General features: G+C 61.8%; 57 protein-coding genes, 1 tRNA gene and 1 pseudogene (2 of these 59 running past the window's edge). 18 read left to right on the top strand and 41 right to left on the bottom strand.

The features are described 5' to 3' along the window. The 4 genes in view from accD to trpB are tightly spaced (each overlapping or abutting the next) and all read right to left on the bottom strand, a layout consistent with a single transcriptional unit that may run on beyond the window. Window positions 1-264, bottom strand: partial view of an acetyl-CoA carboxylase, carboxyltransferase subunit beta gene (accD, locus tag CVE41_RS00555; RefSeq protein ID WP_100258928.1) — the beginning only. Its footprint begins 585 nt before the window's first position; 264 of the gene's 849 nt are visible here — the first part of the coding sequence; the start codon lies at window positions 262-264; the stop codon falls past the left edge of the window. Then, complete coding sequence (gene trpA / locus CVE41_RS00550) at window positions 261-1,052, bottom strand: tryptophan synthase subunit alpha (protein ID WP_100258927.1); 792 nt, start codon at window positions 1,050-1,052, stop codon at window positions 261-263. Before trpA ends, accD begins: the two co-directional genes overlap by 4 nt. Further along, window positions 1,049-1,255: a hypothetical protein gene (locus CVE41_RS14515; RefSeq protein WP_157799342.1), complete on the bottom strand. Its 207-nt coding sequence runs from the start codon at window positions 1,253-1,255 to the stop codon at window positions 1,049-1,051. The genes trpA and CVE41_RS14515 overlap by 4 nt, the downstream gene beginning before the upstream one ends. Further along, complete coding sequence (trpB, locus tag CVE41_RS00545) at window positions 1,252-2,466, bottom strand: tryptophan synthase subunit beta (protein ID WP_100258926.1); 1,215 nt, start codon at window positions 2,464-2,466, stop codon at window positions 1,252-1,254. Before trpB ends, CVE41_RS14515 begins: the two co-directional genes overlap by 4 nt. A 91-nt stretch (window positions 2,467-2,557) precedes the next feature. Here trpB and CVE41_RS00540 point away from each other — a divergent pair, with 91 nt between their 5' ends. Next, window positions 2,558-2,881: a chorismate mutase gene (locus CVE41_RS00540; protein ID WP_090482919.1), complete on the top strand. Its 324-nt coding sequence runs from the start codon at window positions 2,558-2,560 to the stop codon at window positions 2,879-2,881. A 15-nt stretch (window positions 2,882-2,896) separates the two neighbouring features. On the opposite strand, the gene CVE41_RS00535 is transcribed toward CVE41_RS00540, so the two are convergent. The 10 genes from CVE41_RS00535 to CVE41_RS00490 all read right to left on the bottom strand — a co-directional run bounded on the left by CVE41_RS00535 (window position 2,897) and on the right by CVE41_RS00490 (window position 11,538). After that, complete coding sequence (locus CVE41_RS00535) at window positions 2,897-3,121, bottom strand: hypothetical protein (protein WP_100258925.1); 225 nt, start codon at window positions 3,119-3,121, stop codon at window positions 2,897-2,899. Window positions 3,122-3,194: 73 nt separating this feature from the next. Next, entirely contained in the window at window positions 3,195-3,926 is a 732-nt protein-coding gene (locus tag CVE41_RS00530) for an RNA methyltransferase (RefSeq protein ID WP_100258924.1), read from the bottom strand. Continuing rightward, window positions 3,913-4,383: a transcriptional regulator NrdR gene (gene nrdR, locus CVE41_RS00525; RefSeq protein ID WP_100258923.1), complete on the bottom strand. Its 471-nt coding sequence runs from the start codon at window positions 4,381-4,383 to the stop codon at window positions 3,913-3,915. Before nrdR ends, CVE41_RS00530 begins: the two co-directional genes overlap by 14 nt. 1 nt (window position 4,384) lies before the next feature. Continuing rightward, on the bottom strand, window positions 4,385-4,609 hold the full coding sequence (locus tag CVE41_RS00520; RefSeq protein WP_100258922.1) for a hypothetical protein: 225 nt from the start codon (window positions 4,607-4,609) through the stop codon (window positions 4,385-4,387). An 11-nt stretch (window positions 4,610-4,620) separates the two neighbouring features. Continuing rightward, window positions 4,621-5,934, bottom strand: a complete 1,314-nt coding sequence (gene glyA / locus CVE41_RS00515) for a serine hydroxymethyltransferase (RefSeq protein ID WP_100258921.1) — start codon at window positions 5,932-5,934, stop codon at window positions 4,621-4,623. 2 nt (window positions 5,935-5,936) lie between these two features. Beyond that, the gene (gene rpiB / locus CVE41_RS00510) at window positions 5,937-6,374 is read right to left on the bottom strand and encodes a ribose 5-phosphate isomerase B (protein WP_100258920.1); all 438 of its coding nucleotides are present in this window, start codon (window positions 6,372-6,374) and stop codon (window positions 5,937-5,939) included. A gap of 73 nt (window positions 6,375-6,447) precedes the next feature. Continuing rightward, entirely contained in the window at window positions 6,448-8,454 is a 2,007-nt protein-coding gene (gene rpoD / locus CVE41_RS00505) for an RNA polymerase sigma factor RpoD (RefSeq protein WP_100258919.1), read from the bottom strand. Window positions 8,455-8,463: 9 nt separating this feature from the next. Next, window positions 8,464-10,365, bottom strand: coding sequence for a DNA primase (dnaG, locus tag CVE41_RS00500; RefSeq protein WP_100258918.1), 1,902 nt, complete (start codon window positions 10,363-10,365; stop codon window positions 8,464-8,466). A gap of 31 nt (window positions 10,366-10,396) precedes the next feature. Then, window positions 10,397-11,089, bottom strand: a complete 693-nt coding sequence (locus CVE41_RS00495; protein WP_100258917.1) for a hypothetical protein — start codon at window positions 11,087-11,089, stop codon at window positions 10,397-10,399. Further along, window positions 11,086-11,538, bottom strand: a complete 453-nt coding sequence (locus CVE41_RS00490) for a GatB/YqeY domain-containing protein (protein WP_090482949.1) — start codon at window positions 11,536-11,538, stop codon at window positions 11,086-11,088. The genes CVE41_RS00495 and CVE41_RS00490 overlap by 4 nt, the downstream gene beginning before the upstream one ends. Before the next feature lie 151 nt (window positions 11,539-11,689). On the opposite strand from CVE41_RS00490, the gene carA reads away from it, so the two are divergent. From carA to greA, 4 genes and pseudogenes are all read left to right on the top strand, one after another. Beyond that, window positions 11,690-12,868, top strand: coding sequence for a glutamine-hydrolyzing carbamoyl-phosphate synthase small subunit (carA, locus tag CVE41_RS00485; protein ID WP_100258916.1), 1,179 nt, complete (start codon window positions 11,690-11,692; stop codon window positions 12,866-12,868). Window positions 12,869-12,879: 11 nt separating this feature from the next. Next, window positions 12,880-13,020: pseudogene (locus CVE41_RS14805) on the top strand (YegP family protein); the annotation flags it as partial. A gap of 338 nt (window positions 13,021-13,358) precedes the next feature. Further along, a complete protein-coding gene (gene carB / locus CVE41_RS00475) occupies window positions 13,359-16,682 on the top strand; it encodes a carbamoyl-phosphate synthase large subunit (protein WP_100258914.1) in 3,324 nt (1,107 codons plus the stop codon). Window positions 16,683-16,794: 112 nt separating this feature from the next. After that, window positions 16,795-17,262 carry a transcription elongation factor GreA gene (greA, locus tag CVE41_RS00470; RefSeq protein WP_100258913.1) on the top strand — a complete coding sequence of 156 codons (468 nt, stop codon included), beginning with the start codon at window positions 16,795-16,797 and terminating at the stop codon, window positions 17,260-17,262. 12 nt (window positions 17,263-17,274) lie between these two features. Here the strand turns inward: greA and CVE41_RS00465 are convergent, their stop codons facing one another. The 6 genes from CVE41_RS00465 to CVE41_RS00440 form a co-directional block, all read right to left on the bottom strand. Beyond that, window positions 17,275-17,751: a GNAT family N-acetyltransferase gene (locus tag CVE41_RS00465; protein WP_100258912.1), complete on the bottom strand. Its 477-nt coding sequence runs from the start codon at window positions 17,749-17,751 to the stop codon at window positions 17,275-17,277. A gap of 7 nt (window positions 17,752-17,758) precedes the next feature. After that, window positions 17,759-17,989: a DUF4170 domain-containing protein gene (locus CVE41_RS00460; protein WP_100258911.1), complete on the bottom strand. Its 231-nt coding sequence runs from the start codon at window positions 17,987-17,989 to the stop codon at window positions 17,759-17,761. Window positions 17,990-18,096: 107 nt separating this feature from the next. Next, entirely contained in the window at window positions 18,097-18,606 is a 510-nt protein-coding gene (locus CVE41_RS00455) for a hypothetical protein (protein WP_100258910.1), read from the bottom strand. A gap of 60 nt (window positions 18,607-18,666) precedes the next feature. Further along, complete coding sequence (locus tag CVE41_RS00450; protein WP_157799341.1) at window positions 18,667-18,978, bottom strand: hypothetical protein; 312 nt, start codon at window positions 18,976-18,978, stop codon at window positions 18,667-18,669. Next, complete coding sequence (locus tag CVE41_RS00445) at window positions 18,971-19,402, bottom strand: phage holin family protein (protein ID WP_100258908.1); 432 nt, start codon at window positions 19,400-19,402, stop codon at window positions 18,971-18,973. Before CVE41_RS00445 ends, CVE41_RS00450 begins: the two co-directional genes overlap by 8 nt. A 21-nt stretch (window positions 19,403-19,423) precedes the next feature. Further along, complete coding sequence (locus CVE41_RS00440) at window positions 19,424-20,062, bottom strand: hypothetical protein (RefSeq protein ID WP_198507680.1); 639 nt, start codon at window positions 20,060-20,062, stop codon at window positions 19,424-19,426. A gap of 173 nt (window positions 20,063-20,235) precedes the next feature. Here CVE41_RS00440 and eno point away from each other — a divergent pair, with 173 nt between their 5' ends. Next, window positions 20,236-21,513, top strand: a complete 1,278-nt coding sequence (gene eno, locus CVE41_RS00435) for a phosphopyruvate hydratase (RefSeq protein WP_100258907.1) — start codon at window positions 20,236-20,238, stop codon at window positions 21,511-21,513. Here eno and CVE41_RS00430 read toward each other — a convergent pair. Further along, window positions 21,486-21,671 carry a hypothetical protein gene (locus CVE41_RS00430; protein ID WP_100258906.1) on the bottom strand — a complete coding sequence of 62 codons (186 nt, stop codon included), beginning with the start codon at window positions 21,669-21,671 and terminating at the stop codon, window positions 21,486-21,488. The genes eno and CVE41_RS00430 overlap by 28 nt on opposite strands. An 86-nt stretch (window positions 21,672-21,757) precedes the next feature. On the opposite strand from CVE41_RS00430, the gene CVE41_RS00425 reads away from it, so the two are divergent. Next, a complete protein-coding gene (locus CVE41_RS00425) occupies window positions 21,758-22,816 on the top strand; it encodes a phosphotransferase (protein WP_100258905.1) in 1,059 nt (352 codons plus the stop codon). Beyond that, entirely contained in the window at window positions 22,816-23,907 is a 1,092-nt protein-coding gene (locus CVE41_RS00420) for a hypothetical protein (protein WP_100258904.1), read from the top strand. The genes CVE41_RS00425 and CVE41_RS00420 overlap by 1 nt, the downstream gene beginning before the upstream one ends. Here CVE41_RS00420 and ribH read toward each other — a convergent pair. From ribH to CVE41_RS00380, 8 genes are all read right to left on the bottom strand, one after another. After that, window positions 23,904-24,326, bottom strand: a complete 423-nt coding sequence (ribH, locus tag CVE41_RS00415) for a 6,7-dimethyl-8-ribityllumazine synthase (RefSeq protein WP_100258903.1) — start codon at window positions 24,324-24,326, stop codon at window positions 23,904-23,906. The genes CVE41_RS00420 and ribH overlap by 4 nt on opposite strands. Before the next feature lie 6 nt (window positions 24,327-24,332). Then, entirely contained in the window at window positions 24,333-25,571 is a 1,239-nt protein-coding gene (ribB, locus tag CVE41_RS00410; protein WP_100258902.1) for a 3,4-dihydroxy-2-butanone-4-phosphate synthase, read from the bottom strand. A 107-nt stretch (window positions 25,572-25,678) separates the two neighbouring features. Next, window positions 25,679-25,754, bottom strand: a tRNA-Lys gene (locus CVE41_RS00405). A gap of 107 nt (window positions 25,755-25,861) precedes the next feature. Next, window positions 25,862-26,980, bottom strand: a complete 1,119-nt coding sequence (gene rodA, locus CVE41_RS00400; protein ID WP_100258901.1) for a rod shape-determining protein RodA — start codon at window positions 26,978-26,980, stop codon at window positions 25,862-25,864. Further along, window positions 26,977-29,121 carry a penicillin-binding protein 2 gene (gene mrdA / locus CVE41_RS00395; RefSeq protein ID WP_100258900.1) on the bottom strand — a complete coding sequence of 715 codons (2,145 nt, stop codon included), beginning with the start codon at window positions 29,119-29,121 and terminating at the stop codon, window positions 26,977-26,979. Before mrdA ends, rodA begins: the two co-directional genes overlap by 4 nt. Beyond that, window positions 29,121-29,672: a rod shape-determining protein MreD gene (locus tag CVE41_RS00390; protein ID WP_100258899.1), complete on the bottom strand. Its 552-nt coding sequence runs from the start codon at window positions 29,670-29,672 to the stop codon at window positions 29,121-29,123. The genes mrdA and CVE41_RS00390 overlap by 1 nt, the downstream gene beginning before the upstream one ends. Beyond that, window positions 29,672-30,562 carry a rod shape-determining protein MreC gene (gene mreC / locus CVE41_RS00385; protein WP_100258898.1) on the bottom strand — a complete coding sequence of 297 codons (891 nt, stop codon included), beginning with the start codon at window positions 30,560-30,562 and terminating at the stop codon, window positions 29,672-29,674. Before mreC ends, CVE41_RS00390 begins: the two co-directional genes overlap by 1 nt. Window positions 30,563-30,576: 14 nt before the next feature. Beyond that, the gene (locus CVE41_RS00380) at window positions 30,577-31,620 is read right to left on the bottom strand and encodes a rod shape-determining protein (RefSeq protein ID WP_100258897.1); all 1,044 of its coding nucleotides are present in this window, start codon (window positions 31,618-31,620) and stop codon (window positions 30,577-30,579) included. Between the two features lie 195 nt (window positions 31,621-31,815). On the opposite strand from CVE41_RS00380, the gene mutL reads away from it, so the two are divergent. Both mutL and CVE41_RS00370 read left to right on the top strand, forming a co-directional pair. After that, window positions 31,816-33,618, top strand: a complete 1,803-nt coding sequence (mutL, locus tag CVE41_RS00375) for a DNA mismatch repair endonuclease MutL (RefSeq protein WP_100258896.1) — start codon at window positions 31,816-31,818, stop codon at window positions 33,616-33,618. Next, window positions 33,615-34,115, top strand: a complete 501-nt coding sequence (locus CVE41_RS00370) for a hypothetical protein (protein ID WP_198507679.1) — start codon at window positions 33,615-33,617, stop codon at window positions 34,113-34,115. Before mutL ends, CVE41_RS00370 begins: the two co-directional genes overlap by 4 nt. Before the next feature lies 1 nt (window position 34,116). Here CVE41_RS00370 and CVE41_RS00365 read toward each other — a convergent pair whose 3' ends face one another. From CVE41_RS00365 to ychF, 5 genes are all read right to left on the bottom strand, one after another. Beyond that, complete coding sequence (locus CVE41_RS00365) at window positions 34,117-34,575, bottom strand: MaoC family dehydratase (RefSeq protein WP_100258894.1); 459 nt, start codon at window positions 34,573-34,575, stop codon at window positions 34,117-34,119. Window positions 34,576-34,590: 15 nt separating this feature from the next. Next, entirely contained in the window at window positions 34,591-35,370 is a 780-nt protein-coding gene (locus CVE41_RS00360; protein WP_100258893.1) for a MauE/DoxX family redox-associated membrane protein, read from the bottom strand. Further along, the gene (locus CVE41_RS00355; RefSeq protein ID WP_100258892.1) at window positions 35,367-36,176 is read right to left on the bottom strand and encodes a DUF1206 domain-containing protein; all 810 of its coding nucleotides are present in this window, start codon (window positions 36,174-36,176) and stop codon (window positions 35,367-35,369) included. Before CVE41_RS00355 ends, CVE41_RS00360 begins: the two co-directional genes overlap by 4 nt. Before the next feature lie 65 nt (window positions 36,177-36,241). Next, on the bottom strand, window positions 36,242-37,522 hold the full coding sequence (locus tag CVE41_RS00350) for an alkaline phosphatase family protein (RefSeq protein ID WP_100258891.1): 1,281 nt from the start codon (window positions 37,520-37,522) through the stop codon (window positions 36,242-36,244). Between the two features lie 16 nt (window positions 37,523-37,538). Continuing rightward, a complete protein-coding gene (ychF, locus tag CVE41_RS00345; protein WP_100258890.1) occupies window positions 37,539-38,639 on the bottom strand; it encodes a redox-regulated ATPase YchF in 1,101 nt (366 codons plus the stop codon). A 100-nt stretch (window positions 38,640-38,739) separates the two neighbouring features. Between ychF and CVE41_RS00340 the strand changes: the two genes are divergently transcribed. Continuing rightward, window positions 38,740-40,263, top strand: a complete 1,524-nt coding sequence (locus CVE41_RS00340) for a tetratricopeptide repeat protein (RefSeq protein ID WP_100258889.1) — start codon at window positions 38,740-38,742, stop codon at window positions 40,261-40,263. A gap of 69 nt (window positions 40,264-40,332) precedes the next feature. On the opposite strand, the gene CVE41_RS00335 is transcribed toward CVE41_RS00340, so the two are convergent. The 6 genes from CVE41_RS00335 to CVE41_RS00310 all read right to left on the bottom strand — a co-directional run bounded on the left by CVE41_RS00335 (window position 40,333) and on the right by CVE41_RS00310 (window position 45,520). Further along, window positions 40,333-41,052, bottom strand: coding sequence for a cistern family PEP-CTERM protein (locus tag CVE41_RS00335; protein WP_100258888.1), 720 nt, complete (start codon window positions 41,050-41,052; stop codon window positions 40,333-40,335). Window positions 41,053-41,180: 128 nt separating this feature from the next. After that, window positions 41,181-41,753 carry an aminoacyl-tRNA hydrolase gene (pth, locus tag CVE41_RS00330; RefSeq protein ID WP_100258887.1) on the bottom strand — a complete coding sequence of 191 codons (573 nt, stop codon included), beginning with the start codon at window positions 41,751-41,753 and terminating at the stop codon, window positions 41,181-41,183. 45 nt (window positions 41,754-41,798) lie between these two features. After that, window positions 41,799-42,794 carry an SDR family oxidoreductase gene (locus CVE41_RS00325; protein WP_100258886.1) on the bottom strand — a complete coding sequence of 332 codons (996 nt, stop codon included), beginning with the start codon at window positions 42,792-42,794 and terminating at the stop codon, window positions 41,799-41,801. 114 nt (window positions 42,795-42,908) lie between these two features. Next, entirely contained in the window at window positions 42,909-43,607 is a 699-nt protein-coding gene (locus CVE41_RS00320) for a 50S ribosomal protein L25/general stress protein Ctc (protein WP_100258885.1), read from the bottom strand. 114 nt (window positions 43,608-43,721) lie between these two features. Then, complete coding sequence (locus CVE41_RS00315) at window positions 43,722-44,603, bottom strand: TraB/GumN family protein (protein WP_100258884.1); 882 nt, start codon at window positions 44,601-44,603, stop codon at window positions 43,722-43,724. Beyond that, a complete protein-coding gene (locus CVE41_RS00310) occupies window positions 44,603-45,520 on the bottom strand; it encodes a TraB/GumN family protein (RefSeq protein WP_100258883.1) in 918 nt (305 codons plus the stop codon). The genes CVE41_RS00315 and CVE41_RS00310 overlap by 1 nt, the downstream gene beginning before the upstream one ends. 210 nt (window positions 45,521-45,730) lie before the next feature. On the opposite strand from CVE41_RS00310, the gene CVE41_RS00305 reads away from it, so the two are divergent. From CVE41_RS00305 to ppdK, 3 genes are all read left to right on the top strand, one after another. Continuing rightward, entirely contained in the window at window positions 45,731-46,630 is a 900-nt protein-coding gene (locus CVE41_RS00305; RefSeq protein ID WP_100258882.1) for a glycine--tRNA ligase subunit alpha, read from the top strand. Further along, window positions 46,627-48,942 (top strand): glycine--tRNA ligase subunit beta, encoded by a 2,316-nt coding sequence (glyS, locus tag CVE41_RS00300; protein WP_100258881.1) that lies wholly within the window; start codon window positions 46,627-46,629, stop codon window positions 48,940-48,942. Before CVE41_RS00305 ends, glyS begins: the two co-directional genes overlap by 4 nt. A 119-nt stretch (window positions 48,943-49,061) precedes the next feature. Then, window positions 49,062-51,725, top strand: a complete 2,664-nt coding sequence (gene ppdK, locus CVE41_RS00295) for a pyruvate, phosphate dikinase (protein WP_100258880.1) — start codon at window positions 49,062-49,064, stop codon at window positions 51,723-51,725. Here the strand turns inward: ppdK and CVE41_RS00290 are convergent. After that, entirely contained in the window at window positions 51,722-52,480 is a 759-nt protein-coding gene (locus tag CVE41_RS00290) for a methyltransferase domain-containing protein (RefSeq protein WP_100261296.1), read from the bottom strand. The genes ppdK and CVE41_RS00290 overlap by 4 nt on opposite strands. Window positions 52,481-52,534: 54 nt before the next feature. Here CVE41_RS00290 and CVE41_RS00285 point away from each other — a divergent pair, with 54 nt between their 5' ends. The 4 genes from CVE41_RS00285 to CVE41_RS00270 form a co-directional block, all read left to right on the top strand. Further along, on the top strand, window positions 52,535-53,323 hold the full coding sequence (locus tag CVE41_RS00285; protein ID WP_100258879.1) for a ComF family protein: 789 nt from the start codon (window positions 52,535-52,537) through the stop codon (window positions 53,321-53,323). Between the two features lie 345 nt (window positions 53,324-53,668). After that, entirely contained in the window at window positions 53,669-54,043 is a 375-nt protein-coding gene (hisI, locus tag CVE41_RS00280; RefSeq protein ID WP_100258878.1) for a phosphoribosyl-AMP cyclohydrolase, read from the top strand. 32 nt (window positions 54,044-54,075) lie between these two features. Further along, window positions 54,076-54,531 (top strand): MerR family transcriptional regulator, encoded by a 456-nt coding sequence (locus tag CVE41_RS00275; RefSeq protein ID WP_100258877.1) that lies wholly within the window; start codon window positions 54,076-54,078, stop codon window positions 54,529-54,531. Between the two features lie 62 nt (window positions 54,532-54,593). Continuing rightward, on the top strand, window positions 54,594-54,816 hold the 5' end (the start) of the coding sequence (locus CVE41_RS00270; protein ID WP_100258876.1) for an acyl-CoA dehydrogenase C-terminal domain-containing protein. It continues 1,583 nt past the right edge of the window; 223 of the gene's 1,806 nt are visible here — the first part of the coding sequence; the start codon lies at window positions 54,594-54,596; the stop codon falls past the right edge of the window.

Here is a 54,816-nt window from a genome sequence, read left to right as displayed (position 1 = left end):
TTGCGAATCCTTGAACTTCAGGGGATCTTCGCGAACTTCCGGAACGGGCAGGGTTTCGAAGCCTTCGTCGAGCAATTGTCGCAGGCGCTCGTCCGCGCCGATGCGGCCGTGATGCTCGCAGCGGGGGCAGACGTGGGCGTTGTCCTGGTATTCCTGGGCGAAAACCATCTGCTGGCAGCTGGGGCATTTCACCCAGAGGTTTTCATCAGTGCTGCGCTTGGGCAGCCAGGAGATCGAATTACGGACGCGTGTGAACCAGCTCATGCAGGGCCCTTTGCCGCCGAATGGACCGCCTTGGCAAGCCCTGCAGTAAGCTCGCGCAGCTTGGCGGGAGCATCGACGCCATATTCGCCGACTAGTTCTACCAGAGCCGAACCGACGACGACGCCATCCGCGACCTCGGCAATCTCTGCCGCCTGCTCTGGTGTACGCACACCGAAGCCAACGGCCACCGGGATATCCGTCGATTGCTTGATGCGGCTGACGTTTGCCTCGATCGATTCGATGGCGGCCTGCTGCATGCCGGTGATCCCGGCAACTGCGACATAGTAGAGAAAGCCCGACGATCCATCGAGCACCTGAGGGAGCCGCTTGGCATCGGTGGTCGGCGTGGCGAGGCGAATGGGCGCAATCCCGGCATCACGCAATTGTGGGCCGAGGGCATCATCCTCTTCAGGGGGAATATCGACGCAGATCACGCCGTCGACGCCCGCTTCCTTCGCAGCATTGGCGAACCAGTCCGGCCCGCGCCTGATCATCGGGTTGGCATAGCCCATGAGGACCAGCGGAATCTCCGGATGCCGTTCACGGAACTTGCGTGCGATACGCAGCACGTCGGCGGTCGTGGTCCCTGCGTTGAGCGAACGGATATTCGCCGCCTGGATCGCCGGACCATCGGCCATGGGGTCGGTGAAGGGCATACCCAGCTCGATCACATCCGCGCCGCCCTCGACCAGAGCGTCGAGGTTAGACGCGGTGTCGCCATCGCCTGCAGTAACGAAGCAGACGAGGGCGGGGTGGGGCTTGGAGAAGGCGTTGGAGAGGCGGGTCAATTTTCGTGCCCCGCTGCCTTTGCTCGATAGCCCCAAGACAGCCACGCTAACAATGCGCCTGCAACAATATAGCTAACGGCACCGCGAGTGCTCAAAAAAGCCGGTTCTGTTCGTTCGACTACAGCTATTCCAACTACACCAAAAATCCACACAAATATGGTGAAACCAACAAATTCCATAGGAATACGCAGGTGCTCGCTCACATCTCCACTCCCAGCTTCTCGGCAACGGTGAAAATGTCCTTGTCGCCGCGTCCGCAAAGGTTTGCGAGGATAACGCTGTCCTTCGGCATCTCCTTCGCCCGCTTGGCCACCGCCGCGATGGCGTGGCTGGGCTCAAGTGCCGGGATGATGCCCTCGGTGCGGCAGAGGAGCTGGAACGCTTCAAGCGCCTCTTCGTCGGTGACGGCGGTATATTCGACGCGGCCCGTGTCCTTGAGCCAGGCATGCTCGGGACCAATGCCCGGATAATCCAGACCGGCGCTGATCGAATGGCCTTCGGTGATCTGGCCGTCTTCGTCCTGCAGCAGGTAGGTCTTGTTGCCGTGCAGCACGCCGGGGAAACCTCCAAGCAGGCTTGCCGCGTGCTCGTCACCATCGAGGCCGTGTCCCGCAGCCTCCACACCCAGGAGCTTTACTTCGCGATCATCGAGGAACGGGTGGAACAGGCCGAGCGCATTCGATCCGCCGCCGATGCACGCCACTGCGAGATCGGGCAAGCGGCCGATACGGTCGAGCATCTGCGCGCGCGCTTCCTTGCCGATGATGCTCTGGAAGTCGCGGACCATCTCCGGATAGGGATGGGGACCTGCCGCAGTGCCGATGATGTAGAAGGTATCCTCCACATTCGCGACCCAGTCCCGCAGGCCTTCGTTCATGGCATCCTTGAGCGTGCCACGCCCGCTGGTGACGGGCACGATTTCCGCGCCAAGCAGCTTCATGCGGAAGACGTTGGGCGATTGCCGGCGGACGTCTTCTGCGCCCATATAGATCACGCAAGGAAGGCCGAAGCGCGCGCACACGGTTGCCGTTGCAACGCCATGCTGGCCCGCGCCGGTTTCCGCGATGATGCGGGTCTTACCCATGCGGATCGCGAGCAGGATCTGCCCGATGCAATTGTTGATTTTGTGCGCGCCGGTGTGATTGAGCTCGTCACGTTTGAACCAGACCTGCGCGCCGCCCAACGCCTCGGTCAGACGCTCCGCATAATAAAGCGGGGAGGGGCGTCCTACGTAGTGTTCCAGCAGGTCGTCGAACTCTCGCTGGAATTCCGGATCGGCTTGCGCCTTGCGATATTCGCGTTCCAGATCGAGGACCAGCGGCATGAGCGTTTCCGCCACATAGCGGCCGCCGTAATCGCCGAAATGCCCACGTTCGTCGGGCTGATTGCGGAAGGTATTTGCATTGCTTGCCATGGCGCCTCCATGACGGGGAGAAATGCCAATGTCGAGAGAGGGTTTGGTTTGCGCTCGACAAGTGCGTCTGGCTTCGCCATTCGGCGCGGCCATGGACACCTCAAAGCCTGCCGATTTCAAGCTGCCCGAAGACTGCCAGGACATGCGCGAAGTGCGCATCGGGGTCGATACGACCGATCGCGAACTGATGGAATTGCTCGACCGCCGCTTCGGCTACATGCGGGCCGCTGCGCGCATCAAGACCGATCGCAATGTCGTCCGTGACGAGGCGCGCAAGACCGAAGTCATCGAAAACGCGCGCGCCGATGCAGAAAAGCGCGACCTTCCGGCCGGGAAGATCGCGCAAATCTGGGACGATCTGGTCGAAACCTCGATCGCTTACGAACTGGGTGAGTGGGACCGCCTCAAGGGCTGATCCGGATGCCCCGCGTCAGTTGCCGCGGTTGAATTCGATCCATTCCGCTTCGGTCATGCAGACTTTCTGCTTGCGGCGGCTGCTCATGTCGGCGCGAATATACTTGCAGATTTTCTCTGCATCCTTTTTTGCCTCGGCCTTCGAAGCTTGTGTACGGGTTTCGGCAGGGGCTTCCTGCTGACCGGCAAAGGCGGGGGCGGCGACAAAGGTCAGGCCAGCGACGATCGCTGCAAAACGCATGGTAATTCCTTGAATTAAGTGGATTTCACGATGCGCCTAACGCCAAGCGCACGAACTGTCGACACGCGTGCGGTCAATCCCCGCGCGGTTTTCGCTGAAGCGATGACAGCACTCCACGAAGGGTGCGAACCTCCAGGTGGTTCCAGCCGGGTTTCGTCAGCACCCCGCGCAAGGTCCGCCGCGTGGAATCGGCGCGTGCTTCCGGGAGGAAGTAACCGTTCGGCTCCAGCATGCTTTCAAAGTGGCCGATCAGCCCCTCCAGCTCTTCCTGCGGGGCCGGCGGCAAGAGGTCTTCCTGCGTCGGCTGGGCCAGCGATTCGTGCTTGCTCCACTCGTAGGCGCAAAGGATCACCGCCTGCGCGAGATTGAGCGATCCGAATTCGGGGTTGATCGGAACGGTCAGGATCGCGCGGGCCAGTGCCACGTCCTCGGTCTCCAGCCCGGAGCGTTCCGGACCGAACAGGATCGCGCTGCGTCCGGCTGCAACTGCCATTTCCGATGCCGCTTCTTCCGGCGTCACGACGGGTTTCGTCACGCCGCGCTTGCGGACGGTCGTGGCGTAGACATGGCCGCAATCGGCCACGGCTTCTGCGGTGGTCGAGTATACCTGTGCATTCTCGAGCACGATGTCCGCGCCCGATGCGGCGGGCCCGGCTGAAGGATTGGGCCAGCCGTCTCGCGGTTCGACCAATCGCAGCTCGGAAAGCCCGAAATTCAGCATCGCCCGCGCTGCCTTGCCGATATTCTCGCCAAGCTGCGGTCGGACAAGCACGATGACCGGCTTGCGGAGTTCAGCCTCGCTCATTTGCTGCGGCTTCCTGCACCGTGCTGGCGAATTCTTCGAAATCGCGGGCCTCGCTGAAGTCGCGATAGACCGAAGCGAAGCGGATATAAGCTACCGAATCCAGCTGGCGCAGCCCGTCCATGACCATCTCGCCGATGCGCTGCGATGCAATTTCGGCTTCGCCGGCGGTTTCGACCTGGCGCTGGATGCCGGAAACCAGTTGGTCGATCCGTTCTGGCGACACATCGCGCTTGCGACAGGCGAGGGAGATGGATTGTTCGAGCTTCGCGCGCTCGAAAGCTTCTCGCCGGTCGCCGGATTTGACCACGGTCACTTCGCGCAGCTGCACCCGTTCGAAGGTAGTGAACCGGGCGCCGCAGCTGGAGCACTGGCGCCGGCGGCGGATCGACGTGGAATCCTCCGTCGGACGACTGTCCTTAACCTGGGTGTCGTCGAATGCGCAGAAAGGACAGCGCATTTTACGGTCTCAGGCGCTTGTAGAGCATCAGTCCGGCACCAGCGACGCCGCCGATGATCGGTCCGACGACCGGCAGGACCCAGCCGGCAACCGCACCGATGGCCGCGCCGGTCAGAACCGGCTTGGTCGAAGGGTGGTCGACACCCTCCTTCATCATTGCCTTGAGCTCGTCCCGCGCGTCGGGGAGCAGGTCGTGATCCTGGTGTTGCGGGTCCTTGTCATCCATCGTCGATTTCCTCAGCGGCCCGGATAGACCGGGAAATTTGCACACAGTTCCGACACACGGCCGCGCACGCTTTCCTCGACCTGGCCGTCGCCCTCGGGACCGTTGCGAGACAGCCCGTCCACGACTTCGCAAATCAGCTTGCCGATGGTCTCGAATTCTGCCGGTCCAAACCCGCGCGTGGTGCCTGCGGGCGTGCCGAGGCGGATGCCGCTCGTCACGAAGGGGCTGCGCGTATCGTACGGGATGCCGTTCTTGTTGCAGGTGAGCCAGGCGCGGTCGAGACCGGCCTCTGCAGCTTTGCCGGTCACATCCTTGGCCGTGAGGTCGACAAGCATGGAGTGATTGTCCGTGCCGCCCGAGACGACCCGCAGGCCATTCGCCTCGATACCCCGGGCTAGGGCGCGGGCGTTCTCTACCACGCGGTGCGCGTAATCCTTGAAGTCGGGGCGCAGGGCTTCGCCGAATGCGACGGCCTTTGCCGCGACGACATGCATCAGCGGACCGCCCTGCATGCCCGGGAAGACTGCCATGTTGAGCGGTTTGGTCAGTTCTTCGTCGTTCCACAGGATGACGCCCGAACGCGGGCCGCGCAGGCTCTTGTGAGTGGTCGTGGTGACGACATCGGCATGGGGGAAGGGCGAGGGGTGCGCGCCTCCGGCGACGAGGCCGGAAATGTGGCTCATGTCGACCATCAGGATTGCGCCGACTTCATCGGCCACCTTGCGGAATGCTTCCCAGTCCCAGACGCGCGAGTATGCGGTACCGCCTGCGATGATGAGCTTCGGCTTGTGTTGCTTCGCCGTGGCCATCACTTCATCCATGTCGATCAGTTCGTCGCCCTTGCGAACGCCATAACTGACCGGGTTGAACCACTTGCCACTCATGTTGACCGGTGAGCCGTGGGTGAGGTGGCCGCCCGAGTTCAGGTCGAGGCCCATGAAGGTGTCGCCGGGCTGGAGAAGAGCCAGGAATACGGCCTGGTTCATCTGGCTTCCCGAATTGGGCTGCACATTGGCAAAGTTACAACCAAATAATTGCTTGGCGCGATCAATTGCCAGTGTTTCTACTACGTCGGCATAGTCGCAGCCACCGTAGTACCGCTTGCCGGGATAGCCTTCGGCGTACTTGTTGGTGAAGACGCTGCCGGTCGCCTCGAGCACAGCCGTCGACGCGATGTTTTCGCTCGCGATAAGCTCGATCTTGTCCTGCTGGCGTGCCAGTTCATTGCGGATAGCGGCGTGAATTTGCGGATCCGCCTGTTCCAGCGTGTCGTGCCAGAAACGGTCCATCGGGTCGCGTTGGGTATCTGCTGCCTGGGTTGCCATGATCAGTTTTCCGGGTTGGAGAGCTTGTCGACGCGGCGCTGGTGGCGCCCGCCTGCGAATTCGGTTTCGAGGAATGCGGTAACGCACGCCTTTGCCATGTCGCTACCCGTCAGGCGCGCGCCCATCGCAATGCAGTTTGCATCGTTATGCTCACGGCACAGTGAGGCAGAAAGCGGCTCCGAGACGAGAGCGCAACGCACCGCGGGATTGCGATTGACCGAAATGGAGATGCCGATGCCCGATCCGCACAGAGCGATTCCGCGCTCTGCCGTTCCATCGGCAACGACGCCGGCCAGCTTGTAGCCGAAATCGGGATAATCGACGCTGTCGGTCGTGTCCGGGCCAAGGTCGGCGACCTCGTGTCCCTGTTCGATGAGCCAATCGCGCAGTTCGGCCTTGAGGTCGATCGCGGCGTGGTCGGAGGCAATGGCGATACGCATGGCATCCCCTTACGGAAACGGCCCGCTGATTGCCAGCGGGCCGAACCTGAAATCACCGATTGAACGGCAAATTTTACTGGTCGAGGAAGGAGCGCATCTTGCGGCTGCGGCTCGGGTGCTTGAGCTTGCGCAGCGCCTTTGCCTCGATCTGGCGGATACGTTCGCGCGTGACCGAGAACTGCTGGCCGACTTCTTCCAGCGTGTGGTCGGTGTTCATGCCGATGCCGAAGCGCATGCGCAGCACGCGTTCTTCGCGCGGGGTCAGGCTGGCAAGGACGCGGGTGACCGTTTCCTTCAGGTTTGCCTGAATCGCGGCGTCGACCGGGATGATCGCGTTCTTGTCCTCGATGAAATCGCCGAGATGCGAATCTTCCTCGTCGCCGATCGGCGTTTCGAGGCTGATCGGCTCCTTGGCGATCTTCATCACCTTGCGCACCTTCTCGAGCGGCATGGAGAGCTTCTCCGCCATCTCTTCGGGTGTCGGCTCGCGGCCCTGATCGTGCAGGAACTGGCGCGAACAGCGAACGAGCTTGTTGATCGTCTCGATCATGTGGACCGGGATACGGATCGTGCGCGCCTGGTCGGCGATCGAGCGGGTGATCGCCTGCCTGATCCACCAGGTCGCATAGGTCGAGAACTTGTAGCCGCGGCGGTATTCGAACTTGTCGACGGCCTTCATCAGGCCGATGTTGCCTTCCTGGATGAGGTCGAGGAACTGCAGGCCGCGGTTGGTGTACTTCTTCGCGATCGAGATCACGAGACGCAGGTTCGCCTCAACCATTTCCTTCTTGGCGATACGCGCTTCGCGCTCGCCCTTCTGGACCATGTTCACGATGCGACGGAACTCGGGCAAGGCCATCCCGGTGGCGCTGGCGATGTCCGCGATTTCCGTGCGGATGCGGTCGATCGCGTCGGCTTCCTTCTCTGCGAAGGCTGCCCATTTCTTGTCCTTCTTGACCTTCTCTTCCATCCACGTGTCGTCGAGCTCGTTTCCGATATAGGAATCGAGGAAATCGACACGCTTGACTTTATGACGCTCCGCCAGGCGGAGCATCTGGCCGCCGAGAGCGGTCAGGCGGCGGTTGAAGGCATAAAGGTTGTCGACCAGGAATTCGATCTTGGTCGCATGGAACTGGACGCTCTCCACTTCAGCGGTGAGCTGTTCCGAAAGCGCTTCGTACTTCTTTTCCTTGGCGGCCGGAAAATCGTCACCGCGGCCGAGCACTTCGACGCGTTCGGCCTGAAGCTTCTCGAACTTGCCGAACAGGTCGGCGATGCGGGCAAAGCGTTCGATGGCGTCCGGCTTGAGGGCGGCTTCCATCTGAGCAAGGGACATGGTGTTGTCCTCTTCCTCTTCATCGTCCTTTTTCGAACCTTCCTCGCCGTCTTCGTCGTCCGATTCCTCGGAATCGTCTTCGTCTTCGTCGCGAATGGTCGGACCGGCGGTTTCTTCCGAGATTTCGCCGTCGTCGTCATCGTCTTCGGCGTCATCGTTCAGCTTGTCTGCCGGCGGCTCCTTGGAGAGCATGGCGTCGAGATCGAGGATCTCGCGCAGCTGCATTTCCTCGGCATTGAGCGCTTCGGACCACTGGATGATGGCGTGGAAGGTAATCGGGCTCTGGCACAGGCCCATGATCATCATGTCGCGACCGGATTCGATACGCTTGGCGATGGCGATTTCGCCTTCGCGGCTGAGCAATTCGACCGCGCCCATTTCGCGCAGGTACATGCGGACCGGATCGTCCGTCCGCTCCCCAGCGGCCAGCTTCTTCGGGCCGACCGGCTTCTTGGCAGGCTCTTTCTCGCCGGAGGAGGGCGCCGGGGCGATTTCCTCGACTTCGTCATCCTGCTCGGCGTCTTCGTCGTTCTCGACGATCTGAACGCCCATCTCGGACAGGGCCGACTGGATATCCTCGATCTGGTCGGAGCTCATCTCGCCCTGAGGCAAGGCGTCGTTGAGCTCGTCATAGGTGACGTAGCCCTTCTTCTTTGCCTTGCTGAGAAGCTTTTTGACCGACGCTTCGTTGAGATCGATCAGCGGTGCGTCGTCTTTTTCGCCCGACTTGGTCTTGGTGGCCATAAAGAGCAATCAGTCCGTACTTGCGCCGCTACCAGGTTCCGGGTCCTGCGCGGCATCTGAATCTTTTGCGGTCGCCGAAGCGGCCTTGCGGCTTGCCATTTGCCCGAGTCGCGCCTCGAATTCCAGCTTCCGTTTCAGCAATTGCTGCTGTTCCACGAAAGCCCCTTCGGGGTCGCTCTCGAAACGCGCGGTCGCTGCTGCCAACGCGGCTTCGAGTGCCGGCCTTTCGACCAGCAGAGACACGGCTTCGGCCAGTTCCTCGCACGCGTCTACCGGATCAGTGCCTTCATCGAGAAAGGCGAAGCGGATGTTTGCCGGTGGGGCGGGTAGGCCTTCGGGTAGCGATATGGGCGATTGCGCGTGCGAATCAAGCGTTTCCGCTGCGGCAAGAAGCGAATCTATGGCCGAACCGACATTTCGGTCACTTTGCGCGACACGGGCGAGGGCTGCCTCGTGGCGGGCGATTTCGCCTGGATGGCGCAGCATACCGTGGATTACGGCGCTTGCGAGAGTGTCGCGCGATCCGCCTTCTATGGCGTGTTTCAATCGCCGTTCGGCGTCGGCGGAAAGTTGGGGAGAAACCGCTTTGAAACCGCCTTTCTTCCATTCCCCGCGCGGCTTGAACTCACGCTGCGGGCGGGGAGGAAAGGCAAAATCGGAAAAGCGCTGGCTGAGTTCCCGCTTGTAGAGCGCACGGATATCGGGGTGCGCGATCGCTTCCACGTGGTCCATCAGGCGCGCCTTCAGCCCTGCCTTTTCTTCCGGCGAGTTGAGCGGTGCGGCGGCTTTTTCGAACTCCCACAAGGTGTCGAGGAGGCTTGCCGGACTGGATAGCATCTCTTCGATCGCCGACACGCCTCTTTCCCTGATCAGATCATCGGGGTCCATTCCGGCAGGTAGCCTGACTATCGAAAGCGAATGACCGGGGCGCAGCATCGGCAGGGCACGTTCGATGGCGCGCATCGCGGCGCGTTGTCCGGCATTGTCGCCGTCGAAGCACAGGATCGGTCGTTCGACCTGCCGCCACAGGAGTTCGATCTGGTTTTCGGTCAGCGCCGTACCCAGCGGCGCGACGGCCTCTGCGATACCTGCATTCGCCAGCGCGATCGCGTCCATATATCCTTCGACGACGATGATCCGGCCGGTCTGGCGCGCCGCTGGCGCGGCACGGTGCAGGTTGTAAAGCGTGCGACCCTTGTCGAACAGCGGCGTATCGGGAGAGTTGAGGTACTTCGGCGCGTTGGGATTGCTTTCGCTGTCGAGGATGCGTCCACCAAAGGCGATGACTCGGCCGCGGGCATCGTGGATCGGGAGCATCAGCCGCGCACGAAAGCGGTCGTAGGGATCCTTGCCCTCGACCTCGATCCGCATTCCGGCTTCGATCAGCATCTGCTGGTCGAACCGCGAGAGGGCGGCTTTCGAAGCCTGCCGGTTCTGCGGAGCGTATCCGAACCCGAATTCGCGCATCGTCTTGTCGGAGAAGCCCCTGCGCGAGAGATACGCTCGGGCTGCCGCTCCGTCGGCACTCCTTAGATTGGCTTCGAACCAGTCCTGCGCCGCTGCCGTGACGTCGTGCAGGCTGGCACGCTTTTCGGCGCGCTTGGCGGCCTGCGGATCGGGGGCGGGGACTTCCATGCCCGCTTCTGCCGCAAGTTCCTTGACCGCGTCCATGAATGGCATGCCGCGCTGGTCGGTCAGCCATCGGATGGCATCGCCATGCGCCTCGCATCCGAAGCAGTGATAGAACCCCTTCTCGTCATTGACGTAGAAGCTGGGCGTCTTCTCGTTGTGAAAGGGGCAGCAGGCCTTGAACTCACGCCCTGCCTTGGTCAGACGCACGGTGCGACCGATTACGGCCGACAGCGTGGTCCGCATACGCAATTCGTCCAGCCATTGGGGTGAGAGGGCCATGACCTCTCCTACTGCCTGTGCGTCGCCGCGGCTAGTTTGCGGAAGTGCCGGCGGGGGATTTTTCCTCTGCCGGGTAGGGACCGCGCGCGATGGACTGGCTGCCTTCCACTTCCAGGAGGTAGGCGTCGGCCGGACCAGCCGGTGGAAGTGTCGATTGCCACCAGAAGGTGATCGTCGAACCGGGCTGCCAGCCGCCACCTTCGACGACACGCCAGATCAAGCGTCCATCATCGCTGGTAATCGCGATTGCGTCTTCGCTTCCCAAGGCGTCGAGTGCCTGTGCGCTGGAGTAACCGACTGCCGCATTGAAGCCATGCGCTTTTTCGGTCGTACGGAAGAGGGAGGGGGGACTTTCGACGACTTCGGGGCCGGTGATCGCCGCATCCTGGGTGGCCTCGTTATTCTGGGCCAAGGTGATCTGGTGGACGTAGGTGTAGATCGTGCCTTCCGGCATCTGGCCGGGTTCGCACGTTTCCACGCCTTCGGGGCAAGCGACGAAGCTGACCATCTCACCGATCTGGGCGCTACCTGCGCTCAAAACCGTTTCGATTTCAGGACCCTGGGGACCGACGATCTTGGCACCCAAAGTCGACAGATCGAGGTCCGCTGCGACCAGCGTCCGGGGCTGGGAAGGGGTGGGTGTCGGCGTCGGCGCGGGGTCCGACTCGCTCGAACCGCAAGCGGCGAGGACGAGGGGTGCGGCCAGTAGTAGCAGGCGCTTCACGACAGCGCCTCCTTTACAAGGCCGCTAGCCTTGCTCATGTCGAGCGTCGCACCGTGGCGCGCTTTCAATTCGCCCATGACCTTGCCCATGTCCTTCATGCCTTCGGCACCGGTGTCGGCCTTGATCTGGGCGATGGCGGCGCGGGTTTCATCCTCGCTCATCTGCTTGGGCAGGAATTCCTCGATCACGACCAGTTCGGCCTTTTCCTTGTCGGCCAGTTCCTGCCGGCCGCCGTCTTCGTACATGGCAATCGATTCGCGGCGCTGCTTGGCCATTTTCATCAGCACATCGGTGACGAGTTCGTCGTCTTCCGGCTTCTTGTCCGAAGTGCGCAGCTCGATATCGCGATCCTTGATCTTCGCACCGATCAGGCGGAGCGCGGCGGTCCGTTCCTTGTCCTTGGCCTTCATGGCGGTGACGGTTTCGGTCTGGATCTTTTCGCGGAGCATGGGGCCTCGTAACGCTAATCTGTGGATGGTTCGGGTCTCATGTAAGGCAAGCTGGCGCAAAGCCAAGTGTTCCGCTTGACGGGCGCGCGCTGCACCTATAGCGGCCATGGCTTAGCGACATCGCCGGAAACCCCTGACTCGGAGAGCCCCCATGGCCCTGCCCGCATTCTCGCACGCGCAACCCAAAGGCGCGACGGGAGTCCTCGTCTTCGCGGACGGAACCTGCATCTGGGGCAAGGGCTTCGGCGCTTCCGGATCGGCCGTCGGCGAAGTGTGCTTCAATACGGCGATGACCGGTTACCAGGAGGTGATGACCGATCCCTCCTACGACAGCCAGATCGTCACCTTCACTTTCCCGCATATCGGCAATGTCGGTGCCAACGAGGAAGACCATGAGAGTCGCGGGCTGGGTGCCGTCGGCTGCATCGTGCGGCAGGAAGTGACGCCGCAGTCCAATTTCCGCGCACAGCAGGAATTCGTCGACTGGATGATCGCCCACGGCAAGATCGGCCTGTCGGGCGTGGACACCCGCGCTCTCACCCGCCGCATTCGCCTCAACGGCGCTCCGAACGCGGTCATCGCGCACAATCCGCGCGGCGAGTTCGACATGAAGGCCCTGAAGAAGCAGGCCGCGGAATGGAGCGGGCTCGAAGGCCTCGACCTCGTCCCCGGCGTGACCCGCGAAGGGCAGGAAGACTGGAAGGGCGGCCACTGGCAGCTCGGCTTCGGATATACCGAGGGGACTGCTGCCAAGCCGCACGTAGTCGCCATCGATTACGGCGCGAAGGACAATATCTTCCGCAACCTCGTGAAAGCAGGGGCCAAGGTCACTGTCGTGCCTGCGCGCACCTCGCTGGACGAGGTCATGGCGCTGAGGCCCGACGGCGTGTTCCTCTCCAACGGTCCGGGCGATCCGGCGGCAACCGGCGAATATGCCGTGCCGGTCATCACGGGGCTTCTGGACGCCGACGTGCCGCTGTTCGGCATTTGCCTCGGCCACCAGATGCTCGGCCTCGCGGCTGGGGCCAAGACTGCCAAGATGTTCCAGGGCCACCGCGGCGCCAACCACCCCGTCCAGCGCGTCGGCAGCGAGTGGGGTGACAGCGAAGGCCTCGTCGAGATCACCAGCATGAACCACGGCTTCGCAGTCGATGTCGACACGCTTCCAGAAGGTGTGGAGCAGACCCACGTCTCGCTCTTCGACGGCACCAATTGCGGGATCTCGATCAAGGGCAAGAAGGCGTTCGGCGTGCAGTACCACCCCGAGGCGAGCCCCGGCCCGCAGGACAGTTTCTATCTTTTCGAGAAATTCGTGGGGATGTTGGGGTGACCTCATCCTTCATGATCTACAAGGACAAAGCGGGTGAATACCGCGTGCGTTTCTCCGAAGATGATGAAGTTCTGTTTTCTACTGGTGGATTTCCTACGAGGGCAGCAGCAGAAAAAGCGATAGAAACTATCGCTGATAATGGCGCAGATGCAAAAGAGAGGTTTGATGCCGAAAAGGACAAACCTTCGCAGCACGAGCTTCAGCAAGCCATCGACAGTACGGATTGGACCGGGCTCAGCAAGGCAATTAGCCACAAGCATTCGGTGATCATACGCGAGAAAGCAGATAGCTTGCTCGGGGCGATTATGCAGTCAAATGCAGACATCGAAACTCGAATGAACGCATGCAAACGCGTGGAAGCAGTGATCCTGCTCCTCGAAGCGCCGAATGTGCCGTGGCGAGAAGTTGTCAATCTTCTCGCCCATCCTACCCTTTCAGCGTTCTTAGCGGCGCTTAACTTGATTCAATTCATTCTCGGATTTGCCACATAATGCCCAAACGCACTGACATCTCCTCGATCCTCGTCATTGGCGCCGGTCCGATCATCATCGGCCAGGCTTGCGAGTTCGACTATTCCGGCACGCAGGCGATCAAGGCGCTGAAGGAGGAGGGCTACCGGGTCGTCCTGGTCAACTCCAACCCCGCTACGATCATGACCGATCCGGAGATGGCCGACGCCACATATGTGGAGCCGATCACGCCGGAAATCGTCACCAAGATCATCGAGAAGGAGCGGCCCGACGCTGTGCTGCCCACGATGGGCGGGCAGACGGCCTTGAACTGCGCGCTCAAGCTCGACGAGCTGGGCGTGCTGGAGAAATACGGCGTCCAGATGATCGGTGCCAAGGCCGACGCCATCGACAAGGCGGAAAACCGTCAGCGCTTCCGCGAGGCGATGGACAAGATCGGCCTCGAAAGCGCGCGCAGCGGTATCGCGAATACGGTGGACGAGGCCTTTGCGGTGCTCGAGCGTACCGGTCTGCCCTCCATCATCCGCCCCAGCTTCACGCTCGGCGGGACGGGTGGCGGCATCGCCTACAACAAGGCCGAGTTCGAGCGCATCGTGCGCGAAGGCCTCGACGCCTCGCCCACCACCGAAGTCCTGATCGAGGAATCGCTCCTCGGCTGGAAAGAATACGAGATGGAGGTGGTGCGCGACCGCAAGGACAATTGCATCATCATCTGTTCGATCGAAAACGTCGATCCGATGGGCGTGCACACGGGCGATTCCATCACCGTCGCCCCGGCGCTGACGCTGACCGACAAGGAATACCAGATCATGCGCACCGCCTCGATCGAGGTCTTGCGCGAAATCGGTGTGGAAACAGGCGGTTCTAACGTACAGTTCGCAGTCAATCCCAAGGATGGCCGCCTGATCGTCATCGAGATGAACCCCCGTGTCTCGCGTTCTTCCGCGCTGGCATCCAAGGCGACCGGCTTCCCCATCGCGCGCGTCGCGGCGAAGCTGGCTGTTGGCTACACGCTCGACGAGATCGACAACGAGATTACCGGCGCAACGCCCGCCTCGTTCGAACCGACCATCGATTATGTCGTGACCAAGATCCCGCGCTTCGCCTTCGAGAAGTTCAAGGGTTCGAAGCCCGAACTTGCCACGGCGATGAAGTCGGTGGGCGAAGTCATGGCGATCGGCCGCTGCTTCGCCGAAAGCATGCAGAAGGCGCTGCGGGGCCTCGAGACGGGTCTCGACGGGTTCAACCGCGTGCCAGAGCTGGAAGGCGTGAGCCGCGACAAGATCACTGCCGCGCTGTCGCAGCGCACGCCTGACCGGATTCTCAAGATCGCGCAGGCCTTCCGCGAAGGCCTCACGGTCGAGGAAATCCAGCCGATCACCGGGTTCGACCCGTGGTTCCTGCGCCAGATTGAAGCGATCATCTACGAAGAGCAGATGCTCGGCCACAACGGCCTGCCGCGCGATGCGGCCGAGATGCGCCGCCTCAAGGCCATGGGCTTTTCCGACAAGCGCCTCGCCACGCTGGCGGTCCGTTCGGTCGGCGTTGCCGGCGGCATGGCGGAAACGCAGGCCCGCCGTTCCGGCCTCCTGCACGATGCTTTGCGTGCCATGGCCGGCGCCACTAGCGAGCAGGAAGTGCGCAAGCTGCGCCAGAAGCTCGGCGTGAACCCCGTGTTCAAGCGCATCGATAGCTGCGCCGCAGAGTTCGAGGCGGTAACGCCCTACATGTACTCGACCTACGAAGCGCCCAGCTTCGGAGAACCCGAGGACGAGGCTGAGCCAAGTGATCGCAAGAAGATCGTCATCCTCGGAGGCGGTCCGAATCGCATCGGGCAGGGCATCGAGTTCGACTATTGCTGCGTCCACGCCTGCTTCGCGCTGGCAGAGGCCGGGTTCGAGACCATCATGGTCAACTGCAACCCCGAGACCGTTTCGACCGATTACGACACCTCCGACCGCCTCTATTTCGAGCCGCTGACGGAAGAGGACGTGCTGGAAATCCTGCGCGTCGAAATGTCTAAGGGCGAACTTGTCGGCGTAATCGTGCAGTTTGGCGGGCAGACGCCGCTCAAGCTGGCGGCTGCACTCGAGCGCGAGGGTATCCCGATCCTCGGTACTTCGCCGGACGCGATCGACCTTGCCGAAGACCGCGAACGCTTCGCCAAGCTTGTGTCGAAGCTGGACCTCAAACAGCCGGAAAACGGCATCGCCAAGAGCCGAGACGAGGCCGCAGCAGTCGCGGCGCGCATCGGCTATCCGGTCCTCCTCCGCCCGAGCTATGTCCTTGGCGGCCGCGCGATGGAGATCGTCGACAGCGAAGCGCAGCTCGACGACTATATCAACACGGCCGTGAATGTGTCGGGCGACAGCCCCGTGCTCGTCGACCAGTACTTGCGCGATGCGGTCGAATGCGACGTCGATGTTATCGCCGATGGCAATGAGGTTCGCATCGCTGGGGTGATGCAGCATATCGAGGAAGCCGGTGTGCACTCGGGCGACAGCGCCTGCACCTTACCGCCCTACAGCCTTCCCGACGACATCGTCGAAGAGATGGAGCGCCAGGCGACTGCCCTTGCAGAGGCTCTGGACGTGCGCGGCCTGATGAATGTCCAGTTCGCCGTGAAGCATGGCGAGGTCTACCTGATCGAGGTCAACCCGCGCGCCAGCCGCACCGTGCCCTTCGTGGCGAAGGCCATCGGCCGGCCGGTCGCCAAGGTCGCGGCGCGCGTAATGGCAGGCGAACCGCTGTCGAATTTCGAGCCGTTCAACCTGCGGCCCGACCACATGGCAGTGAAGGAAGCCGTATTCCCCTTCAGCCGTTTCCCCGGATCCGACCCGGCGCTTTCGCCTGAGATGAAGAGCACGGGCGAAGTCATGGGCATCGACCGGGATTTTCCCGCTGCATTTCTGAAATCGCAGCTGGGAGCGGGTATGATCCTGCCCGAAGGCGGCACCCTGTTCGTGTCGGTCAAGGACAGCGACAAGGAAGTCATCCTGCCCGCCGTCGCAACCCTCCTCGATCAGGGGTTCCGTGTGATCGCAACCGGCGGGACTCAACGTTTCCTTGCAGCGCAGGGACTCAGTGTTGAGCCGGTCAACAAGGTTGCGGAAGGTCGCCCGCATATTGTCGATGCGATTATCGACGGAGAGGTCGACCTGATCTTCAATACGACCGAAGGTTGGCAATCGCTCCTCGACAGCCAGTCGATCCGTGTGGCCGCGCTGGAAAAGAAGGTTCCGTACTACACGACGGCGGCAGCCAGCCTTGCTGCGGCGCGTGCGATTGCGGAGGTTTCTACCGAGCAGCTTGAAGTGCGTTCATTGCAAGACTATTATAGCTGACCAGAACACACGCCTACTTTCCTGACAGACGAACATTCCACGCTCCGCTTTTCCCGCGGGTGGGTTCGAATTGTCCCGGAGGGCAGGGCAAGCAGGAAGGATTTGGGGTTCCATGGAAAAAGTGCCGATGCTGGCCGAGGGCTACGAGAAGCTCACTGCCGATCTGAAGGTGCTGCGCGCCGAAAGGCCGAAGATCGTCGACGCGATCGAGGAAGCGCGCGCGCATGGCGATCTTTCGGAAAATGCCGAATACCACGCAGCCAAGGAACGCCAGGGCCAGGTCGAAGCCATGATCGGTGACCTGGAAGACAAGATCAGCCGCGCCCAGATTATCGACCCCAGCACGCTTTCGGGCGATAAGGTCGTCTTCGGGGCGACCGTGACCCTGCTCGATGAGAACGACAAACCGGTAAAGTACCAGATTGTCGGACAGACCGAAGCAGACGCAGCAAAGGGCCGACTTTCCTATACCTCGCCAATCGCGCGCGCGCTTATCGGCAAGCAGCTCGAAGACGAAGTCGAAGTGACCGTTCCATCGGGCGACAAGTTCTACCTTATCGACAAGATCGAATTCATCTGACGGAAAAAGCCGTCAGTCGATGGCTTTTTCCATCGCCCAATTGTGGATCGGCACCCCGTCGATCTCGAATTCGCGCTTTTCCGTAGCCACGTAACCCGCCTCCTCGAAGGAGGGGCGGGCGAGGTCACTCGCCTCTGTGTAGAGGCGGGTGATGCCGTGATGCTTGGCATAAAGCGACGCGGTCGCGAGCAGATTCAGCGCCAGGCCTTTGCGGGTGTGCGCAGGATCATTGTAGAGATGATCCAGGTGGCCGTCCGGCTCCAGCAGCGCATAGGCGACCGGATCGTCTGCTTCGTTGGCAGCGACGAAAATCGTCGCACCATTACTCACGCGTTCGCGGTAGAGTTCGGCACCCGGGTGGCGCGAGAGCCAGACATCGACCTGCTCATCCGAATAGGCTTCTGGCCCGATCCCCTTGATTGCGGCACGACAAACCGCAGCCAGAGCCTCTGCATCCGAATCCTGATAAGGCCGGATCGAATATGCCACGCCGGTGTCAGGCTTCCGGATCGAGCAATTTGTGAAGGTGCACGATGACGTATTTCATTTCGGCATCGTCGACCGTGCGCTGGGCATTTCCGCGCCATGCGCTCTCGGCATCTTCGTAGGTCGAATAGACGCCGGCGACGTGAATGCTCTCAGGGTCACTGAAGGTGACGCTGCGCGGATCGGTGACCCGCCCGCCCATGACCAGGTAGAGCGTCTGCTTGCTCTCTTTTTCTTCCATGATGTCTTTTTTCCGATTTTGGGGAGGAGATTTGCGTCGCCCATAGCGAAAGCGGCGCGACAGGAAAACCCGTCGCGCCGCTTTGGCATCGAACTGCTACTTATGTCTTAGCGACCGACGCGCGCCTTGAGGTCACGTACGGTGCGCGAAGATTTCCTGCTCGCCTTGCGGCCGCTGGCCCGCAGCGTATCGCCGAGCGAATCGGCCCGATAGGCAGCGTCGCGCTTCAACCGGCGTGCCTGGGTGCCTGCCGCATCGCTGTAGTCCTCGAACTTGTCGCCGACTTCGTCGATGATCGAGAGTCCGTATGCAAGAGCTGCGTCCGCCGCATAGGAAGCGAGCGAACCACCGCGACGACCGAGTTCACGGCCCCTGCGCGTCATCGCACCGATTGCGAGGCCGACGACGACTGCGCCGGCCACCGTTGCGACCGGGTGCTTCTTGGCGAAATCGACCGCGCTGTCAGCAACATCCTTCGCCTGCTCTGCGAAGCTGCGATCTTCGTTACGCTTTTCGCCGGCTTCGATCCGCTTGCGCAGACGCTCACGCTTCTGCTCGTCGCTGAGCTGGCTATCGGCGCTGATAGGGGTGACGTTGGTGGTGGCGTTATCTGCCATGTTTGTTCTCCGGAATTTGTGTTCGTTGAGTCAACGATTTGAAGGGGGCGGACGTTCCGCCTACTCGTCGCTCTGCGCTGTCTCTTCGTCGTCTTCAGGCTCAAGCCCGAAAATCGCGAGGATCGGGTTGCGCGCAAACCACACGACTACCGCGGCGAGAAGCGCGGCAAGCGCGCCCTTGTTGTTTTCAGCAACTTCGACCGCTTCCTCGTAAACGTCGACCGCGCCTTCGCGCACGCGATCAAGCGCGCGTTCGCCCAGCGATTTGCCGCTGAAAGTTGTCTTCAAATTCTCGACGTCCGCGTCGAGAAGCGCCTTGGCGGAATTGCGCAAGTGGCGATCCGCCAGCATCTGGGCCTTGCGATCACTCATGTCCTTCATCCGAAAACGCATCGCGGATATCCTCGATCCGCCCCTTCAGCAGGTTGAGCAACAGGATACCAAGAGCGACCAGGGAAATAGTGACGATGGCCGTTGCGATCCACGGGCCGACAAGAGGTACCAACGCAATCACCAAACCCACGGTCATGGCAATAAGCGCCAGGTGAAGCACGCCAAAGGCGCCAAGCCCGAAAGCTATGGCGCCCTTGATCCTGTTTGCTGCAAATCCCGCGCGACTCTTCTGGTAGGCCATCTCGGCCTCGGCGTAAGTCTTGCCGTCTTCAAGAAGCGCGAGGACATCGTCTGCAAGGGAAGGGCCGACAGATTCGGCCTCTTCTTCTTCGGGCTCATACTCGTCCGGCAAGTCTACCGGACCTTCATACGGCGCGTTATCGCGCTCTTCTTCTTCGAGCATCGAGCCCCCCTTGCTCACCGATCAGCGACGGAAAATGCGTGAAAGCACGAAACCTGCCGCAGCCGCAATGCCGATCGCGAGGCCCGGGCTCTTGCGCACGAACTCGCGTCCGTCTTCGACCAGGTCATCGACGTTCTTTTCGTCGAGCTTGCCGGCATAGTCTTCCAGGGCCGTGGAGGCAGAGCGGGCGTATTCGCCGTACTTCGCACCAAGCTTTTCGTCGACCTGGTAAGCGTTGTCGCTGATCGTGCGGCTGAGGGCGCGCAGACCTTCACTGGTCTTCACCTTGCCTTCGGTTGCAAGTTCCTTGCCCTTCACGCGGGCATCTGCGCCGTAAGCCTTGGCTTCGTCGACCCAATCTTCGCGCTTGCCCTTGGCCTGGCCACGTACGGCGCTCGCGCGTTCCTTGCCTTCTGCACGCAGGGCGGCGGCGCCCGCCTTGGCCTCTTCGAGCGCTGCATTGAAGCGGCTCTTTGCTTCCGCGCGGTGCGGATTAGTGTTTTCGGCGGTGTTGTCGGTTGCTGTGTTGGTCACTGGAGCCTTCTCCTTGGCTGCACCCTTTTTCGCCACGGTTTTCGTGGGCGCCTTGCGGGTGGTGGATTTCTTACGTGTGGTGGTGGTTCGCTTCGTGGAACCGGTAGATGTGTTTTCGTCGGCCATAGCCTCGTCCTTCCCGTCAATTCGTATTCATCCCGGGACTGCAGACGAGGCCCGGTATTCCTTTTTGCAACGTCGCTTGCGCCGACATGTTCCGGCGAATACAGCGCTGCCCGTACACCGATCTAATGGTGTCCTATGCCATTACAACACCCCGCCAAGGAGTTTGTTCCGAAATGACCGCCATCATCGACATTCACGCCCGCGAGATTCTGGACAGCCGGGGCAACCCCACTGTCGAGGTGGATGTCCTGCTTGAAGATGGCAGTTTCGGACGTGCAGCAGTGCCTTCGGGCGCATCGACCGGCGCGCACGAAGCGGTGGAACTGCGCGATGGCGACAAGGACCGCTATCTCGGCAAGGGCGTGCTCAAGGCGGTGGATGCCACCAACGGTGAAATCAGCGACCTCTTGATCGGCAATTTCGACGCCGAAGACCAGCGTGACATCGACCTTGCAATGATCGCGCTCGACGACACGCCGAACAAGGGACGGCTCGGAGCAAACGCAATTCTCGGCACCAGCATGGCCGTGGCCAAGGCAGCCGCCAATGCCCGCGGCCTGCCGCTCTATTCCTATATCGGCGGGGTTTCGGCCCACGTGCTGCCCGTGCCGATGATGAACATCATCAATGGCGGTGAGCACGCCGACAATCCGATCGACATCCAGGAATTCATGGTCATGCCGGTCGGCGCCGACAGCCTTGCCGAAGCGGTGCGCTGGGGTGCGGAGATCTTCCACACTCTGAAGAAGAACCTGTCGCAAAAGGGTCTCGCGACGGCAGTGGGCGACGAAGGCGGCTTTGCACCCGATCTCGCGAGCACTCGTGACGCGCTGGATTTCATCATGGGTTCGATCCAGCAGGCGGGCTTTACGCCCGGAGACGACGTCGTCCTGGCGCTCGACTGCGCCTCGACCGAGTTCTTCAAGGACGGCAAGTACATGATTTCGGGCGAGAACCTCGCGCTTTCCGGAGACGAGATGGCCGAATACCTGGCAAAGCTTTGTGCCGAATACCCGATCCGTTCGATCGAGGACGGGATGGGGGAAGACGATTTCGCGGGCTGGAAAGCTCTGACCGACCTCGTCGGTGACAAGGTGCAGTTGGTGGGCGACGATCTCTTCGTGACCAATCCCCAGCGCCTGACCGATGGTATCGAACAGGGTCTGGCCAATTCGCTGCTGGTCAAGGTCAACCAGATCGGCACCCTGTCCGAAACGCTTGATGCAGTCAGTATCGCAAATCGCGCCGGTTACACTGCGGTCATGTCGCACCGTTCCGGCGAAACGGAAGACGCGACGATCGCGGACCTCGCGGTTGCCACCAACTGCGGACAGATCAAGACCGGCTCGCTCGCTCGTTCGGATAGGCTCGCCAAGTACAACCAGCTGATCCGCATCGAGGAAGAGCTGGGGGACAGCGCAGTCTACGCCGGGCGCTCCTGCTTCGGCTGAGCTCCGGGCTTGCGCCCTCTTGCGCTGCGCAACTCCTCGATAGCGTGATCGAGCCGCAAGGCCGCTCCGCTCAGTTCCAGTGCGTCGAGCCGGATGAGACAATGCTCCAGCTGGTCCAGGATAGCTGCGATCTGGCCTTCGTGTGTCGTGTCGTCCATTTCGGTGGACGGGATAAGACGATGTACATTGCCATGCCGTGATGGGCTGGCTAGCCTTTCCTACCTAGGGAGAGGGTTACGTTCGCATGGATCACATTCCGGGGCACCCGGACGACATTACTGCCGCGTGGATCGGTGAGCTGCTTCAAGCAGACATTACCGGGCTCAGCTGGACCCCGATTGGAACCGGACAGGTCGGTGACAGCGTGAGGATCACCTTGCGAGGGCCTGATGCAGGCGCGCGAGTGCCGGTAACCCTGGCCGCGAAATTTCCTGCCGCTGATGATACCAGCCGCGCCACTGCGGCGCTGTTCGGACTCTATAGCAAGGAAGTCCATTTCTACCGCGAAGCGGCGCCCCGACTGGATGTCAGGGTTCCGAAGGTTCATTTCGCCGACGTTTGCGATGATGGCCAAAGGTTTTGCCTGATCTTCGAAGATCTCGGACCGGCACGGCAGGGCGACCAGATCGCGGGATGCTCGCTCACCGATGCAAAATCAGCGATCAGGCAGGCAGCCGCAATCCACGCACCCTGTTGGGAGAACAGCGAGCTGCTTTCGGCCGACTGGTTGCAGCCCGCGCTCGACGTGGGAGAGAAGGTCGCGGCAATGTACCCGCAGGCGCAAGCCGTTTTTCGGGAAAGATACGGGTCTCGGCTAGAGCCGGAATACATGGCGCTGTGCGAGGAACTGGCCGCACTGTCTTCGCAATATCACCAGCGAGACAGCGAGCCGCAGTGCCTGGTGCATGGAGATTTCCGCCTCGATAACATGCTGTTCGATATCCACGGAGGTGCAGAGCCTGTCGCTATCCTGGATTGGCAAACGGTGACGGTTGGCAAGGCTATGACCGATATCGGCTATTTCCTTGGCTGCGGGATCGGTGACCTTGGTCTGGAGCACGAAGACGAATTGCTCGATCTTTATCTCTACGAAATGAAAGCCCGCGGCGTCGATCTCAGCCGCGCAGCCATAGCCGCAGATTTTCGCACAGGTATCCTTCACGGAGTTTCCACCGCGGTTTTCAGCGCGGCTTTCGTCGAGAGGACCGAACGGGGCGATGCAAATTTTCTGTCGATGGCGCGCGGTGCTTGCGCAATGGCACTTCTGCATGACAGCATAACGGCGTTAAAGGAGGCGAATTGATGGTTCTATCGCGCGGGGACGACTATCCGATCCATCAGACGCCCGAACCGATCGCCTATTCGGGCACGGACCGGAATTTCTATGACCGCTATTTCTTCAATGGCTATGCGCCAGACGGCAGCGGGTTCTTTGCGCTGGCGTTCGGTGTCTATCCGCACCTCGACATCGTCGATGCACATTTCAGTTTCATTAGAGGCGACACGCAGCACTGCATCCATGCTTCAGCCGAAATGGGCATGCAGCGCATGGACTTGCGTTGCGGGCCGATAACCATCGAAATCGTCGAGCCGCTGCACGCGCTCAAGGTTACCGTGGAAGAGACCGATGGCATCGCCGCCGAATTCGTCTTCACGGGCCGGGCATTCCCTATCGAAGAGCCGCGCTTTACCCACCGGCTCGGCCCGCGCGCTTTCATGGACTACACGCGGATGACCCAGAACGGTCACCTGACGGGCTGGATCTCACTCGACGGAGAGCGTCATTCGCTGGCGCAGGGAACGGCGGGAACGCGCGACCGCAGCTGGGGTATTCGACCGATCGGTGCCAGTGATCCCCAGCCGATACCCGGCCATCAATTGCCAGGGTTTTTCTGGCAGTGGACGCCGATCAATTTCGATAAAGGCAGCCTGTTCTTCCATGTGAACAACGACGAGCATGGAGAGGCGTGGAACACTCGCGCGGCATGGGCGCCGGACGGGGCCGATGCCCGCGATATCAGCGAGGGAGTTGGGAGTATGCGCACCCGGCTCGCACCTGACACGCGCTGGCCATCGGGAGGCACGCTATCGCTCGCCGTGAAGGGCGCGCCGGAGCAGGTGACGTTCGAACCGCTGGGCCGCTTCCAGATGCGCGGGATCGGCTATACTCACCCCGAGTGGGGCCATGGCCTGCACCATGGACCATTGCGCGTATCGCGCGAGGACATCGACCTCGCCGGTGTCGACCCGCTCAAGCCGGAAAACGTTCATGTCCAGATACCCGTAAGGGTTACGGGAAGCGACGGCAGGAGCGGAATCGGCGTGTTCGAACAGCTGATAATGGGGCCGTTTGCCCCGCTCGGATTGACCGAGATGCTCGACGGTTCTGCTTAACTCGCGAACCGGCCCTGCAATTCGAGCAGGGCGATCGCGGCCTTTGCAGCCTCGCCGCCCTTATCCTTCCGGCTCGCATCGGCCCGCGCGAGCGCTTGCTCCTCGTTCTCGACGGTGATGATGCCATTGCCGATGGCGATGCCATCCATTGTCAGCGCCATGATGCCGCGTGCGCTCTCGCCCGCAACGATCTCGAAGTGATAGGTCTCGCCTCGTATGACTACACCGATAGCGACGAAGCCGTCGTAGCGGCCGCTGTCTGCGGCCATCGAAATCGCGCCGGGAATTTCGAGCGCGCCCGGCACTGTCAACACTTCGACCGAGTGCCCTGCAGCCTCGAGCGCTGAGGTGGCGCCTGCAATGAGCATGTTGTTCAGATGGTCGTAGAAACGTGCTTCGACGATGAGAAAATTGGCCATCTGTGCTTACTCCGGAATGGGACGATGATCGACGATGTTGAGGCCATAGCCTTCGATTGCGACGACATTGGGTTGTGAGTTGCTGAGCAGGATCATGTTCTCGACGCCGAGGTCGGCGAGGATCTGCGAACCGATGCCGACATTGCGCTGCGCTTCGTTTTCGCCATAGCCGCTCGCGGGCCTGCCCGTGATGATCACGATGACGCCCGAGCCATGGTCACCGACGGCCTGCATGGCGCGCTGCAAAGTGCGTTTGCGCGGTCCCGGCTTACCCAGCACATCATCGAAGATCGAGATCGGATGTACGCGGGTGAGGGTGGCTTCGCCCTCCTTCACGTCGCCTTTTTGCAGGACGTAGGATTCGCTGCCGTCGACCGTGTTGCGGTAGGTCAGCATCTTCCAGTCGCCGCCGTAATCGGACTCGAACGTGTCCTCGGCAATGCGCTCGACCAGATGATCGTGACGCATGCGGTATTCGATCAGGTCGCGGATCGTGCCGATCTTCATGTCGTGCTTGCGAGCGAAAGCTACCAGGTCGTCCAACCGGGACATGGTGCCGTCGTCGTTCATGATCTCGCAGATCACTCCCGACGGATTCAGGCCCGCCAGACGGGAGATGTCCACGGCAGCCTCCGTATGCCCGGCGCGAACCAGCACCCCGCCATCGCGTGCGGTGAGGGGGAAGACGTGGCCGGGCGTCACGATGTCGTCCGGCCCCTTGGACGCATCGATGGCGACCGAAACGGTGCGCGAACGGTCGGCCGCGCTGATTCCGGTGGTCACGCCGGTCTTTGCCTCGATCGATGTGGTGAAGGCTGTCTGCATGCTCTCGCGATTGTCGCGACTCATGGGTTCGAGACCGAGTTCCTCGACACGCTTGCGATCGAGCGAGAGGCAGATCAGGCCCCGCCCGTGCGTCGCCATGAAGTTGATGGCGTTGGGCGTTGCCATCTGAGCCGGAATAATGAGATCGCCCTCGTTCTCGCGGTCTTCATCGTCGACCAGGATGAACATCCGACCGTTACGGGCCTCATCGATGATCTCTTCCGCGCCGACGATTACTGGCGTCTCGTCATTCGCCTCGAGAAACGCTTCCAGCTTGGCCAGTGTGTCGGCAGTGGGGTTCCAGCTGTCCTCGGTGCAATCGCGCAGGGTGTTGGCGTGCAGCCCCGCTGCACGGGCAAGGCCGGCGCGGGTCATCAGACCTTGGGAGACGAGAGTGCGAACTTTATCGATCGTGTTCATCCATTCCGCCTAATCACATTCAAATGTGATGTCAAATATACGACGCACACGAAAATGGTTGCGCGCTTCAGCGCAACGATTAGTTTGACTAACGAGGGAAGTGGAAATGGTGGACGCACTAGGGCTCGAACCTAGGACCCGCTGATTAAGAGTCAGCTGCTCTACCAACTGAGCTATGCGTCCACTCACACGGTCTGACCGCGCTCCGGCCCGGTGGTGCGGGCGGCCCCCGACTCGGGGGAGGCGCTCATATAGCGGCTGTCGTTCGGATTAAAAGGCCTAAATCGCGATCATGCCTTCAAGCCGCGTTTCGGCGCGTTCAGGTTCCACCTGTGAACCATCATCAGGACGCCGATACAGATCATGTTGGTCATCATCGAACTGCCGCCGTGGCTCACGAAGGGCAAGGGAATACCCACGACCGGCGCAAGACCCATCACCATCATCAGGTTGATGGAAACATAGAAGAAAATCGTTGCCGTCATGCCAGCCGCCAGCAGCTTGCCAAAGCGATCAGCGCTGTCCCGAGCGACGCGGAAACCCCATCTCAGGATGATGGCGAACGCGCCAATCACGAACAGGCCGCCTGCAAATCCCCATTCTTCCGCCATGGTCGCGAAGACAAAGTCGGTATGCGGTTCGGGCAGGTAGTTGAGGTGGCTTTGCGACCCTTCGTTGAAACCCTTGCCGAACAGGCCGCCCGATCCGATTGCGATCTTCGACTGGGTAATCTGATACCCTTCGCCCAGCGGGTCGCTTTCCGGATCAAGGAACGTGGTGACGCGGTCCTGCTGGTAAGGTTTCAGCGCAAAAAAGAAGGCAAGCGGGATTGCAGCCAAGCCCGCGCCACCCGCCATGAGGAACCAACGCAGCGGCAGTCCTGCGAAGAACATGACCAGCCCTCCGCCAAATGCGATCGCGAGCGAAGTACCCAGATCAGGCTGCAGGAGAACGAAAGCCATCGGCAGGCCTATGATGGCCCCGGCCGGGATCAGGGCCCGCCAGGTGGGGATCATGCCCACAGGCAGGCTCTCATAAAATCGGGCCAGTGCAACTACGACCGCAGGTTTCATCAATTCGGAAGGCTGGATCCGGATCGGTCCGACCTCCAGCCAGCGCTGGCTTCCTCCGCCCAGCGTACCCATGATCTCAACGGCCATGAGCAACAGCAGCACCACGATGTAGCCCGGATAGGCGAAGAATTTTACGAGGTCCTTCGAGAACCGGGATATCACGACGGCCGTGACGAAAAAGATTCCGAACCTCACGAGATGCGATTCCGCATAACGTGAAAAATCGCCCGCAGCCGCCGAGGTCAGCACGAGCGCGCCGAACGCAATCAGGCCGAACAGGGGAAAGAGCATCTGCCATGGCTGGCGGGCTACGGGTGCGGGAACGATGCCGCTCATTCGGGAGCCGGGCTGCTGCTGGGTGTGGGTGTCGCGGACGGCGCACTGGTCGGCGCTGGCGCTGCTTGGGGGGGCGGAGAGGCGTCACTCACTTCTTGCGCACTACGCGTATCTACCCGTGGCTGGATCGCATCTTCGGCAAGCGCTTCTGGCTGACGTGCTGCTACCCTTGCTTCCGCTTCGACCTGGTCGAAAATGTCTTCGTCCCGCGTCGGGACGGGCGGTACAGACTCACCGTTTGCGGCCGCATAAGCGCGGTATTTCCGGTCGAGCCTTTCCTGCGCGGTACCACCCCATTGCAATTCAAGCGCGCGCAGTGCCTCCATCCCCTTCGCAGGATCGAACATGAAGGTCATGACATCTCGGGCGATCGGATAGGCTGCGCCCGACCCGCCGCCATGCTCGATAACGACCGCACCGGCATATTTCGGTTTGTCGAAGGGAGCAAAGAACACGAACAAGCCGTGATCGCGGTATTTCCACGGTCCGCTTTTGCCGTCGGATATGCTTAGCGAGACCACCTGCGCCGTACCCGTCTTTCCGGCCATCAATACGTCATCGAACGGCAGGCGCGCGCGTCCCGCTGTGCCGGGGCCGTTGACCGTATCGCTCATCGCCTGTCGGACGTAACCGATCTCCTCGGGGCTGAAGGCGAAGTGCTCGAACTTCGGTTTTTCATCCGACAGCCGCAGTCGGGGCATGACCCTGTCGCCCGTTGCAAGTCGCGCCGCCATCACCGCCAATTGGAGAGGATTGGTGAGGTAATAGCCCTGACCGATCGAGGAGTTGACCGTGTCGAAGGGCTGCCATTCGCGTTCGAATTTGCGCTCTTTCCAAGCAGGCGAGGGGACGGTGCCGTAAAACTGGCTCGTCACGGGGAGATCGAACTCCTCGCCAAGGCCCATTTTCCTGGCCCATTCCGCTACTTTTGCGAAACCGATCTGTTGGGCGAAATGATAGAAATAGCTGTCGCAGCTCTGGTAGATCGCCTTGGCCATGTCGACCCGGCCGTGATTGCTCCAGCAATTGAAGAAGCGATTGCCGATGCGCCGCCCGCCATTGCACATGATGGATTCTTCGGGCTTCACACCTGCATCGAGGAAAGCCATGCAATGCATTGGTTTCACGGTAGAACCCGGCGGGTAAAGGCCTTTCAGGACCTTGTTGCGCAAGGGAACGCGCTCGTCATCGCGAAGCATCGAATACTCGACGCGGCCGATCCCTGCGGAAAAGCTGTTGGGATCGAAACTGGGCATGGATGCCATGCACAGGATATCGCCTGTCTCGCAGTCCATGACCACGCAGGATCCGCTCTCCAGGCCGATCCGGCGCGCTGCATAATCCTGCAAGGGGCCGTCGATGGTCAGGCGGACGGGGTCGCCCTGAATGTCTTCGCGCGTTTCGAGATCGCGGACGATCCTGCCGGACGCCGTTACTTCGACGCGGCGGGCGCCTGGTTCGCCCCGAAGGTCCTGCTCGAACTGCTTTTCCAGCGCATCCTTGCCGATCTTGTAGCCCGGCGTGATGAGGATGGGGTCGGGGTTCTCTTCGTATTCCTCGGCCGAGGCCGGCCCGACATATCCGATGAGATGCCCCACGCTCGGCCCGGTCGGATAGAAGCGCGAGAAACCGCGCTGCGGAACGACACCGGGAAGATCCGGCAAGCGCACGCTAATGGCGGCGAACTGGTCGTAATCCAGGCCCGTCGCCACCTCGATGGGCTGGAAACCGCGCGCGTCGTCGATGCGCTTGGTGATGTCGGCAACCGTGGTCGCTTCAAGGTCGAGGATTTCCGCCAGCTGGTCGATCGTCTTTTCCGCATCCTTCATCCGGTCGGGAATGACATCGACGCGAAAGTCGGCACGATTGGAAGCGAGGGGGGCTCCGTTCCGGTCGAGAATCCAGCCACGGCGCGGCGGGATCAGGGACAGGTTGACGCGGTTGCTCTCCGACTCCAGCACCCAACGCTCGTTTTCCGCAATGGCGATGTAGGCCATGCGCGCGGCCAGAATGGTACCAAGACCGCCCATTCCGGCAGCGACCACGAAGGTGCGCCGATCGAATGCGTTTTCAAGCGTGGTCTGGCTAACCAGGTCCTTCTGCCGACCTGCAATGCCGCTCCTGCGCGAAAATATCCCCATCAGACCCGCTTCCAGCGGCGAAGGCGCAGCCTGTCGAGACGGGCCACGATGCGCGCAACAATGGGGAAAATGAGGATGGACATGAGCAGTTGCGGGACAAGGGCGACAAGAGCCGGCAATGTCGGCGAAGCACCGCTCAGCAGCCAGCCTGAGAGAATATATGCGGTGACGAGTAAACCGGCCGTGAACCAGTCCTGCCAGAACGCTCTCCAAGGAAGGCGAAGTTCGACGAACTCGATGACCAGCATCGAAACGGACCAGAAAAGGATCGCGAAGCCGAAGGGTTGTCCGCTGAACAGATCATCGAACAGGCCGAGCGGGAACCCTGCCCAGACAGGGAGCAGGCCGGGCCGGACCAGTCGCCATGCGAGCAAGGCGAGGAAGCCCAGTGGTGGTACCATCGGGAGTGCCGCCGCGATTGCGAATATCGGCAGCAACGATCCGAGCAGGATCGACAGCCACGGGATGATATTGGCAATCAGGGGGGAATGCGAACGATTGATGCGGCTGCCATAGGCATCGCTACGGGCGCGCGGTTCCATCCGCTCCATCAGTCGGTCAACTCCTCTTCGACCGGAGTCGTCGCGCCGCTGGCGGCGTCGGGTTCGAAGATCGGTTCGATGGCAACGAAATCCGTCGCCGCGGGATCGCTGACGATGCGGGCGACACCGCCGTCGTCGGTCAGCTCTGTGACGATGGCGACGGCAATACCGGGAGGATAGTAACCACCGGCCCCCGAAGTGACGAACAGGTCGCCTTCCTTCAGTGGATTGATACCCAGATTGATGAGCTTGATCCGCAGGAGGCTATCGCCTCGGCCTTCGGCGAAAGCCACGACCTCGTCGCCAGCCCTGCGTACGGGCAGGACGCTTTCGCTATCGGTCAGGAGTAGCACGCGGGAAGAATCGCTACCGGTCTCCAGGATGCGTCCTACCACGCCGCGAGGCGATCGAACGGGCATGCCGACTTCGACGCCATCATCCTCGCCAGCGCCCACATACGCGAAGCGGCGGGTGCTCGAAGCAGTCGAGCCGATAAGGCGAGCGACCGCCACCGGCGTGCGCTCTTGGTCCTGGAGGTCCAGCAGGCCCTTGAGGCGCACATTCTCCTGGCGAACCGCTTCGGCTTCTTCGAGCCTTATGCGGGCCAGTTCCATTTCGCGTTTGAGTTCGGCGTTCTTGGAGCCTGCACGGTAATAGCCGCTGATCGAATCCCATAGGGACTTGCTGCTCGTGCGGACGGTCGCAGCAGTTTCGGTTGCCGGGCTGACCGCATCCTGAGCTGCAGAGCGCGGTCCGCCGAAAAAGCTGGGTTGGAAGAACGACAGGCCGAGCAGCACGGCGCCGATAACCGCGCCGATCCCGGCGATGATGTAGCCGGTGAAGAGATTGTACTGCGCCCGTCGCGAATAGCTCGAGCGCCGAGTGCCGCTCGGCGCCATATCCTAAGCCTTCCTCAAGCCGTCATCAGGACGCCGCGGTAGATCGGGTCCTCCATAGCGCGGCCGGTGCCGATTGCGACACAGGACAGCGGATCTTCCGCGATGGTCACAGGGAGGCCGGTTTCGTCGCGAAGATACTCGTCGAGACCCCGGATGAGCGCGCCGCCGCCAGTCAGGACGATGCCCTGGTCGACGATATCGGCGGCCAGTTCCGGCGCGGTGTTTTCGAGCGCGATACGCACACCTTCGACGATAGCGCCGATCGGTTCATTGAGCGCTTCTGCGATGTGGCCCTGGTTGATCGTGATTTCCTTCGGCACGCCGTTTACCAGGTCACGGCCCTTGATGGTGATCTGCTCGCCGATGCCGTCTTCGGGAGCGCGGGCGATGCCGTAATCCTTCTTGATCCGTTCAGCCGTGGATTCGCCGATCAGCAGGTTATGGTGTCGTCGGACATAAGAAACGATTGCTTCGTCCATCTTGTCACCGCCGGTACGCACCGAGGTGGTGTAGGCGAGGCCGCGGAGAGAGAGGACGGCGACTTCGGTCGTGCCGCCGCCGATGTCGACAACCATGCTGCCGACGGGTTCGGTAACCGGCATGTCGGCGCCGATGGCAGCGGCCATGGGCTCGAGGATCAGGTAAACCTGCGAAGCGCCGGCATTCGATGCTGCATCGCGGATCGCGCGGCGTTCGACCGAGGTCGAGCCCGAGGGGACGCAGATGGTGATTTCGGGATAACGCATCAGGCTCTTGCGGCCGTTCACCTTGCGGATGAAGTGCTTGATCATCTCTTCGGCGACGTCGAGGTCTGCGATCACGCCGTCGCGCAGCGGACGGATGGCCTCGATGGAGTCGGGCGTCTTGCCCATCATCATCTTCGCGTCGTCGCCGACCGCCTTCACGCGCTTCATGCCATTGATGGTTTCAAGCGCAACGACGCTCGGCTCGTTCAGAACGATGCCCTGGTCCTGGACGTAAACCAAGGTATTCGCGGTCCCGAGGTCGATCGCCATGTTCTGCACGCCGAATTTGAAGATGTTGTTCCAGAAGCCCATTTTGACGCGATTTTCCGTTAGAATTTGAAGAGGCGAGGGGCGGTCGGAGCCGCTCGCACCTGTTCCGGGGGGAAATGGTGCGCGGTCCTTAGCGATATTACGCACCGAATGCCAAAAATTTCCGAGCCTTTGGCGTGGATTACCCACACGTGCCGTCTCGGATTTCCGGCGATTCGTCGCTAGGTTGGATTTTCCATGCCCACAATCCGCCGCCTGCCCGACAATTTGGTCAACCGCATCGCCGCTGGCGAGGTGGTCGAACGGCCGTCTTCCGCGCTCAAGGAACTGGTCGAAAATGCGATTGATGCGGGGGCGACGCGGATTGCCGTGAAGCTGGTCGAGGGCGGATTGACCAGCCTCGAAGTGACGGACGACGGCTGCGGCATGACGCCCGATGAAATGGCGCTCGCGCTGGAGCGGCACGCGACATCGAAATTGCCTGACGAGGCGATCGAGCAGGTTTGCACTCTCGGCTTTCGCGGCGAAGCCTTGCCGAGCATCGCCAGCGTGGCGCGCTTCACTCTGGAGAGCCGTCCAGCGGGCGCGGAGCAGGGTTGGAAGCGGGTTGTGGACCACGGTGCTCTGGTTTCGGAAGGCCCGGCAGCCCTCCCGCCCGGCACGCGGGTCAAGGTCGAGAACCTGTTTGCGAAAATTCCCGCACGGCGCAAATTCCTGCGCACTCCGCGCAGCGAATATGCAGCCTGCCTCGACGTCGTACGCCGTCTCGCCATGGCCCGTCCGGATGTCGCAATCACGCTCGATCACGGTGACCGCCGGATTCTCGGTCTCCAGGGAGGAGAGGGGCTTGCCAACCGCGTGGCGCAGGTCATCGCGCGCGAATTGAAGGACAATGGCGTCGCTATCGACCTCGACCGAGGGACCATGCGCCTCACCGGCATCGCGGGACTGCCGACCTACAACCGCGGCATCGCGGACCACCAGTACCTCTTTGTAAACGGCAGGCCGGTGAAGGACCGTTTGCTGACGGGCGCGGTGCGCGGTGCCTATGCGGATATGCTGGCGCGCGATCGTCACGCCGTCCTCGCGCTGTTCCTCGATCTTCCTGCGGAGGATGTCGATGTGAACGTCCATCCGGCCAAGACCGAGGTGCGCTTTCGCGATGCCCAGGCGGTGCGCGGATTCATCGTTTCGGGATTGCGCCAGGCGCTGGCCACGGGCGACAAACGGAGCGCCCAATCACCCGATGCGGGCGCAATGTCGCGCTGGCAGCAGGAGCCGGTGCGTGATGAACCGTCGCCCGCGCTGCGTTCCATCTTCGAAGGACGCGACTGGTCGGCGCCGCAATCTCGCGTGTCGGAAGCGAACGCTGCCTGGCGCGGCGCAGAATCCGACATCATGGCCGCACCGCGAGGTCGCGCGGAAGAAGCCGCTCCCGTCAGCGCGCAGGAGCAGGACTTCCCTCTGGGGATCGCGCGCGGACAGGTCGCCAATACCTATATCGTGGCAGAGGCGAAGGACGGGCTCGTGCTGGTCGATCAGCACGCCGCGCACGAAAGACTGGTGCTGGAAAGGCTCAAGGCCGCAGGCGCAGAAGAAGCCGTCTCACGCAGCCAGGCACTGCTCATTCCCGAAGTGGTCGAGCTGGACGAGGTGTCCTGCGACCGCCTGGAAAGTGCTGCCGATGCGCTGGCATCTCATGGGCTTACCATCGAACGCTTCGGGCCGTCCGCGATGCTGGTCCGCAGTCTGCCACACGCCATCGCGCGGACCGATCCGGAAAAGCTTCTGCGCGATATCGATGACGATCTGGCGCTTAATGGGGAAGCGCTGCTGCTTGGCGAGAAACTCGACCTCGTGCTGGCGACGATGGCCTGTCATGGATCGGTCAGGGCAGGGCGCACGCTGCGGGTGGACGAGATGAACGCGCTCCTGCGCGAAATGGAACGCACCCCGCGTTCGGGACAATGCAACCATGGTCGGCCCACGTGGGTTAAGCTTTCCATGGAAGACGTCGAGAAACTGTTCGGACGACATTGATGCGCTGGATTATCGCGATTGCACCACTGGCCCTTGCCGCGTGCGGGCCGACGCCGGAAGATAAAGCTGCGGCGGATGCCCGGGCTGTTGCCGAGGTGGAGGCTAACCAGGAGCCGCCGCCCGAAGAGCTAGTCCCGTCTCCGATAACATTCGCGGATGTCGAAAGCGCCGATATGTTCGGTGCGGGTTGCAACGTGCTGCCGAAAACGGGCAGCGCGGGCGGGATCGCCATTGCCGTGGCCCAATCGGACGCCGGCTATTTCAAGCGTGACAACGAAATCATCCGCATGGCGTCAGACGCGGGCAGCAGGGAATTGCCTTATCTGGCACGCGAAAAATACAGCGGACTGGCCTATTCCATGCAGCTCGAGATCGATGAGGATGCTGGCAAGCAATCGGGGGATGAAACGATGGACTATCCATCGGTACTCACCATCAGGGACGCGCAGGATCGCGTCGTCTATCGCAATGTGGGCACGACCCAGTGCGGGGCGTGAGCTAGTCGGTTCCGTCCCGATCGCGCGTCGCGATCAATGCGTTCGACATCATCTCCAGCACCATGTCTCCGTCCTGGTTGAAGGTACGGATACGGCTTTTAAAGATACCCATTTCGGGGCGTGATGCGCTCCGGCGTTTCTCGATAATCTCGGTTTCGCAGCGCAGTGTGTCGCCGGGATAGACAGGTTTCTTCCAGCGCAATTCATCGACGCCGGGAGAGCCAAGACCGGCCGATTTCTCGGTCTTCATGTTCTCGACCATCATTGCCATGGTCATGCTGCAGGTGTGCCAACCGCTGGCAGAGAGACGCCCAAAATGCGTCGCTGCGGCAGCATCGTCATCGAGATGGAAGGGTTGCGGGTCGTACTTGCGGGCAAAGTCGGTGACTTCTTCGCGCGTGACTTCGTAATGTCCGAATTCGCGGCGGTCGCCGACCTTGATGTCTTCGTAGAATTTCATGCCGCAATCTCTGGATCACAGGGCAGGGCGAAGCAACATCCAAATGCCCATGCCCATCATGGCGAGGTTTTCGGTGAGCGATACGAAGCCGAGAGGTACGTTACCGCTGCCGCCGACGCAGGCGCATTTGATCTCGCGCTTCTGAATGTAGACGGCGTAGAACACGCTGACCGCACCCACGGTGCCGATGAATAAGGCGATCGGAACCGACACCGCCGGCAACAGGCGGCCTGCCATCAGGACTGCCGTCAACGCCTCCAGAAACGGATAGGCATAGGCGTAGGGGACGAAGCGGCGACCGAGCAGATCATAACCGACGAACATGCTCGAAAATTGCTCGACATCCTGCAGCTTGAGCATAGCCAGCATCGCCATCGAGAATGCGACGAACCACTCGGCGCCGCGCACGGTGACCGGCGACCCGTATACGAACATGCTCAGCGCAAATGCCAGGCCCGCAGCAACGGCGAAGACCGCGATGACGGGCTGGTAACTGGTTTCCCCTTTCTCGGGGACCTTGCGGTTGAAGAAGCGGCGCAAGTCTTCATGTCCGCCGATCCGCTTGCCGTCGATGAAGGTCTGCGGCGTGGTCTGGACATTGTGCTCAGCCTTGAAGGCGTCGGTTTCTTCGCGGGTGGTGAGGTGGTGATCCTCGACCGTGTAACCCTCGCTTTCGAGAAGGTACTTCGACTTGATTCCGTATGGACAGACGTGCTTGTCCATCACCATGCGATAAAGGCGAGCGGTTTTGGGACCGCCCGCCTTCTCGCTGTGTTCTTTGGTGGGCGCGTTCATGCCCTGTAGCTGGGCACACCCGCACTGGAGTCAAGCTCCGGAATGATGCGATAGCGGGCCAAGATCAGGCTGAAGAGCCCGAACAGCATCAGCCCGATCGCGGTGAGCGTGAACACGAACCCTTCGCCTGCAAGGCTGGCAACTGCGTCGCCAAGCGTCTTGATCTGGTCTGCACCGCCCGACATGAAGCCGGCCTGGATGAGCGACCAGCCGATGACGAGATAGACGACCGCGCGGGCGAGGAAGCCTGCGCCGCCAAGCCAGCGTGTGGCATCGGGGGCCTGCGCGCTGATACGGTTCATGAAGCTGCCGGTGAGGCCCTTCTTCGCCTGGTGTACTGCGGCCACGAAAAGCGCGATGCCAAGTGCACCGAGAACGAAACCGCCCAGATCGAAGGACAGCACGCCCGAGGCGGCTTCCTGCGCTCCGCCACTGCCGGAGCCGCCGCCCGAACCTTCGCTACCGGCAAACTTGTAGGCCGAATATGCCAGGGCGAGGTGGGCAATCCCGCTGCCGGCATGACCGATGCGCTTGCCCCAGCCCTTGGCGTCCGAGCCATTGTTCTCGATATCGAAGAACAGCGAGCAGAAGCGGAATAGGGCATAGGCAATAAGGCCGATGACCATGATCCAGAGGATGACGGTTCCGGCGGGATATTCCTCGATCGCGCGGAAAATGCCGTTCGTGCCTTCCGCGATCTTGCTGGAGCTCGTGAGAGCGATCAGTCCGAGGACAAAATACAGGATCGCGCGGCTGAAATAGCCCACGCGCACCAACCAGTTGAATTTCTCGGACTTGTCTACCACGCGCAAAGCTCCCTGTGTTTTGCATGCCTAACGGCAGGAGGGGGCGATGCGTTCCGTAGCTGCGCTTATTTAGCTTGGGGCAGAACCGAAAGGAACGGCTCCAGAGTACCATCCGCGCGATCGGCCTGCGGTAGTCCGACCAGGTGGCGCAGCAGCGGCGCGATACTGGTGTTCTGGAAGCTGGCGAGTTCGCGGCCCGCGGGGAAGGAGGGCCCGTTGGCGATAAACAGCGCAGCCATTTCCGGCGCGTACATGTCGAAGCCGTGATTTCCCCCGGTCCACGCATTGTTCGGGCGCGAGCGAGTGATGGTCCACCCCGTGTCCGGCAGGCAGAAGATCGGCGGAATGCGGCCGTGCGTGCCGTACTGGTACTTTGCCGGGATGGCGCTCTTCTCCCAGCATTTCATATTGGCGTGATCGGTTTCGACCAGCGCCTTCACCAGCGCTGCTTCGTTGCCTGCGGTCGGTTCGAAAGTCGCGTATGCGCCTGCTTCGACGAGGCGATAGAGGCTCTCGTCGAGTACCTCGTTGAGCGCGATGACGCGTTCGGAACTGGTTGCCGCCATGCCGTGATCCGAAACGATGACGAGATCGGCGGGCTGTCCGAGCTTGCGCAGTTCATCCGTCAGGCGAGCAATGTGACTGTCTACGTCGCGCAGCGCCGCGTCGACTTCTTCGCTATCGGGTCCTCCATCATGGCCGGCGGTGTCGACCGTGTCGAAATAAAGCGTCACGAACTCCGGGCGGATATCGGCGGGGCGCCTCGCCCAGTCGAGAACCGCGTTCACGCGCTGGGTGTTCGAGATCTGCATCGAGAATTGCTGCCAGTCGCTCGGCAGGACGCCGTCGGAGACTGGACCCCATCCTTGCGCCGTGCCGCCCCACGGAACGGCAGAGCCGGGCCAGAACATGGCCGCGCTGCGAATGCCGGCTTCTTCCGCCTCGACCCAGACCGGCCTGGCTTCGTTCCACCAATAGGGATCGACCGTCGCCATGGTGAACGGTTCTTCGGGGCGACCCTGGTCTTCCATCCGGTTGGCGGTGATCCCGTGATGATCGGGCACGAGGCCGGTCACCAGCGTCCAGTGGTTCGGGAAAGTCTTGGTCGGAAACGACGGACGCATCGAAGCGGTGACGCCGCCCTCTGCAAGTGCGGACAGGGTGGGGGTAAGTCCGCGCTCAAGATAGTCGGGATGGAAACCGTCGATCGAGACGAGGATCGTCATGCGCTCGCGCTGCTCCTCCACTACCGCAGGAGCGGAAGTGAGAGTTTCGACCTGCTGCGCACAGCCTGCCACGAGAGGCAGGAAGGCAAGGGCGAGGGCGGCCGTGAGCGAGCGCTTCATTCCGGGTACTCCGGTATCAGACGTTGAACTTGAAAAGCATGACATCGCCGTCCTGGACAAGGTATTCCTTGCCTTCCTGCCGCAGCTTGCCAGCCTCGCGGGCACCGCTTTCGCCATTGAGCGCGACGTAATCGTCATAGGCGATGGTTTCGGCGCGGATGAAACCCTTCTCGAAATCGGTATGGATTTCGCCCGCAGCCTGCGGGGCCTTGGCACCTTCGGGGAAGGTCCAGGCGCGTGCTTCCTTGGGGCCTGCCGTGAAAAAGGTGTTGAGCCCCAGCAGGCGGTATCCTGCGCGGATCACGCGGCTGAGGCCGCTTTCCTCGAGGCCCAGTTCGGCGAGGTATTCGGCGCGATCGTCGGCGTCCATCGCGACAAGCTCGCTTTCGATGGCGGCGGAAACCACCACGGCCTGCGCGCCCTCCGCTTCGGCCTTGGCGAAGACCAGCGCAGACAGATCGTTGCCCTTGGCGGCGTCTTCTTCACCGACATTGCAGACGTAGAGCACCGGCTTGGCGGTCAGCAGCTGCGCCTGTTCGAAAACGCGCGCTTCTTCTTCGTCCTTGGGTTCGGTCAGGCGGGCGGGCTTGCCGTCGCGCAGCAGGGCGAGGGCCTGGCCGAGCACGCTTGCGATCAGCTTGGCTTCCTTGTCGCCCGCGGTCGCACGCTTTTCGGCACTGGGAACGCGCTTCTCCAGGCTTTCCAGATCCGCCAGCATGAGTTCGGTTTCAACCACTTCGGCATCGGCGATCGGGTCGACCTTGTTGGCGACGTGCTGGATATCGTCGTCCTCGAAACAGCGCAGGACGTGAACCACTGCGTCGACTTCCCGGATGTTGCCGAGGAACTGGTTTCCAAGACCTTCGCCTTTGCTGGCACCCTTAACGAGGCCAGCGATATCGACGAACGCCAGCTGCGTCGGGATGATCTTGGCCGAACCGGCGATTGCGGCGATCTTGTCGAGCCGCTCGTCGGGGACTGCGACCTGGCCGACATTCGGCTCGATCGTGCAGAACGGATAGTTCGCAGCCTGAGCGGCCTGCGTTTCGGTCAGTGCATTGAAAAGGGTAGACTTGCCGACATTGGGCAGTCCGACGATCCCGCAACGGAAACCCATCGAAAACTCCGGATATAGTGATATGTGGCTGCCCTTAGCCGTGAGGTCACTCGATTGCCAGCTTCACGATCGGTTTAACCTTGTTTGCTAGGCCTGCCGGATGACCAGAACGCATTCCTTCCTGTCTCTCTTCGCCATTGCCGCTTCGCTGGCTGCCTGTTCGCCCGATCCGGACAGCAGCTTTGCACGCGGCGAGGAAGCTTTCGCCCAGCACGATTACCGCTCTGCTCGCGTTGCGCTGATCGCGGGACTGAGAGAGCGGCCCGAGAATCTGGAGATGCGTGCCATGCTTGCGCGTACCCAGATCGCGCTCGGCGATGGTGAAGGTGCGGTAGTCACACTGGATCGCCTGTCCGAAAGCGACAAGGCGCGTCCCGATTATGCCATCCTTCGTGGAGAAGCCGAAATCCTGCGTGGCCGTTTCGAAGAGGCCGTCGCATCGGTCGAGGGGCTCGAACTTGCGGGTGCCGACCGGATTCGGGCGCTGGCGTTACTGGCGGAAGGCGACATCGATGGTGCCGCCGCAGCCTTTGCGCTGGGGGAAGGGCGGGAGAGGCAGGATGCACGGCTACTGTCTTCCTATTCCCGTTTTGAGCTTGCGCGCGGCGACAAGGATAAAGCGGCAGCACTCGCATCGCGGGCGATCGGGGTCGACCAGACTTCGATCGATGCTCACCTCGCCTCCGCGCTCGTCGCCCGGGCACGGGGCAAGCTGCCCGTGGCCCTGAGATCTTACGAGACTGCTCTCGGCATGCATTCTGCCAATTTCGAAGCTCGGCTCGGTAAGGCCGAAGTGCTGGTCGAGATGGAAGACTTCCAGGCGGCGGCACCCCTGGTGGCGGCCCTCACGAAGGAAGCCCCCGAGAACCGTGCGATCGAATTGCTGCGCGCCAAACTGGCCGCGCGCGATGAGGATTGGGCGCAAGTGCGCGATATCCTGCAACGCTACGAGGGAGAAATGGACGAAAGCCCGGGCTTGCGACTGGCCTATGGTGAGGCCCAGCTCGAACTTGGTTACCCGGTGCAGGCATTGGCACTGCTTCAGCCGATGCTGAACGCGAACTCGTCGCGCCGCGATCTCAGGGTCTTGGTGGCACGTGCGCAGATGAAGGCCGGAAACGCGCAGGACGCGCTCGACGTGATCGAGCTTGTGGCAATCAGGCCAGACGCGCGACCGGAAGAACTGGCGCTCGCGTCGGAGGCGGCCAAGGCGCTCGGCAATCCAAAAGCGGCCGAATACGCTTCACGCGCAAACGAGGTAACCCCGCAGTGGATCGGCGGTGAACTGGCCAAGGCGGACCAGGCCCTGCGCAATCGCCAGTGGGCAAGCGCAGAGGCGAGCTACGAAGCGATTCTGCGCCGCGGCGGAGCGCGCAATGCGATGGTTCTGAACAACCTCGCCTTCGCCAAATCACGTCTCGGCAAGAAAGATGCCGCGCTCAAGCTGGCGCTTGAAGCGGTGGAGGCGTCTCCCGATAATGCGTCGATACTCGATACGGCAGGTACGTTGCTCGTCGAGACAGGGTCGCGCGAGCGTGGTGTCGAAATGCTGGAAAAAGCTGCCGCTCTCGAACCCAACAACGCTCGCATAGCCCGGCGGCTTGCGGCAGCGCGCAAACCCTGATCGCAAGCGCCCAAAAGCAAACGGCACCCCAACCGGAGTTGGCGTGCCGCTTACCCTCAATGAACTGGTTTAGCTGTAGGAGACGGTCGCGAGCGCCGGCTTCACTTCGCGGCGGCGACGGGTGCCGGCGAAGATCATCAGGGCAGCAAGGCCGAAGAGCAGCATCATGTTCGGCTCCGGCACTTCATTGCCAGAGCTGGTGCTGGTCGTAACCTGGCGTCCGCTGGCGGAAGAGATGGCGCCTGCGCCGCTGACCGACTGGTAGCGAACGTAGAAATCGTCGAGAGTGAGGCTGCTGAGCGCGCTATCGAACGAAAGTGCGAGCGTGCCGGAGCCGGATTCGCCACCGGCAACACCACCCCTGTTACCTGCGCACGAGCCGGTATTCGCGGCCTGGAAGCAGACATCGACAGTGCCGATCTGGTTGGGATAATTGCTGTCCGTGTTGGTGAAATTGTAGGTGCCGGTGCTGGTCGCGCCGCTGATCTCCGGGTCGGTGTTGAATGCGAAGCTGGAGACGAGGGAATCGACGCCCGCATCGGTATCGCTCGTATTGGCCATCGAATAGTCGAAATTATAGACATTGCCGACGATGGAAGTCAGCGTGAGGATGAGCTGTGAGCTCAGGCCATCGACCGTGACATCGCCATTCACGAAGCCATCGAAATCGATGGTGAAGCTTTCGCCAACCTCATTAGCGTCGAGCAGGATGGGTTCTGCCGCTGCGGGAGTCGAGGCAAGGAGGCCGAGGCCTGCAACTGCCGAAAACACAAGATTACGCGTATTCATCAAACCATCCCCACCGAAAGGTAAACCTGCCTTTAGCCAAGTTCGTCAGCCCTGTCACTAAAATTGCATTTGGTGAAACCGTTTGAACAGGCTGTTTCATTTGGAGACACGTTTCGTCCCGCGGACTGCTATTCCTCTTGCTGGCGAAGCGCGATTTCGCTCATGAATCGGGCGTCGTCGCCCTTTGCGAGCCAGTCTGCCTCAGCCGAAATTGCGCCAAGCATATCGGTCAGATCGTCCATTTCCGCCTTCGCATAATTGCCAAGGACATGACCGGTAACGCGGTCCTTGCTGCCAGGATGGCCGATACCGATTCGCACGCGGCGGAAATCCGGCCCGAGATGCTGGTTGATGGAGCGCAGCCCATTGTGTCCGGCTAGGCCGCCACCCCGCCGGACCTTGATCTTGAACGGCGCCAGATCAAGCTCGTCGTGAAACACGGTCAGGTCCTCTACGCCCAGCTTGTAAAACCGCAGCGCCTCGCCAACCGACCGTCCGCTATCGTTCATATAGGTTGCAGGCTTTAGCAGCAGGATTTTCTCGCTACCGATGCGGCCTTCCTGCGCCCAGCCGGAGAACTTCTTCTGCACCGGCCCGAAGCCGTGCATCTCCGCGATCACGTCGCACACCATGAACCCGATATTATGCCGGTGAAGGGCGTATTTGGGTCCGGGATTTCCTAGGCCAGTCCAGATCTGCATGGGCCAGCGCCATAAAGCCTGCGCGCGTCAGGGCAAGTCGCAGCGTCAGTCGTGCACGGCCTTCACCAAGGGGCCGAGGAAGGGCGAGCCGCCGAGCCAGTCGACCTGTGTCCGCGCGCAGACCTCGTTGATCGCCGCCTGCGGGATGCTTCCGCCACTGACGGGAACGCGGACGGGCCGCGTGCCCGCCGGCATGGCGAGGACACGGGCCATGGCGCGCGGTACGTCCATCGGATCCGCACTGCGACCTGAACCGTCTTCCTGCCCCATCCGCGCAACCACCTGCGGATAGCCGGAGGTGTGCACGCCATCCGCACGGTCCTTCAGCTCGCCCGAATAGCGGTTGCGATTGACCCAGACCTTGGTCGGATAACCGCCGGGCTCGATGACCGTGACTTCGATATTGTGGGGCACCAGCTCGTAGGCGAGCTGTTCGCCCATCGCTTCCACGGCGAACTTGGTCGCCGAATAATGCCCACCATAAGGAATGATGACCCGGCCGAGCTGGCTGGAGATACTGAAGATATGGCCGCTCTTGCGCGACCGCATTCCCGGCAGGACTGCCCGAACGAGCCGGTGATAGCCGAAGACATTCGTATCGAATGCAAGCTTCGTCGCTTCCATGTCCTGTACTTCGACGGGGCCGGTGATCCCGATGCCTGCATTGTTGACGAGCACGTCCATGGGGCCACCATTGATACGCTCCGCTTCGGCGACGGCGGCGAGAACCATTTCGTCATCGAGCACGTCCAACTCGATCACGTGCAGGTCGAGGTTCTTTTCGGCCGCCAGCTTCTCCAGTTCCTCAGCCTCGGCGCGGGGAAGGTTGCGCATTGTGGCGAACACTTTTGCGCCGAGTTCGGCGAAGTGGACGGCGCTCAGCCTGCCGAACCCGCTGGAGCAGCCTGTAATCAGGATCGCCTGGCCCGACAGGTCCGGCGGACTGGGGACGGTCTCGCCCTGCGCTTTTGTGGTAGCGGCGGCGAGGGCCCCGGTGGCGGCTGCCCCTGCGAGAAGGGTGCGGCGATTGATCGACGGCATGGGCTTGGCTCCTTGTTCGCCAGCCAGCCTAACGCATCATCTGCATAAACGAAAACGCCGGACTTCGTGGTGAAGCCCGGCGTTTCGATTTTTCCGGATCGGAAGGAGGGGCGATTACTCGCTCTTGTCTTCCTGTTCCTCGGCCGCGTCTGCGTCCGGACCTTGCTCGGTAGCAGCGGTTTCGCCAGCTTCCATGCCTTCGCCGGTCTGGTCTTCGCCTTCGCCTTCGGTTTCCGACTTCTTCAGAGCGGACGGAGCAACGAGAGTGGCGATGGTGAAGTCGCGGTCGGTGATCGCGCTTTCGCTACCTGCGGGCAGCGTAACTTCGCTGATGTGGATCGAATCGCCGACTTCCTTGCCGGTGACGTCGATTTCGATTTCGCCCGGGATCTTGTCGTTTTCGCAGACCAGTTCCAGCTCGTGACGGACAACGTTGAGAACGCCGCCCTTCTTGAGGCCCGGCGAAGCTTCTTCGCTGATGAAGACTACGGGGACCGAAACTTCGATCTTGCCGCCCTTGACCATGCGGAAGAAGTCAACGTGCTCGGGGCGATCGTTGACGGGGTGGAGCGACACGTCCTTGGGAAGGGTCTTGATCTTCTTGCCGCCGAGTTCGATTTCGACGATCGAGTTCATGAAGTGGCCGGAGTTGAGCTGCTTGACCAGCTCCTTGGCTTCAACGTGAATCAGGGTGGGTTCTTCCTTGCCGCCATAGATTACGGCGGGGACGCGGCCTTCACGACGCAGTGCACGGGAGGCTCCCTTGCCAGCCCGTTCGCGCGCCTCGGCCGGAAGTGTCAGAGCATCGCTCATGTCGCTTACCTTTCGAATGCATTTGAGTACTTCGGTCCGCCACGCCTCCAGGGATGACCATGACGCCGAAGGGCGCGCCTATAGCGGTATCGAGCGCAAAAGCAAGCTCGAAGCCTACTGGATGCGCCTGATCGTGAAGCCGCGCTGTTCCAGAAGCGACTGGACGCTGTCTTTGCCCAGCAAATGCCCCGCGCCTACTGCTATCAGCGGCTTGTCCGATGCACTGAGCAGGTTTTCGATCTGAGCGGCCCATGCCCTGTTACGCTGGACGAGCAAGGCGTCCCTTAGTTCTGGATCGGCAAGGAGTCCCTGCCGGGTGGTCTGCTCCAGCGCGGGAAGATCGCCGCGCGACCAGATCGCCGCGAGATCGACGCGATCCTCTGGCTCCTTCGCCACCTCTTCGATAATTGCCTGGAGCAAGTCGCGCTGTTCCTTTTCGGGCAGGCCATCGAATATGGAGAGCTGCAGTCTGGCGCCTTCGAGCTCGACAATCTCGCGATCCTGGAATTGTTCGAGCAGGACCTTGTCGGCACCATATTCGCTCGAATGGGCGCGCCCGAACTCGGCGAGGGCAAGGGCGGCGGCCCATGTCTCCATCGGGTCGAACGAGCCTGCATCGACACCTTCGCGGTTTTCGATTGCCCTCAGCCTATCGCGCGATAGCGGATCGACCCGTGCGTAAAGCGGTGAACCGGGCGGGCCATCGTAGGCGAGCGAGCGGAACAGTTCCTCCAGTCCGCGCCGATCGTCCAGACCCGACACCTCCACCACCAGCATATCGGCATCGGCGGCGATGTCTTGAAGCTGGGGGGATTGCCAGTCCAGATCGCTGGGCAGGGCGTGCACAGTCCCGAACAACCACCCCTCGGTCAGGTCATCGGGGCCGGTGATCTCCCATGCGGCCGGATATTCGGCAGCGGGATCGTCGTCATCCCTATCGCCCTGACAGGATGCCAGCGCGAGAACAGAAATCAGGGGCAGGGCCCAGCGCGCCATCAGCGGATACGGGTTACCGTCAATCCGCGCGTTTCGAGGAAGGACTGGACGCTCTTCTCTCCCGCGAGGTGGCCCGCACCGACGGCGACGAAGACAGTGCCGGATTGATCCATCCTGTCGTCGATCCAGTCGGCCCATCTAGCGTTGCGATCGTACAGGAGGGCGGAAGCGAGCGTTTCGTCGGAAAGGCCGGCATTCATGATCGTGGCCAGTTCCTCCACATCGCCATCCATCCATTCGACGACCATCCGGTCGACCATTTCGATCATGGCGTTCGGATTGCGCGCCGAGGACATCAGGAACTCGATCTGCGCTTCCTGCGGCAGGGCATCGAAAATGGCGATCTGTCCTTCTAGGGTTTCGAACGCTTCGCGCTTTCGGTCCGTCCCGCCGTTGGTGTCGATGATCTTCTCGACGCCGCTTTCCGGATCGTAGCCCTTTTGCAGCAACGGCAGGATGGCCATCGTCATTCCGGCGAACCACGGTTCGAACCGATCGAATGCACCGGGCGGCATGCCGAGCGAGCCAAGCGCGCTTTCATAGGCCACGCGGTCTTCTTCGGTGAGCATGTCGCGCAAGGAACTGTCGGCGCGAAGCGTGGCATTGCGGGCGATCGCAAGCTGGCTGGCCGGATCGTTCATTTCGTCCGGCAGTATCTCCGTCACAATGGTATCGGAAGCGGCGAGGGCGCTGGAAATCTCCTCGTCGAACCATTCGATATCGTCGGGCAAGGCATGCACCGTCCCGAAGAGGTATATCTTCGTGTCGGCGTCGGACACGCTCCATATTGCCGGGCCGCTCGATACTTCCTCGACCGGCGCAGCCGCCGTTTCGACGGGCGCGCCATAAGCACAGGCGGAGATCGACAGGAGCCCGAATACCGAGGCGGCCATCGTAAAAGTCTTGCGCTGGGTCATTGTCGTTTCGTCCAATCCTAGTCGGTCAGCTACTCTAGTCGCTCCGGCCGATCTGACAGACCACGCAACGGGCCGTCCTGACAAGCGGAAAAACCGTCTATGCCATCTTGTTCCGGCTCAAGAGCCCTGGTGCAATCGCCCCTTGGCCGGTCGTGGCCGCGTTGCATTGCGGCATTGACCCGTTTTCGCCCTTGCGCCATTGCGCCGCGCATGGACCGCAATCCCCAAAAATCCTTCCAGGATATGATCCTTGCGCTGCACGATTTCTGGAGCGCGCATGGGTGCCTGATTCTCCAGCCCTACGACATGCGTATGGGCGCGGGCACCTTCCACACTGCCACTACGCTGCGCGCGCTGGGGCCGGAGCCGTGGAACGCGGCCTTCGTGCAGCCCTGCCGCCGCCCGACAGATGGTCGCTATGGCGAGAACCCGAACCGCCTGCAGCACTATTACCAGTATCAGGTAATTCTGAAGCCGAGCCCGCCGGACATCCAGGACCTTTACCTTGAAAGCCTGCGCGTGATCGGCATCGATCCACTGAAGCACGATATCCGCTTCGTGGAAGACGACTGGGAAAGCCCGACGTTGGGCGCATGGGGGCTGGGCTGGGAAGTCTGGTGCGACGGGATGGAGGTGACCCAGTTCACCTATTTCCAGCAGATGGGCGGCTTCGACTGCAAGCCTGTCGCGGGCGAGCTGACCTACGGCCTCGAACGCCTCGCCATGTACATCCAGGGCGTCGACAACGTTTATGACCTCGATTTCAACGGGCAGGGCGTCACCTATGGCGACGTCTTCCTCGAGAACGAGAAGCAGATGTCGAAGTGGAATTTCGAGGTCGCGGAGACCGACGCGCTGTTCGACCTGTTCAACAAGGCCGAGGCCGAGTGTAAGAACGCGCTTGCGCACAACGTCCCTATCGCCGCCTACGAGCAGGCGGTGGAGGCGAGCCACATCTTCAACCTCCTCCAGGCGCGCGGGGTGATCAGCGTGCAGGAACGTGCCAGCTACATGGGCCGCGTCCGCGACCTCGCGCGCGGGGCTTGCGAAGCGCATATGGAAAAGGAAGCGCCCGTGTGGGCCGAGAAATATCCGGAGTGGTCGAAATGAGCGACTTTCTCCTCGAACTGCGCAGCGAAGAAATCCCCGCCCGTATGCAGGCCGGTGCGCGCGCCGAGCTCGAAAAGCTGTTTCGCCGCGAGATGGATGCCGCCGGTGTCGAATGCGGCGAGATCACCGTCTGGTCGACCCCGCGTCGCCTCGCGCTGATTGCGCGCGGCCTGCCGGAAGCCACCGAGGCGGTCAGCGAAGAGTTGAAGGGGCCGCCGGTTGGTGCTCCCGACCAGGCGCTTGATGGTTTCTGCCGCAAGGCGGGCGTCGATAAGGGCAATCTCGAAACGCGCGACGTGAAGGGCAGGGCGACCTATTTCGCCGTGAAGAACGTGCCCGGCCGCGCGACGAAGGACCTGCTCGCCGAGGCGATCCCCGCGATCATCCGCGACTTCAGCTGGCCCAAGTCGATGCGCTGGGGCGCTGCCTCTATCAGCACCGAGAGCCTACGCTGGGTACGCCCGCTGTCGGGCATCGTCGCGCTACTGGGTGACGACGTAGTCGAATGTGAGGTGCATGGCGTTACCTCCGGCTCGGTCACGCTCGGTCACCGCTTCCACCATTCGGGCGACATCACCATCGGCAATGCCGACGATTACGCGAAGAAGCTGCGCGCCGGGCACGTTATCGTAGACCATGCGGAACGGCAGGACCTGATCCGCTCGGGCGCGGCAAAGGTTGCCTCCAAAGCCGGTCTCAAGCTGGTCGAGGACGAGGGGCTGGTGATCGAGAACGCGGGCCTCACCGAATGGCCGGTCCCGCTGCTCGGCCGGTTCGAGGAAGACTTCCTCGAGGTCCCGCCCGAGACGATCCAGCTGACCGCGCGCGTGAACCAGAAGTATTTCGTCTGCGAGGACGAGGCGGGCGAGCTCGCCAACGCTTTCATCTGCACCGCCAATATCGAGGCGGAAGACGGCGGCGCGCGCGTGGTCGACGGCAACCGCAAGGTCCTCGCCGCCCGTCTGTCCGACGCGCGCTTCTTCTGGGACGTCGACCGCAAAAAGACCCTCGCCGAACACGCCAAGGGCCTCGAGCGCATCACCTTCCACGAGAAGCTGGGCACCGTCGCCGACAAGGTCGAACGGGTGGCGAAGCTGGCCCGCTGGCTGGTCGAGGAAGGCGTGGTCAAAGGTGCCGATGCGGACATGGCCGAACAGGCCGCGCGCCTCGCCAAAGCCGACCTCGTCACCGAAATGGTCGGCGAGTTCCCTGAACTGCAGGGCCTCATGGGCGGCTACTACGCCCGCGCCGAGGGTCTGCCCGATGCGGTCGCCGACGCGATCCGCGATCATTACAAGCCGGTCGGGCAGGGCGATGAGGTTCCGAGTGCCCCGGTAACAGTGGCGGTGAGTTTGGCGGACAAGCTGGATACGCTCGCAGGCTTTTTCGTGATCGGCGAGAAGCCCTCTGGCTCAAAGGATCCTTTCGCTCTGAGAAGGGCTGAATTAGCGATTATTCACCTCATCACCAAAAACAGCCTCCGGTCGAGCTGGGAGGATCTACACGCCACAGCGTCTGATGGACACTACGGGAGTGCACTGACCGCTCGTCTCAAGCGCTATGGCGAGAAGCTATTGGGCTTCGACGCCTATCGCTATCCTGACCGACCTGACCAAGATGATTCTATCGGCATCGGTCCTGAGGACGTACACAACTGGTCCTTCGAGGCAGAGAAGGTTAGCCGGGGCATCACTGACGCTCAGAAACCTCTATCAGAATTTCTGATTGACCGCCTCAAGGTCCAGCAGCGCGAGGCGGGCGTTCGCCATGACCTCATCGACGCGGTGTTCGCGCTCGGCGGCGAGGACGATCTCGTCCGCCTGCTCGCGCGGGTGAAGGCGCTCCAGTCCTTTATGGACACCGAGGACGGCGCCAACCTGCTCGCAGGCTACAAGCGTGCCGCCAACATCCTTAAGAAGGAAGACTGGCACGGCGCCGAGGGTGAGATCGCGCGTACCGGCGAGGAAGACCCGTTGGCGCTGGTCGACGATCCCGACATGAAGGCGGTGATCGATGCCAAGATGAACGAGCGTCATGCCAAGGAGCTTTCCTACGAGCCCGAAACGGCTGAAAAGGCGCTGATGGATGCCTTGGCGACTTCGGAGCCGGCGGCGGCGAGGGCCATTGAGGCGGAAGACTTCTCCGGCGCGATGGCGGCTCTCGCTTCCCTGCGCGCACCCATCGACCGTTTCTTCGATGAAGTGACGGTAAATGCGGATGAAGAAAACAAGCGGGCACATCGGCTCGACCTGCTTGCAGCCTTCCGTGCTGCAGTGCACAAAGTCGCCGACTTCTCTCGTATCGAGGGCTAATCCCTTCGATACGAGTGTCACCTTTGGCAGGCCGCCCTTGATCCGCGGAATTCCGCGGGTTCGACGGCAGAAATTGCGGGCGACACACTGTCGCCTTTGTAAACTTTGAGGGATATTACGTGACGGATACAGTCTTCACCTTCGGCGGCGATGCTCCGCATACGAATGCCCGGCAGAAGGACAAGACAGTTACCGGCGGTAAAGGCGCTAATCTTGCCGAAATGGCCAGCATCGGCCTGCCGGTCCCTCCCGGCTTCACCATCGCTACCGAGGAATGCCTCAAATACCTCGAGCATGGCGGCGAGTTCGCTCCTGAACTGCGCAAGGCGATGGAGGTTGCGCTGACCCATATCGAACGCACCGTCGGCAAGGGGTTCGGCGATGCGGCGGATCCGCTGCTCGTCTCGGTCCGCTCGGGTGCGGCTGTTTCGATGCCCGGCATGATGGACACCGTCCTCAACCTCGGCCTGAATGACGAGACGGTGGAAGGCCTCGCGAAGACGTCGGGCGACGAACGCTTCGCCTGGGACAGCTACCGCCGCTTCATCCAGATGTATTCCGACGTGGTGCTTGGCCTCGATCACGGCCTGTTCGAAGAAGCGCTGGAGATAACCAAGGAAGATAACGGCTTCTACGCCGACACGGAAATGTCGGCCGATGACTGGAAGGTGCTGGTCGCCGAGTACAAGCGAATCGTCGCAGAAGAGCACGACGCGCCGTTCCCGCAGGACCCGACCGAGCAGCTCTGGGGCGCCATCCGCGCCGTATTCGACAGCTGGGACAGCGAACGCGCCAAGGTCTACCGCCGCCTCAACGATATTCCCCACGACATGGGCACCGCCGTCAACGTGCAGGCCATGGTGTTCGGCAACATGGGCGATACCAGCGCGACGGGCGTCGCCTTCACCCGCGATCCTTCGACCGGCGAGAAGGCCTATTACGGCGAATGGCTGGTCAATGCGCAGGGCGAGGATGTGGTAGCCGGGATCCGCACCCCGCAGTACCTGACGAAGGCTGCGCGCGAGGCGGCAGGCGCCAAGCCCCTGAGCATGGAAGAGGCGATGCCCGAAGCCTATGCCGAACTGGCGCGCCTGTTCGACCTGCTGGAACGGCATTACACCGACATGCAGGACATCGAATTCACGGTGCAGCAGGGCAAGCTGTGGCTGCTGCAGACCCGCAACGGCAAGCGCACGGCCAAGGCCGCGCTCAAGCTGGCGGTCGACATGGTCGGCGAAGGCCTGATCGACGAAAAGACCGCGATCCTGCGGGTCGATCCGATGGCATTGGACCAGCTTCTCCACCCTACGCTCGACCCCGATGCGCCGCGCGATGTGCTGACCACCGGCCTTCCGGCCTCGCCGGGTGCGGCAAGCGGCAAGATCGTGCTCGATGCCGATACGGCGGAATTGTGGGCCAATCGCGGCGAGAAGGTCATTCTCGTCCGTGTCGAAACCAGCCCGGAAGACATCCACGGCATGCACGCGGCGACCGGCATCCTGACCGCACGCGGCGGCATGACGAGTCACGCAGCCGTGGTTGCGCGCGGAATGGGCCGTCCGTGTGTCTCCGGTGCATCTCAGGTGGCGATCGCGCGTGAAGGGCGGACGCTGACGATCGGTAATCGCGAGCTCAAGGAAGGCGATACGATCACGATCGACGGCGCCAACGGCCAGGTCATGGCGGGCGAGGTCGCCACTATCGAGCCCGAGCTGGCCGGCGACTTCGGCGTGCTGATGGAATGGGCCGACAAGCACCGCCGGATGCGCGTGCGGACCAATGCGGAGACGGAAACCGAATGCCGCATGGCGCGCCAGTTCGGTGCGGAAGGCATCGGCCTTTGCCGGACCGAGCACATGTTCTTCGATGCCGACCGCATCAGCCTGGTTCGCCAGATGATCCTTGCCGAGGACGAGAACGGGCGCCGCGCAGCGCTGGACCAGCTGCTGCCCGAACAACGCAGCGATTTCGTCAAGATCTTCGAAGTCATGGTGGGGCTTCCCTGCACGATCCGTCTTCTCGATCCGCCACTCCACGAATTCCTGCCGCATGGCGATGCCGAGTTCGAGGACCTGGCCAAGGCGACCGGCATTACCGTCGATAAGCTGCGCCGCCGTGCGGGCGAATTGCACGAATTCAACCCGATGCTGGGCCATCGTGGGTGTCGTCTCGGGATCACTTATCCCGAAATCTACGAGATGCAGGCGCGCGCGATCTTCGAGGCTGCGTGCGAAGTCGCCAAGTCGAGCGGCGAGGCACCTGTCCCTGAAATCATGATCCCGCTGGTTGCCACTCGGCGCGAACTCGAATTGCTCAAGGACGTGGTCGACAAGGCGGCCAAATCGGTGTTCGAATCCTCCGGCTGCACTGTCGAATATCTCGTCGGCACGATGATCGAACTGCCGCGTGCGGCGCTCATGGCGGGCGAAATTGCCGAAGTCGGTGAATTCTTCAGCTTCGGCACGAACGACCTTACCCAGACGACGCTGGGCGTCAGCCGCGACGATGCGGGCCGCTTCCTCACGACCTATGTCGACAAGGGCATCTTCGCGCGCGATCCCTTCGTCAGCCTCGATATCGATGGCGTCGGCCAGCTGGTCGAACTGGCGGCAGAGCGGGGCAGGGCCACACGCGCTGACATAAAGCTGGGCATTTGCGGCGAACATGGCGGCGATCCGGCCAGCATCGCGTTTTGCGAGGCTACCGGGCTCGATTACGTCAGTGCCTCGCCCTACCGCGTCCCCATTGCTAGGTTGGCGGCAGCGCAGGCCAGTTTACGCTAGTCTTTCCAGCCGGTTAGGGTCAGAATCTCGAAGGTTTCGATTACCCGGCCGTGATCGTTAGCGCCGGATAGGAATGCCTCTCGCGCTCTTTCGAGAGATGCCTTGCAGAGCGGAGGTGGTGCGGAGGCAAGGCTGGAGCCGAGGCCTTGGTCGCGCAGGTCCTGCACCAGTCGGTCGAGCGATTTGAAGGCCACCTCCACGCTCCGGCTGTCGACCACCTGGCGGCGGAACAGGGCTCTTTGCATGAGCCCGGATGCCGAAGCGTTGTCCACCAGCGGATGCATTCGTGCCGAGGGTCGGTCCGGTTCGGCCGCGATCATGGCGCGGCGCAGGTTCGCAAGGCTTCCAGCGCCGATCAAGCTGGCGAGCAGGATGCCGTCCTGGGCGAGTGCGGCGCGCAGGTGGAGCAGGGCACCAGGCAGGTCGTTCACCCGGCCGAGTGAGGCGAGGCTGACGATCAGGTCGAACGGACCGCTTCGTAGCGGCGCCTCTTCGTCGAGGCTGCGCACGTCCGTCTCTTCAACCGCTGCGCCGTTGCCTCTTAGCGACAGGGCCAGCGTGCCGGTCCAGTCCCCGACCACCAGCACGCGCTTCGGGGCAAGCCGAATGAATTCGAGCCGTTCGAGAACGTCCTCGACCATGTCGTCCATCACGTATCGCGCGGCGTCGCGCTGGGACTGGCGTACCAGCAGGCGGCGCAGGCCTGCGATCCGGCGTTGGCGCGAGAAAATGCGGGGAGGCGACCGTGTTTCCATGCTGGGCGCACTGCCGCTCTTGCCAGCGCGATGCAAGCGCGGCACGACAACGGCATGGGGAGATTAGCCACAATCAGAAAGCATTTGCGCGACGGCGCGGCCCCCGTTGTCGATCTCGTCTATCCCCCGCGCTGTCCAGCTTGCGGCGATGCGATCGGCGAACATGGCGGCCTGTGCCAGGAATGCTGGAGCGGGCTAGCCATTCCGGGCGATCCAAGTTGCAGCCTGTGCCAGCGCCCATTCGGCGAAGGTGCGAGCGAGCAGGAGCGGATATGCGCACCATGCCTCGGCAAGAAACCCATTCACGACGGTATCGCTGCCGGAACGCTATATACGGACATTTCACGCAAGCTCGTCCTCGGGTTTAAGCATGGACGCAAAATCGGCCTTGCACCTTTGCTCGCCCGGCTCATGGCGGCGCGCGTTCCTGCGGGGCCGGAAGGACGGCTGATCGTCCCCGTTCCCCTGCATCGCTGGCGCCTTTGGACACGTGGCTTCAACCAGGCGGCCTTGCTCGGGCGGGAACTTGAACGGGCAGGGCGCGGCAGGATGGTGGTCGATGCGCTGGAGCGGACGAGGGCGACACCCAGCCTCGGCGGGATGGGCGCTAAGGCCCGTGCGAAGATTCTCGGCGGTGCAATAAGAGTTCGCGCGTCCATGGCAGCTCGGCTTGAGGGTCGCGATATTCTTCTGATCGACGACGTGCTGACCAGCGGCGCGACAAGCGAGGCCTGCGTCCGCGCGCTAAAGCGGGCAGGTGCGAAGTCAGTCGTGATCTGCTGTTTCTCGCGGGTCCTCGACGAAGCACTTGCTAGCGCCACGCAACAGAACCTTTCCAAATAACCGAAACGCCCGGAACCTTCCGGTCCCGGGCGCCACGTGACGAAATACACCGGACCCGTCTTGCGACATGATGCAACCCCCCCAGTATGCATCGGGTCCTATCCCTCATCGTTACCGGGTGCGCCGCATTAGTACCCCCATGCGGCAGCGGACCCGGGACCCCCTGAACCTGAGCTATCTCGCGATACCCGTGATCCGGTTGGCAGACCTCACATTGCCTGCGAGAAGGAACATCACCCAAACATCGCGTTCGTTGAATAGGCATTCGCGATTTGGGTCGATTTTGAAACACCCTTGTGGTTATCGTGCAACAAGCTGTCGTATTTTTACAAAACGGACCATTCCATGAGCATTTCCAAGACCGAACGCGAGCAGGGCAAGGTCTTTGCACCCAAGTTCGATGCCAACGGATTACTCACCGCAGTCATCGTGAACGCAGCGAATCGCGAGGTCCTGATGGTCGCTTTCATGGACGCAGAGGCGCTGGACAAGACGCTGGAGACCGGGCTCGCTCACTTTCATTCCCGGTCTCGCGGCAAGCTGTGGTTGAAGGGCGAAACGTCGGGCAATGTCCTGCGGGTCGAAGAGATCATGGTCGACTGTGACCAGGATACCCTGGTCGTCTCCTGCAGTCCGGCAGGACCGACCTGTCATACAGGCGCGACGCGCTGTTTCTATCGCAAGCTCGAAGACGGCGTTCTCCAACCCGTCAATACTTGACGCTTACGTAAACGTTGCGTTAGAAGAGAGGCATGTCTCAGCCTCTCAGAAATCCTTCCGCGAACGAAGATTCCGATCGCCGTCATGCTGGCGCTCATCTCGAACGTCCGGACAAGCTCGAACGTGAGCAATACTCGATCTCCGATCTGACGAGCGAGTTCGAGTGCACGGCGAGGGCGCTTCGTTTCTACGAGGACGAGGGCCTGATCGCTCCCTCCAGGGTCGGTCTGACGCGGATTTATTCCAAGCGTGATCGCGCCCGCCTCGCTTGGATCATGCGCGCGAAGAACGTGGGCTTCTCGCTCACCGAAATCCGCGAGATGATCGACCTTTACGATCTCGACGACGGACGCGCGGAACAGCGCCGCGTTACCCTGGAAAAATGTCGCCGCCACGTGGCCAAGCTCAAGGCACAGCGTGCGGACATCGACAGTTCCATAAAGGAACTGACCGAGTTCATCAGCCTGGTCGAAGACCAGCTCGACTAGTTTCAAACACCTCCCCGGCGAGACCCCCGCCACACGATTAGATATTTCTCCAAGGACTAGACATGCCAATCTACACCGCACCCACCCGTGACACCCGCTTCGTCGTGAACGAGCTGCTGGAACTCGGCAGCTACGGAAACCTGCCCGGTTTCGAAATGGTCAGCGAAGACGTGACCGAAGCGGTCATCAACGAAGGCGGAAAGTTCTGTGCCGAGGTGCTGGCTCCGCTCAATCGCATCGGCGATGAACACGGCTGCGTGCGCAACGAAGACGGCTCGGTCACCA

This window comes from Qipengyuania seohaensis (genome assembly GCF_002795865.1).
In the GTDB taxonomy this organism is placed as follows: Bacteria; Pseudomonadota; Alphaproteobacteria; order Sphingomonadales; family Sphingomonadaceae; genus Qipengyuania; species Qipengyuania seohaensis.
Note: the sequence above shows the minus strand (reverse complement) of the source record. Positions and strands in the feature narration are given on the sequence as shown.

Bases quoted from the DNA above. Each gene is read 5' to 3' on its own strand.
- CVE41_RS00540 (WP_090482919.1), top strand. From the start codon at position 2,558: ATGGACACCTCAAAGCCTGCCGATTTCAAGCTGCCCGAAGACTGCCAG.
- CVE41_RS00390 (WP_100258899.1), bottom strand. From the start codon at position 29,672: ATGGAGCGGATGGAACCGCGCGCCCGTAGCGATGCCTATGGCAGCCGC.
- CVE41_RS00460 (WP_100258911.1), bottom strand. From the start codon at position 17,989: ATGGAAGAAAAAGAGAGCAAGCAGACGCTCTACCTGGTCATGGGCGGG.
- CVE41_RS00535 (WP_100258925.1), bottom strand. From the start codon at position 3,121: ATGCGTTTTGCAGCGATCGTCGCTGGCCTGACCTTTGTCGCCGCCCCC.
- CVE41_RS00310 (WP_100258883.1), bottom strand. From the start codon at position 45,520: ATGACCCAGCGCAAGACTTTTACGATGGCCGCCTCGGTATTCGGGCTC.
- CVE41_RS00335 (WP_100258888.1), bottom strand. From the start codon at position 41,052: ATGAATACGCGTAATCTTGTGTTTTCGGCAGTTGCAGGCCTCGGCCTC.
- CVE41_RS00425 (WP_100258905.1), top strand. From the start codon at position 21,758: ATGGATCACATTCCGGGGCACCCGGACGACATTACTGCCGCGTGGATC.
- CVE41_RS00285 (WP_100258879.1), top strand. From the start codon at position 52,535: ATGGGGAGATTAGCCACAATCAGAAAGCATTTGCGCGACGGCGCGGCC.
- CVE41_RS00290 (WP_100261296.1), bottom strand. From the start codon at position 52,480: ATGGAAACACGGTCGCCTCCCCGCATTTTCTCGCGCCAACGCCGGATC.
- mrdA (WP_100258900.1), bottom strand. From the start codon at position 29,121: ATGGGGATATTTTCGCGCAGGAGCGGCATTGCAGGTCGGCAGAAGGAC.
- CVE41_RS00275 (WP_100258877.1), top strand. From the start codon at position 54,076: ATGTCTCAGCCTCTCAGAAATCCTTCCGCGAACGAAGATTCCGATCGC.
- CVE41_RS00340 (WP_100258889.1), top strand. From the start codon at position 38,740: ATGACCAGAACGCATTCCTTCCTGTCTCTCTTCGCCATTGCCGCTTCG.
- ribB (WP_100258902.1), bottom strand. From the start codon at position 25,571: ATGAACACGATCGATAAAGTTCGCACTCTCGTCTCCCAAGGTCTGATG.
- CVE41_RS00440 (WP_198507680.1), bottom strand. From the start codon at position 20,062: ATGGCCGACGAAAACACATCTACCGGTTCCACGAAGCGAACCACCACC.
- CVE41_RS00420 (WP_100258904.1), top strand. From the start codon at position 22,816: ATGGTTCTATCGCGCGGGGACGACTATCCGATCCATCAGACGCCCGAA.
- CVE41_RS00380 (WP_100258897.1), bottom strand. From the start codon at position 31,620: ATGGGCTTCTGGAACAACATCTTCAAATTCGGCGTGCAGAACATGGCG.
- CVE41_RS00490 (WP_090482949.1), bottom strand. From the start codon at position 11,538: ATGCTCCGCGAAAAGATCCAGACCGAAACCGTCACCGCCATGAAGGCC.
- nrdR (WP_100258923.1), bottom strand. From the start codon at position 4,383: ATGCGCTGTCCTTTCTGCGCATTCGACGACACCCAGGTTAAGGACAGT.
- ychF (WP_100258890.1), bottom strand. From the start codon at position 38,639: ATGGGTTTCCGTTGCGGGATCGTCGGACTGCCCAATGTCGGCAAGTCT.
- rpoD (WP_100258919.1), bottom strand. From the start codon at position 8,454: ATGGCCACCAAGACCAAGTCGGGCGAAAAAGACGACGCACCGCTGATC.
- carB (WP_100258914.1), top strand. From the start codon at position 13,359: ATGCCCAAACGCACTGACATCTCCTCGATCCTCGTCATTGGCGCCGGT.
- dnaG (WP_100258918.1), bottom strand. From the start codon at position 10,365: ATGGCCCTCTCACCCCAATGGCTGGACGAATTGCGTATGCGGACCACG.
- pth (WP_100258887.1), bottom strand. From the start codon at position 41,753: ATGCAGATCTGGACTGGCCTAGGAAATCCCGGACCCAAATACGCCCTT.
- CVE41_RS00530 (WP_100258924.1), bottom strand. From the start codon at position 3,926: ATGAGCGAGGCTGAACTCCGCAAGCCGGTCATCGTGCTTGTCCGACCG.
- CVE41_RS00365 (WP_100258894.1), bottom strand. From the start codon at position 34,575: ATGAAATTCTACGAAGACATCAAGGTCGGCGACCGCCGCGAATTCGGA.
- ribH (WP_100258903.1), bottom strand. From the start codon at position 24,326: ATGGCCAATTTTCTCATCGTCGAAGCACGTTTCTACGACCATCTGAAC.
- rodA (WP_100258901.1), bottom strand. From the start codon at position 26,980: ATGAGCGGCATCGTTCCCGCACCCGTAGCCCGCCAGCCATGGCAGATG.
- mutL (WP_100258896.1), top strand. From the start codon at position 31,816: ATGCCCACAATCCGCCGCCTGCCCGACAATTTGGTCAACCGCATCGCC.
- carA (WP_100258916.1), top strand. From the start codon at position 11,690: ATGGCCCTGCCCGCATTCTCGCACGCGCAACCCAAAGGCGCGACGGGA.
- CVE41_RS00360 (WP_100258893.1), bottom strand. From the start codon at position 35,370: ATGAACGCGCCCACCAAAGAACACAGCGAGAAGGCGGGCGGTCCCAAA.
- CVE41_RS00445 (WP_100258908.1), bottom strand. From the start codon at position 19,402: ATGCTCGAAGAAGAAGAGCGCGATAACGCGCCGTATGAAGGTCCGGTA.
- rpiB (WP_100258920.1), bottom strand. From the start codon at position 6,374: ATGCGTATCGCCATTGCCTCCGACCACGCCGCGATCGACCTCAAGGCC.
- CVE41_RS00455 (WP_100258910.1), bottom strand. From the start codon at position 18,606: ATGGCAGATAACGCCACCACCAACGTCACCCCTATCAGCGCCGATAGC.
- CVE41_RS00520 (WP_100258922.1), bottom strand. From the start codon at position 4,609: ATGGATGACAAGGACCCGCAACACCAGGATCACGACCTGCTCCCCGAC.
- CVE41_RS00325 (WP_100258886.1), bottom strand. From the start codon at position 42,794: ATGCCGTCGATCAATCGCCGCACCCTTCTCGCAGGGGCAGCCGCCACC.
- trpB (WP_100258926.1), bottom strand. From the start codon at position 2,466: ATGGCAAGCAATGCAAATACCTTCCGCAATCAGCCCGACGAACGTGGG.
- mreC (WP_100258898.1), bottom strand. From the start codon at position 30,562: ATGGCGCCGAGCGGCACTCGGCGCTCGAGCTATTCGCGACGGGCGCAG.
- CVE41_RS00315 (WP_100258884.1), bottom strand. From the start codon at position 44,603: ATGGCGCGCTGGGCCCTGCCCCTGATTTCTGTTCTCGCGCTGGCATCC.
- CVE41_RS00430 (WP_100258906.1), bottom strand. From the start codon at position 21,671: ATGGACGACACGACACACGAAGGCCAGATCGCAGCTATCCTGGACCAG.
- CVE41_RS00320 (WP_100258885.1), bottom strand. From the start codon at position 43,607: ATGAGCGATGCTCTGACACTTCCGGCCGAGGCGCGCGAACGGGCTGGC.
- CVE41_RS00350 (WP_100258891.1), bottom strand. From the start codon at position 37,522: ATGAAGCGCTCGCTCACGGCCGCCCTCGCCCTTGCCTTCCTGCCTCTC.
- CVE41_RS00450 (WP_157799341.1), bottom strand. From the start codon at position 18,978: ATGAGTGATCGCAAGGCCCAGATGCTGGCGGATCGCCACTTGCGCAAT.
- glyS (WP_100258881.1), top strand. From the start codon at position 46,627: ATGAGCGACTTTCTCCTCGAACTGCGCAGCGAAGAAATCCCCGCCCGT.
- greA (WP_100258913.1), top strand. From the start codon at position 16,795: ATGGAAAAAGTGCCGATGCTGGCCGAGGGCTACGAGAAGCTCACTGCC.
- hisI (WP_100258878.1), top strand. From the start codon at position 53,669: ATGAGCATTTCCAAGACCGAACGCGAGCAGGGCAAGGTCTTTGCACCC.
- glyA (WP_100258921.1), bottom strand. From the start codon at position 5,934: ATGGCAACCCAGGCAGCAGATACCCAACGCGACCCGATGGACCGTTTC.
- eno (WP_100258907.1), top strand. From the start codon at position 20,236: ATGACCGCCATCATCGACATTCACGCCCGCGAGATTCTGGACAGCCGG.
- CVE41_RS00305 (WP_100258882.1), top strand. From the start codon at position 45,731: ATGGACCGCAATCCCCAAAAATCCTTCCAGGATATGATCCTTGCGCTG.